Here is a 53,676-nt window from a genome sequence, read left to right as displayed (position 1 = left end):
ATCCATTCGCTCGACTTGCATGTATTAGGCACGCCGCCAGCGTTCATCCTGAGCCAGGATCAAACTCTCCAATAAAGTTAGTTTGTCTAGCATCTAAAATAAAAATTGACGTTTCACGTTGTTTGTTTCGTTCAGTTTTCAAAGAACTCGTTTGCCGCTCAATGGCGACTTCCTTATGTTAACATCTTCATTTTTCGATGTCAACTAAGTTTTTCAATTTCTTTTTTCGCTTTCTGCCGTTTCGCATCAGCGACGGTTATTAATATATCATGCAGTTTATACATGGTCAATACTTTTTATAAAAAAATTTCACATCCCGTTTATTTCTTTCTTTCATCATTTTAACCAACCCCACTTCTTTTAAATCAAAAATTCGAAATTTTATGTTATATTATTCCTATAGGAGCGTGATGGGAATGGGGATTAAATATTCGAACAAAATCAATAAAATTCGAACCTTTGCATTAAGTTTAGTATTTATCGGACTCTTCATTGCATACTTAGGCGTGTTTTTTCGCGAAAATATTATTATTATGACCATTTTTATGATGGTTGGCTTTTTAGCAGTTATCGCTAGCACCGTCGTTTACTTTTGGATTGGCATGTTATCTACAAAAACCGTACAAATCATTTGCCCAAGTTGTAACAAACCTACCAAAATGCTCGGCCGAGTAGACGCATGTATGCATTGCAATCAACCCTTAACGCTTGATCGTAATTTAGAAGGAAAAGAGTTTGATGAGAGGTATAATAAAAAGAGCTATAAAGCATAAAATGGAGTTTATATAACAAAGAAAGAGGTCGACGGTTACGTCGACCTCTTTCTTTGTTATATATTACGCCTTATGACATTCTGGACATACGCCATAAATTTCTAAACGATGACTATTAATAACAAAGCCGGTTGTTTTCGCAGCTTCATCTTCAAGTTTTTCCAAACCTCCATAAGGAAAATCAACAATCTTACCACATTTTTCACAAATTACATGGTAATGCTGACTTGTAACATAATCAAATCTACTTGAAGCGTCTCCATAAGTTAATTCCTTAACAAGCCCAACTTCTTTAAATACACGTAAGTTATTATAAACCGTTGCAACGCTCATATTTGGAAACTTACCTTCTAACGCTTTATAAATTTCGTCCGCTGTTGGGTGCGTCATAGATTCCACAAGGTACTCTAAAATAGCATGACGCTGTGGAGTAATGCGTACACCCGTATTTTTCAGCATTTCTAGCGCTTCTTTTAATTCTTCTTCGACCACCGTCATGCACCCCGATTCTATACGGATTATTATTTTATAATTCTTATAAAGAGTGTACTCCTTTTCTTGTCAATCGTCAATATTTCTACTATAACTGTGAAGTTTATTTTTCATCTAACCTTATTCTTATGTATATTTGTCCCTCCTTTATACATTTACATAGAAAAAAGTGCGAAATAATCGCACTTGGAATACTATCATCTGAGGAGGTATGCCCTACCCTTTTAATGTATGAAACATCAGCACAAGTGTATAGACATATGCCTCATATTAATTACATCATAATAAATTCCCCTTCAGTTCTTGCTTATGCAGAACCTTAATCTAAATAAGAAAGGATGTCTTCGATATGCCCTTTTACTTTTACTTTACGCCATTCTTTTACTAGTTCACCATCTTTATTAATAAGAAACGTAGATCTTTCAATTCCCATGTATTCTTTTCCGAAATTCTTTTTCAGCTTCCATATATCATATAGTTCCGCCACTTTATGATCTTCATCTACTAAAAGTAAGAATGGCAAATCATGCTTTTCAATAAATTTCAAATGTCTATTCACTGGATCTGGACTTATACCAAGTATAACCGTATCTTTTTCTTGAAATAATCCGTATGCATCTCGGAAATCACACGCTTCTGTTGTACAACCTGGTGTCATATCTTTCGGATAAAAATATAGTGCTACATTTTTCCCGTGAAAGTCCGATAGCTTAACCTGCTTTCCGTTACTTCCTTCTAGTGTAAAATCCGGTGCCATCTCTCCTACTGCGACCATCTTTATCACTCCTTGTCTTTTCCTTCTACTATAACAAATGTTATCTCATTTTTCATTGTCTATCACTGTTCGAACTACGAATGCAAACGGCAGTGTATATCCAATCAACGCTTCAATAATTGCAATCCAGCGTCCGATTCCAACAGGAGTTACATCACCATATCCAACAGATAATAAAGTAACCGCACTAAAATATAAGCATACTTCTACCAGTTGGAAAGAATGGACAGTTAAACTTTCTCCGTCTTCTCTTAAGACGGCAAATCCACTTTCCTCTAATACAACATAACTTAATCCAAATGCGATAAGCACCGTTGTGTAAATTAGAAATAATGAAGTTAGGTTATACAAGGAAAAGAAACGCTTCGAATCTGAGTATGAGCTCCATAATATTTGAATACTCCTTAACACAGCAATGGCTGAAATTAATAAAATAAGTCCCCATAACATGTCCTCCACCTCATCCTATATGTATGAGGACAAAGAATAATTTATCCCACAGTAGATGAAACTTGTATATCCGTCGTTAGTTTCCCGCACCGCGGTATTTCTTCACTCCAAAATTCCAAAACGTGATTGCAATTGTAAAACAAATTACACCAACAAACGGTGTCGCAAACGCATAACTGTTCCATTCTGTCTTTCTAAGAAAATACGCCGCTGGATATACACCAACAAATGCAAATGGTAAGACAAACGTTAAAACAAACCGGATCACACGGTTATAAATATTTACAGGATATCGCCCATAATTCCCAATGTTATACATCAATGGCATAATAGAGCTTTTCGCATCTGACCAAAAGCCGATACTTGCAAGCGTCACAAATATCCCGCCATATACAAGGGCACCTCCAGCTACCATGACCAAGAAAAGAAAGAAATCGTACCAATAAAAGGATAATTGAAGCTGCACTGACGCATATCCCATTACAATAATCCCAGTAACTGCACCAATCAAAGACTCCAGTTCCATTCGCTCTAATATAATTTGGAATAAACTATGAATCGGTCTTGTTAAAACACGATCCATTTCTCCCTTAATAATGTATCGATCATTAAAATCCCATATATTAAAGAAAGCAGAAAAGATAGCAAATGGTACTAAGAAAAAGCCATAAATAAAAATCACTTCTTCTCGACTCCATCCCTTTAATGCTTGTGTATGTCCGAAAACAACAAGAATAAAAATTAAGTTAACAGCTTGGAGTAGTAAATCAGATACTAATCCAACGATAAAATCGCCGCGATACTCTAGTTTAGTTTTTATATATTGGCTTGCATATTGCAAAAACAGTTTTATATACAGCATCTCATCATCCCCCTTGTACAATTAGGCGTTTTCTCGCCGTTTTCCACATCAGCACAATTGGAACAATAAGTACGACTGCCCAAATCATTTGAAATAATAAAGCCTGATACAACTTACTTCCTTGTATTCCTTCAGAGAAAATCATACTCGGAATATAACTGATTGCTTGAAATGGCAAAAACACCATTGCTTTTTGTGCCCATAGAGGATAAAAGCTAATGGGTAGTAATAAACCTGAAAATAAATCAATAACCACACGTTTTGCATACATAATTCCACTATTATTAAATAAGAAAAAAGTAAGCATGCCTGTCATTAAATTAATTTGCGTATTAATAATAAAACTGAAAACTAACGACAGAAAAAAATATAACCACGTTTGAAAATTGGTTGTAATTTGCAATGAGAATAAAAGTGTAACAATGATCATACCGGGAATAGAAAAGAATGCAAAACGGAAGATCCCCTCTCCAAGACCTTGCATAACTTTCATTCCTAAGTAGTTATATGGACGAATTAATTCAACAGCTACACGTCCCTCTTGAATTTCCATCGCAATTTCTCTGTCAATATTATTAAAATAAAAAGCGCGAGCCATCCACGCGATGGCAATGTAGGTTGTCATTTGAGAAATCGATAAACCTTCGATATTCTCTTTCCCACTGTAAATAGCTTGCCATAAAAAATAATACGCTCCGATGTTAATCGTATAAATTAAAATTCCACTATAGTAATTTGTCCGATAAGCAAGCATCATTAAAAAACGAACACGAATCATTTCAATATACTTACCCATGAATCATACCCTCTTCATAAATATTACGGATAATTTCTTCTGTCGACACTTCATTAATTTTTAAATCTTTAATTTGAAAAGCTTGGACTACTTTGGAAATAAGCATAGAAATTATAACTTCTTCATTGGGTATTTTCGCAATCCATGTATATTCTTCTTTCCCTTGTGACCAAACTACATGATTATCCGGCATTAGCATTAATAGTTGTTGATATGAAACTGGTGCTGTAAATTGAAAATGTATTTCTTTTTCTGCTCCCCACTGCGAACGAAGCTTTTCTAATGATCCATCATACATAATGCTTCCTTCATCCAGCATAATGACGCGTTCACATAACGCTTCAATATCAGTAATATCATGTGTTGTTAATAAAATTGTTGTTTTATAACGTTCATTCATTTCCTTTAAAAACTCACGGATTTTTAATTTTACGAGAACGTCTAGCCCAATCGTTGGTTCATCTAAAAATAAAAGCGGTGGATTATGAATTAACGCTGCTGCTAATTCACAACGCATTCGTTGACCAAGCGACAATTTACGCACCGGTTTATCTAGCAATGGTCCAATATCTAGTGTTTCAATRACATGYTCCATATGTTCCTTATACTGMCTATCAGATACACCATACACTTTTTTTAATAAACGAAATGATTCTTGTACCGCAATATCCCACCAAAGCTGTGAACGCTGACCAAATACAACACCAATTGTTTTCACAAACTCTTCTCGCTGTTTATGTGGATTCATGCCATTTACTGTAATTTGACCAGACGTCGGTGTTAAAATTCCGGTTAACATTTTAATTGTCGTTGATTTACCCGCACCATTCTCACCAATATAACCAACCATTTCACCTTGATTTATAGTAAACGAAACATCATTCACTGCTGGCACTATTTTATAATTACGATTTAATAAATCGCGAAACGCACCTTTTAAACCAGAGCGGCTTGAATATGCTGTAAATTCTTTACGTAATCCTTGTACTTCAATTACCGATTTCATAATCGGGCCCCCTTCCTCGATACCACAACGAATAGTTTACCCAACTGCCCTTCCTATCACAAACAATACGTCTTTTTGAAAAACATGTTAGAATAATACATAGATTTTTGTAAGGAGATGAATTGTAGTGAATTTCACAAAATCAGAAGCATTACATAAGGAAGCGTTAGAACATATCGTTGGTGGTGTTAACAGTCCTTCTCGTTCTTTCAAAGCAGTTGGTGGCGGTTCACCTGTTGCAATGGAACGCGGAAAAGGTGCTTATTTTTGGGATGTAGATGGTAACAAATATATCGATTATTTAGCAGCATACGGYCCAATCATTACAGGACACGCTCATCCTCACGTAACAGAAGCAATTAAAACAGCRGCTGAAAATGGTGTTTTATACGGAACACCAACAGCACTAGAAGTAAAATTTGCAAAAATGTTAAAAGAAGCAATGCCTGCTTTAGATAAAGTTCGTTTCGTAAACTCTGGTACGGAATCTGTTATGACAACAATTCGTGTGGCTCGCGCTTATACAGGTCGTACAAAAATTATGAAGTTTGCTGGTTGCTACCACGGTCATTCAGACTTAGTTCTTGTAGCAGCTGGTTCAGGTCCTTCTACTCTTGGTACTCCTGATTCAGCCGGTGTACCCCAAAGTATCGCTCAAGAAGTTATTACCGTTCCATTTAATAACGTAGAGACATTAAAAGAAGCACTCGATAAATGGGGACATGAGGTAGCAGCTATTCTTGTAGAACCAATCGTTGGGAACTTCGGAATTGTCGAACCTAAACCTGGCTTCCTAGAAAAAGTAAATGAGCTTGTTCACGAAGTTGGCGCACTAGTTATTTATGATGAAGTAATCACAGCTTTCCGCTTTATGTACGGCGGTGCTCAAGACTTACTTGGTGTAACACCAGATTTAACAGCACTTGGTAAAATAATTGGCGGAGGTCTTCCAATCGGTGCATATGGTGGTAAAAAAGAAATTATGGAACAAGTTGCACCGCTCGGCCCTGCTTACCAAGCTGGTACAATGGCTGGAAACCCAGCATCTATGGCAGCTGGTATTGCTTGCTTAGAAGTACTGCAACAAAAAGGTGTATACGAAAAATTAGATGAACTTGGAGCAATGCTTGAAAAAGGAATTTTGGAACAAGCTGCAAAACATAGCATCGATATTACAGTAAACCGTCTAAAAGGTGCGTTAACTGTATACTTCACTACAGATACAATTGAAGATTATGACGCTGCTCAAAATACAGATGGAGAAATGTTCGGTAAGTTCTTCAAGCTTATGCTCAACGAAGGAATTAACTTAGCTCCATCTAAGTATGAAGCATGGTTCTTAACAACAGAACATACAAAAGAAGATATCGAATATACAATCGAAGCTGTCGGTAGAGCATTTGCTGCTTTAGCGAACGCATAAGAAAATACATACTCAAAAGAAAAAAATAGAGGCCACCCTCTATTTTTTTCTTTTTTCTATTTCATAAATTACACATCAATAGTATAATTATTCATAATTATCTGTTTTATATTGGGATTCATATTAATTATTCTGTTGTTTATAAGGCAATATACGCCTCGAATAATTAGATTATTCTTAACTTTATAATAGAGGGGGGATTGACGGATGCCTAACAATACAAATAAATGGACACCGTCTTTATTTCGAAATTACGCAAATGCAGAACACGATGCGTGTGGAATCGTTTCCGTTATGGAAAAACAAAATGTTCCAACAAAAGAAAACATCGATCTTTGTATACAATCACTGGTAAAAATGAATCACCGTGCTGGCTTTATTAATGGAGAAGGCGATGGTATTGGTGTTCATATCGACTTACCGAAAGCCCTTTGGAAAGAAAAATTTAAAAATAGTGGATATAATCCAGCGATTGTGGACCATCCCCACTTTATCGTTGGACATTTTTTTCTAAACAAAAAAGAAAATCCTACTCTTTTAAAGAACAGTATTCGTAATAAATTAAACAATAAAAATTTCACCGTTCTCTTCGAAAGTGATGATGTTATAAATTCTGATGCACTTGGTCCTCTTGGCAAACAAGAAGAACCTTTATTTTGGCAAATTGCCATTCTTTCAGAAACAAAAAATGAAGCCATCGATCAAGTACTATTCTCTTTAACAATTGAAATTGAAGAAAATACAGCAATTCATGTTGCTTCATTAAGCCACGACCATGTTGTATACAAAGTTCTTGGCGCTGGCGATACACTTGTTGCCTACTATGATGATTTACGGCATTCACTTATTGCATCAACAATGACACTTGGACATAATCGCTATTCTACAAATACATTATCTAATTTTTTTCGCGTGCAACCATTTAGCATCCTTGGACATAATGGTGAAATTAATACAATTTCCAAGTTACGTGATCAAGCCGAAATGATTGATGTACCACTTACTGCTGGAGGCAGTGATTCTCAAGATTTAAACCGCACCTTAGAAACACTTCTCGTTCACTACAACTACAGTCTATTTGAAGCAATGGATATATTATTTCCACCAATTATTAATGAGATTAAATTATACGAGCCACATATGCAAGATTTATATACGTATATTCGTGAAGCATGGGGACATTTCGCCCAAGGGCCGGCCGGCATTATTTCACGTTATAAAGATGAAGCTGTTTTTAGTGTAGATTCACTTGGTTTGCGACCAGTTTGGAAAGTAGAAACAGAAAGTTCCTATATCTTTTCTTCTGAACCAGGTGTCGTATCACCATCTGAATATGTAGCAGAACCAAAGTCACTTGCTCCCGGAGAAAAAGTAGGTTTGAAGTGGAATAAACAAGGTGCCCTCGTTCTCTACGAATATGAAACATACCAAGAAGAAGTATATAAACGCATGAAACAACGTATTAATTTTTCAGATTATCATTTCAACTTATCTATTCCAGCTATGGAAAAGGTCGAAGGGCTATCTAACCTCTCTCAAGTTGAAACAGAACAATATGTAGCTTTCGGCTGGGATCGCGAGCATATCCAACTTCTTGAACAAATGGCAACAAAAGGTGTTGAACCAATTCGTTCACTCGGCCATGACGCCCCTCTCGCTGCACTTGATACAGACAGACGAAACATTGCCGATTTTATAAAAGAAAGTGTTGCTGTTGTTACAAACCCAGCAATCGATCGCGACCGAGAAATTGAACACTTCTCTACACGCACAGTACTAGGAGAACGTCCTAGCTTGTTTAGTGGTGAGCAGCAAACTTTTGTTACCGAACTTTTGTCACCGATTATACTAGAAGGTAATTTAGCACAATCAATTTCAGAAGATTTAGAAACCATTTCATATGAACAACTTGTAAATCTATTTGCAATTCATAGCACAGTTTACAAGTTATCTGTTACCTTTCCAGCATCAGAAACTTTACAAGATGCATTAAATCGAATTAGTGCCGAAGCTACAGCAGCTATTAAAAAAGGTGCTTCTCTCTTATTACTTGATGATGCAAAAGCTCATCAAAATGAACACTTGTGGATCGATCCACATTTGATTACAGCTAAAGTACATCAAGAACTAACTGAGCACAAATTACGCCGAAAATGCTCCATTGTTATAAGATCCGGCGCTCTCCGTTCTTTACACGATATTGTTACACTGTACGGACTAGGTGCAGATGTTATTAATCCATATTTAATGTTCGCAACCGTAAATGATGGGACAACGATACCAATTTCTAATTTATATAAGGCGCTAAACAAAGGTCTTGAAAAAGTCATTTCAACTATCGGTATCCATGAACTGCGTGGTTACGGCCGTCTCTTCTCTTCAATTGGTTTACACGAAGAAATTGCAAACATACTACAAATTACAAACTTTTTAGGATCACGTACTGTAGCATTTTCACTTGAATCTTTAGCAGAAGACGCTAAAATCCGGGCACTTGATTATAACAACCCAAAAGTTAGAATGCGAAAAACGTTTCATATATTCCCTCGCATTTGGAAAGCAATTGGTGATGTGGCAAAAGGGAATGCTTACGATAATTATCGGGAGAAATTAGCTGAGGTAGAAGATAAGAATCCGATTGCAATTCGTCACCTTGTCCAAATGAAAGAAGCCGAGCAACCAGTGCCGACTGAGCATGTTTCAATTGGTGTAAAAAATCATGACTTGCCGTTTATTATTAGTTCGATGTCATTTGGATCTCAAAATGAAATTGCATTCCGTGCTTATGCAGAGGCAGCAGACCGTCTCAATATGATTAGTTTAAACGGTGAAGGCGGAGAAATTAAAGATATGATTGGTAAATACCCACATACACGCGGCCAACAAATTGCATCAGGACGTTTTGGGGTGAATGCTGAACTGTTAAATTCATCAAATTTAATTGAAATCAAAATTGGTCAAGGAGCAAAACCTGGTGAAGGGGGACATTTGCCTGGATCAAAGGTAACTTCTAAAATTGCAGAAGCTCGTAATGCAACAATTGGTTCGGATTTGATTTCTCCTTCCAATAACCATGATATTTACTCGATTGAAGACTTAGCACAAATGATTACTGAAATTAAAACAGCCAATCAACTTGCAAGAGTCGCGGTCAAAGTTCCAGTTGTCCCTAATATCGGAACGATCGCTGTAGGAATCGCAAAAGCTGGTGCTGATTTTATTAATATTAGCGGCTTTGATGGTGGAACAGGTGCCGCTCGTATTCATGCACTGCAACATGTAGGCCTTCCAGTTGAAATCGGAGTAAAAGCTGCACATAACGCTCTATTAGAAGCAAATATGAGACACAACGTAGAGATTTGGGCAGATGGTGGTATCCGCAGTGTAAATGATGCACTTAAAATTATGCTTCTTGGTGCAAACCGTATTGGATTCGGTACTTTATCCATGATTGCAATCGGTTGTACAACGTGCCGGGGCTGTCACTTAGATACATGCCATGTTGGTATTGCAACACAAATCGAATCCGAAGCGCAGGCAAAAGAACATGGACTACGTCGCTTCGTTCCGCGGCAATTTGAAAATGCTGTAGAAGGTTTATTGCACCTATTTACTACTTTCGGAACAGAACTTAAACGTTTAACAGGTGGACTCGGTTATACGAACTTACAAGAAATTGTTGGTCGCTCTGATTTGCTAGAACAAACGCGAGGCACAGAACTATTAGATTTACAAAATTTATTACAAACATTAGACAGTACATCCTACATGATAACAGGAGCAGCCCAGCAACAACATTATGCAACAACTGATTCTTTCCAATCAAAAGAGCTAGTTGGTGTTGGTGTGGAGCAACGCGTAATGGGTGGTCTTGAATCATGCTACCGAGTCCGCAGTAAATTATATGACAACAATACTCTGGAACCAATTACACTAAAATACACAAATGGTTCCGTTCCTGGAAACGGATTAGGTGCCTACAATAGCGAAAACTTATTTATTCACGTCAATGGTGGTGCACAAGATGGCATCGGAAAAACCTCATTTGGCGGTGGCATTTATATCACAAAAGCAAGAGGAAAAAATGGAACATACTATAACGGTTCTGTCGGAAAAGGATTCGGGTATGGTGCACAAAAAGGAACTTTATATGTGCAAGGTAACGCTGATGCACGTGCTGGCATCCGCTTATCTGGAGCAGATATGATCATCGGGGGAAGAATCACAAAACCACTTCGAGAAAAAGAACACGGGAATCTCGGTGTTCATGCAAATATTAAAGGCTTTGCTTTTGAATATATGACAAACGGTCGCGCACTCGTTCTTGGTGATCCTGGCCCATGGATTTGTGCAGGTATGACTGGTGGTGTCGTTTATTTACGCCATCAACCTAAACTTGGTTTAACAGAAGCTGCTTTGCGAAGAAGAATTGCAAAAGGAGCGAATGTAACATTACGTGAACTTAGCAAAAACGGGGAATCAGACATCACAGAATTATTATTAGACTACGTTCGTGTATTAAATGAGCATAAACAATATGAAGAAGCTGCTCTCTTAACACCATTATTAGAGGACATTCAGTCTCACTTTTATGAAGTCATTCCGAAAAAAGAGCAAGCAGATCCATCTATTTCGACTGAATAATTTCCATTTGCTTAAAATTGACTAAGTGAGCATCACATAGTAATCTATAATAACAATTTGAAAACCTGCTGAAATTCAGCAGGTTTTTTCACTAAAAAAGGAGGATAAAGAGAGCCGAGCAGTTCGAGGCGCGGAAGCCAGGAGGATACGGAGTGTAGCTTATACTACATGAGTACCGGACCGGCGACGTAACGAAGAAATGCGACAGCTATCTTTACCGGACTTTTTGGACATCACTAAAATATGGGTTCAAAAAGGAGGATAAAGAGAGCCGAGCAGTTCGAGGCACGGTAGCCAGGAGGATACGGAGTGTAGCTTATACTACATGAGTACCGGACTGGCGACGTAACGAAGAAATGCGACAGCTATCTTTACCGGACTTTTTGAACATCACTAAAATATGGGTTCAAAAAGGAGGATAAAGAGAGCCGAGCAGTTCGAGGCACGAAAGCCAGGAGGATACGGAGTGTAGCTTATACTACATGAGTACCGGACTGGCGACGTAACGAAGAAATGCGACAGCTATCTTTACCGGACTTTTTGAACATCACTAAAATATCACTTGCTAACATATTGTAATGAATGTATAGTATCATGTTGTACATTCATTATGACAAGAGAGAAAGGATATTAAAAAGGGTATGAAACTTGGTGCTCGCATTTTAAAAACGGGTATTGCCATTACATTAGCTTTATTTGCTTGTACTCTGTTCCACTTACCGAGTCCAGTATTTGCGGGGATTTCAGCAATTTTTGCTGTACAGCCATCTGTATACCGCTCGTATTTGACAGCACTCGAACAAATACAAGCAAACGTAATTGGTGCAGTATTCGCTATCGGATTTGCATTTGCTTTTGGACACAATCCTTTTATTATTGGATTAACTTGTATATTAGTTATTGCTCTTGCACTACAATTACGTTTAGAAAATACAATATCAATTGCTTTAGTGACGGTTATTGCGATTATGGAATATCAAGGTGCAAACTTCTTTGACTTCGCTCTGCTTCGCTTTGCAACCATTATGGTCGGTATTGTCGCGGCTTCACTTGTAAATTTAATGTTTATGCCGCCAAAATACGAAACAAAACTATATCATCGTATCGTTGATAACACCGAAGAAATTGTGAAATGGATTCGTATGAACAGCAGGCAAGCTTCTGATTTTACAACACTAAAAACAGATATTGATCGTATGAAAGAAAAAATGATTAAATTAAATCATTACTACTTACTTTACAAAGAAGAAAGAATCTATACGAAAAAAGTACAATTTGCAAAAATTCGTAAGCTCGTCTTATTTAGACAAATGTTAGCAACAACGAGTCGTGCATTAAGTACATTAAAAGCATTACATCGCACTGAAAACGAATTACGATATATGCCTGAACCATTTCAAGAATCCATTCAAAATGAATTAGATTCATTAACACACTATCATGAACAAGTTTTGTTAAAATTTATTGGCAAAGCGAAAAAACAACAGTCTGTTGAGATGCTTGATGAGGTAGAAACTGGTAAGCAGGAATTAATCGATATATTTATGGACTATCAAAATAAAGATGATGAAGAATCCTATAAAATATGGTTACATCTCTTCCCTCTTATTTCTTCAATTATTAATTACAGTGAAGAAGTTGAACATTTAGATTTACTTGTAGATAGTTTTTATACGTATCACAAACCAGAAGACGAACTACAAATTGATGAAAAAAAAGAAGATGAATGAAAAAACAGCCCCTTTACGCCAAAGGGGCTGTTTCTTCTATATGTTGAATTTGATATAAATTATAATAAAATCCTCGTTTTTGCATTAATTGTTCATGAGAACCCTTTTCTTTTATTTCACCATCTTCGATATATATGATCGTATCCACATGTGTAATAGTTGCCAATCTATGAGCAATGATTATTGTTGTACGATCCGCAGCTAATGTTTGAAGAGCCTCTTGAATATGTCTTTCGTTCTCTAAGTCTAAAGCCGATGTTGCTTCGTCTAATATAAGTAAAGAAGGATTTTTCAAGAAGACACGTGCAATCGCTACACGCTGTCTTTGTCCACCAGACAGCTTTACGCCTCTTTCTCCCACAACTGTATCGTATCCATCTGGTAGATTCATAATAAAATTATGAATCTGCGCTGCTTTTGCAGCCGCAATAACTTCCTCTTTCGGTGCTTTCGGATTTCCATATAAAATATTAGATTGAATTGTATCACTAAATAACAGATTATCTTGCAAGACAATACCGATATGACTACGTAAATTTCTTACATTATAATCTCTCACATTCACACCATCTACATAAATCGCACCGCTAGAAACATCATAAAATCTTGGAATTAAACTAGCTAAGGATGACTTTCCACCTCCACTCGCTCCAACGAGGGCAATCTTTTCTCCAGAACGAATTGAGAAAGAAAGGTCATGTAGTACATCTTTTTCATCAGTATTATACCGAAAAGAAACTTGATCAAATACAATTTCACCCGAAAGCCTTTTTGGTAAAATTGCGTTTGGAGTATTTACAATATCATACTTTTCATCTAACAACTCAAACACTCGATCCATTGATGCAAATGATTGCGTGAGTGTTGTAGAAGAGTTAACAAGGCGGCGCAATGGACTATATAAACTATCCATATAGCCAACAAAAGCAACCATCGTTCCAAGTGTTAAAGAGCCTTGAATCACTTCATATGCCGCAAACGCAATAACAAGTAACGGTCCTAAATCCGTTAACGTATTCACTGTAGAAAATGTCCGTGCTGTCCAGCTTGTATGTGTTAATGCTTTTGTTAAAAAATCATTATTTTTCTTTTCAAACTGCCCTTTTTCATACTCTTCTAATGCAAAACTACGCGTCACTTGCATCCCTTGGATACGCTCATGTAAATAACCTTGCATCGTTGCCAATGCTTGTGAACGCTCTCTCGTTAATTTACGAAGACGCCCGAAAAAATATTTCACTGCAACTGCATAAATCGGCAAAATTAACAATGCAACAAGCGTTAATTTTATATTCATAGAAAACATAACTACAATTGCAATAAAAATTGTAGCTGTATCAAGCCAGACATTCATAAGTCCTGTAATAACAAAATCCTTCGTCTGCTCTACATCATGAATCACACGCGAAATAATTTCACCTGTTTTTGTATTTGAATAGTAGCGTAAACTTAACTTTTGCAGATGCCCAAAAATATGTTTTCGTAAGTCGTAAAGTACTGTATTACCAATACGCTGTGCAAAATATTGACGATAATATTCAACAGGTGGTCTCAGTACACCAAAAATAAAAAAGGCAATCCCGATTGCTGTTATCAATTGTGATGTTTTTTCCTGAAGTGATCCACTGCCTTGAATAACATCATCAATAATATACTTTAATAGCCACGGCATAATAAGCGGAATACCAAACTTAATAAGTCCGATAATAATTGTAATTGTAATAAGCCACCGGTACGGTTTTACAAATTGTAAATATCTTTTTATTCCCTGCATATACTTCCCCCTTTACTAGAACAAACCTGCTGGGAATTCCCCTGCAGGTTTGTTCTAGTCCCTATACATTAAATACCGTTCATACCACATATCAACAAAATCTGGCGCAAAAGGTCCTTTTCTTTGATGAATCCACTGTGTTAAATACTCCACATTCCGCTTTAGAATCGTATCAATTACTGGTGGATAATTCATCATCTGACTATGCTTTTCGTACTCATCTTCATCTAAAAGCGTATATGTCATATCTGGATATACCTTAATATCCAAATCATAATCAATATACTTTAATGCTTCAGAATCATATGCAAATGGAGAACTTAAATTACAATAGTAGTATACTCCYTCTTCTCTTAACATWCCRATTACATTAAACCAATAATTTGAATGAAAATAACAAATTGCAGGCTCACGCGTAATCCATGTCCGGCCATCTGATTCGGTTACTACAGTCCGGTCATTTGCACCAATTACAAGACTTTGTGTTCCTTTTAAAATTGTWGTYTCTTCCCACATTCTATGAATGGAGCCATTATGTTTATAACTATGTATTTGTACTTTTTCTCCTTCTTTGGGAAATCCCATACGTTCTCCCTTCTTTCACTGTGAATGCTCTTCTAAAGTTGTCCCAACTAGTATCGTTTCTTTTAAAAACGTATTGAGCCGAATTCACTTTTTTTCTATTATAACTTTTTTGTCAAAATTTTAAAACTAAACCGACACAATCCAACTTTCGTAAACACTAACGAATTACTCTTCCTTGACAAATCATGTTGCGACAAAAAGCCCTTCTTCATAAATTTAAAAAGGGCTTTTCCAACTAAAGCATCCGGATACATCACTTCTTTAGTTAGAAATTATTTTTTCAGTTTCAAAAGAGTGAATCACTTCATTTGTTTGTTGCTCAAATTTTTCATGCAAAAGCTTCAATGCTTGTTCCGTTTTGTGTATTTCTTGACGAATAAAATGCAACTCTTTTTTATCGTCTTTTTTTTGTTCACTTGTTTCGATCTGTTGGTACTTCTCTAAATGTGCTTGTAATTTCAACAACTCATCCATTGTTTGCAATTGCTCTCCTACCAACTTATCAAATGAATTCATCATTTACCCCCTGTTTTCAATAAATTCCCATCACCTATTCATACAGGTTACATCGCTACTAAATATTTTCTAATGTCCTATCCCCTTCTCCTTTGACTACATTTGTTGACTTATTAGAAGTTATGTCGGCTCTCTCAATAAAATTTTTAAAGCAATCGAATTGAATAACATTAGACCTTTACTAGTAAAATTCTTTGTTTCGTAATCCATTACCAAACAAAGAAAACACTTCTCTTGAATCGAGAAGTGTTTTTCTTTGTTATTGATTCGTGCTAGAAGATTGTGATTTTTTTGCTGCTGATTGTGCATTTTGTTGTTTCACTGCTTGTACATCTGTGTCAGTTGCAAACTCTGTACCATAGCTAGCATTTGCACTTTGAACACCAGCGCTAGAAGCCTGTGATTTTTTTGCTGCTGATTGTGCATTTTGTTGTTTCACTGCTTGTACATCTGTGTCAGTTGCAAACTCTGTACCATAGCTAGCATTTGCACTTTGAACACCAGCGCTAGAAGCCTGTGATTTTTTCGCTTCTGATTGTGCATTTTGTTGTTTTACTGCTTGTACGTTTGTCTCAGTCGCAAACTCTGTGCCGTAGCTAGCATTTGTACTTTGAATGCTAGCACCAGAAGTTGCTTTGTTATAACCTTGTTGTTTTTTACTCATCTTTCTCACCTCCACAATCAATAATGTAACCAACCCTTTCAAAAGATATCCGCAATTTTATTTTTTAATTTACGCATACATCTCCCTAGGCTCATTCAAACTACATATGATGGAGGTGTACACATGTATGTTGGACGCGATATGACAGAACTATCTATGATTTCGAAAGAAGAATGGAAACAAGATGAATTAGCTTATTTTCACCATTCCTTGCAACAAATCATGCCTTATTTAAACGTAGAAGGCCAAACGATTTACAAAGAAATTATAAAAGAGATCGAATCTCGAGGTGGTCTTCAAAGAAGCGACGCGGATTGGACGCACGGTACAAAAGTTTCTTATGACTAAAAAACGTGTTCCCTAATTTGGGAACACGTTCCATCTCCAACCTTTTTTACCTGTTGTAAAGGACCAAACTGGTGAAGTCACTTGACCACCATATCGGTCTTCGACTTTTATATACCATTGATACGTCGTATTTTCCTTTAAATTCTCCAATTTTACTTTTGCGTTGCGCCAATTCGCCACAAAATTATCTTTACCGATTACTTCATTCGTGTACACGTTTACTTCTACATAGTCTGTTGCGACTTGTTTTATCGCAGGTTGTAAATCAACGTCTAATTCAAATTCATCTTTTCCTGGATACTCTTCTGGTTTATAAAAATTATACTCATTTAAATATGGAGAGTACGTTTTGACATACATTTTGTTCGCAGTTGTATCAAATTGTAAAAGTCGCATATAGCCTTGTCCCCCTTCTGGGCCACCTTGATAATCCGCCAGCATTTGATATACTTTACGATCTACGATGCCGTCCCCATTCTCATCAATTTCATCAACTAATGTCTCACTATCGTGATAATGTCCACTCAACACAGCTAACACATTCTTATTCGGTTTAACTACTTCATTAAAAATTTTGTCACCAATCGGACTACGATTGCCTGATACAAGTAAATATTCATGGAATGATAAAATCGCTTTTCGATTCGGATATTTCTGCAATACTTCCTTCATCCATTGAATATCTTCATCTGTAACGCCCCATCCCATATACAGCATAATAAAATCGTTACCTTTTACTGAAATCAAATCATAATGTCCGCGGTTATCCTTATAACTTTCGCCATAAAATGGCTTATCTTTAAAACGCCAATCCCCAAAATATTTCGAGTATGCTGTATAGTCTTCATCTTTATGATTTACATCATGATTCCCGGCCAACACACCATACGGTACTTTCGCATTCTCAAGTACTTTCATGTATTCATCTGCGCGCTGCCATTGAAATTCTTGATATGACTTATCAACAAGATCCCCTGTATGGAATACATATTTAATATTTAATGGATCCTTTTGTGCAGCAATCCAGTCAACCTGACTTTTGTAAATATAGGGATAACTTTCAGAGTAATACTGTGTATCCGACATCCATACAAATGTGTAATCAAACTTATTTGGTGAACTTGGAATTTGGTCTTGCACAATTACACTTACTTTTTGATCTTTTACATATTCTTTCGCTAATACAGCACCTTTTAATTCAAAGTCCTTATCCCCAGCAATTTTCGATGTAAGTTCTGTCCACTTATTTGTCATGTAGTTCCAAGCATACATCGTAACTTTTCTTCCTTCTAGAGAATGTCCATACCATTTTACTTCTACCGTATCATCGTTTTTCACATCATCAGCAACCGCTACATCAAAACGATGATATGGAAATTTCTCTGTTGATTCCGTTGTATAATATTTCCCATCTTTTTTACTAACTTTACTTAGCTGATCTTGGTCAAAACTTTTCTCACCATTCACAGAAAAAGCTTGTGGTGGTTCTTGTTCTATCGAATTTTCGGTAATTTTCATACGATCCGTTTCATTCGGCTTATACGTATATCCTTTATAAAATGTTGCCTTCATTGCGTCATTTGTTGGATCAGTTACTTTTGCTTCAAGTGTCGGATTCGTGCTCACATTTTTTTCTCCATCTTTAGGTGCAATTGGAGTAGGATCTGTTGGATTTTCTGCCCAAGTTTCAAACATAATTGTCTTTTCTTCACGATTTCCTACCTGATCCTCAGCCTCTACATGTAACTCATGCTTTCCTGCTGCTAATTGTGCAGATGATGTTTCATAAGGAGTTACAATTTCCTTACCATCCAATATAACTTTTTTACTTTTCACTCCTGCTACATCATCTGTAACCGTTACATCAATTGGAATTTTCCCTTTATATTTTTTCTCGTTCTGTACCGTAGTTGAAATCTTTGGTGGTGTATTATCAACTTTTACATCTGCAACGACTTCTTTATTCACACCATCTTGCACTGCAATTCGATGCTTTCCATCCTTCACTTGTTTTGTATCCCATAAATATGCATTCGAAATAAACTTATCCTCTGGAACTTGGAATCCGAACGTAAATACTGGTGTTGATGTATCTCCATCACCAATTGATAACTCCTGATTTGGATTTGCAAAATTCGGATCATATAAAGTCGTTCCATCCGCTAATACAAGGCGAACATTTTTCAAATAAAAATCATCTTTATTCTCTTCAACTCGATTGTCAAATGGTGACGTCTTTGTGCCAGATCGAATATCAATTTTGAACGGCTCATTATATTTAATTTTTGATTGATCAATTTTTACAGTTAATGTGACATAATCACTATACGTATCATCAAATATACGTAATACTTCATTCCCAATTGTGACTGCGTTTTTAAAATACAAGTCAGTTTGCTTCACATCGAAAGCAAAATAAGCAGGCTTCTCTAACGAACGATATGTGTTCGTCTCAACTTTCTTTCCATCCACTAAAAGAGCAAGTCGTTCAGCCCCAACCGACGAAGAGGTTCCTTTTAATAAAACTTGATTTGCAACCACTTCATCATCTTTTACATTAAGACGAAGAGGTCCTTTATCTTTCTCCCCAGCTATTTGCACTGAATACATATCACTTTTTACTACATTGAAGCCATCAGAAGCTTCCAAGTAATATGTCACTTTCTCTTTTCCAATTAATTCAGGTGAATAAATGGTATAATGATATTTTTTATCTACACGATTCTCTACTAAATTTTCAGCCTTATATTCTGCATTCGGATTCGTTTTGTAATATAATTTCACACTCTTAACACGTTCGTTATCAAGAACAGAAAAACCCAATTTATGATCTTGAAATTCAGAAATTAGCCCTTCTGCCACTTTATGTGAAATCGTCGGTGCAATCGTATCTTCTTTCAAGGCAACTCGTTCAGCTGGTACTTGTCCTTCGAATATAGTTCCAGGCGATGCATTATGTTCTGCACCACTGACCTTTTGCATAGTTTGCGAGCCATCTYGAGGATAGCGATATAAAATTCCCTTATTAGCTTTCACATCTGCTTGATTTGCTTGATCATTATAGTAAGCAGATGCAATTTCTGTCCCCGTCTTTGTTGCAACGACAATGCCACGTGCACTTCCATTCGCCATTCCATTTGAATATATTCTAACAATATTTTTATTTTCTACTAAGTTCACACCAAATTGTTTATTAAAGTCAGCAACGTTTTTCTCATTGTTTTCACCATTTATAATCCAAAATACGAGAGACTGCCCTGATGGAATTACAACATCATCGGGAGTAGATCCCCAAATGAGATCACCTTCTGGTCCTTCAGATGGATAACGATATCGAATTGTATAATCCTTAAAATTAAGATCTTGTGTGCTATTGTTATACACTTCAATAAATTCATATCCATCTGCTTTTCCAACATTCGTCGTGTCCGGCGTCACTTCGGTAATCAAAAATGGCGGTACGCTTTGTGGATCTATTTTTTTATGCTCTATTTTTGTTTCATAAGATTTTTCAATTGTTTCTTGATTCCCTTGCACGACAATTTTATAGAATAATGAATTTCTCCATAGCTCTTTTTGAGGAATTGTCACCTTATAAACATTGCTATTTCCTTCTTTATTCATCTGCAATTTTTTGTGTGCTAACTTGCCATCTTGGGTATACAAAACTGCTACATTCTCTCCGCCCTTAATCGTTGCAGTGATAGTTAAATCTTCTGTTACTATATGAGCAGGTAATGCCGTATGCTCAATCGAAACGCCTACTTGATCTGATTGTTTTACTGGCTCTAGCGGTACTTGAAATGGTATTTGCACACCAGGTGTTCCTTTTTCAAACCAACCTACTTTTTGCATTTCAGTACTTTCGGTTTTGTATGCATACGCCATACTCTGATCAACCTTTACATCCTCTTTCCCATATGTTGCAGATGATAAAACTGTTCCGTACTGATCAGCAAATTGAATGGTTCTCCCAGCGCTATTAGACATTCCATCCACTTTAAGTGGAAGAACTTGTTCCTCGGTTATATTCCCACCGTATGCTTGAATAAAGTCTTGTTTTGATAATGCTGCGTTTCCTTCATTTTTAATCCAAAACACTTTCGTTCCTTTTGATGGAATTGTTGCATTTTCTGTGAAATTCCAATCTTCACTTCCAGTTTCTGAATACTTATAAATAAGTTTATAATCTTTCAACTGTATTGCTTCACTAGAATTATTGTATATTTCTATAAACTCATATCCATCTTTCCCGTTCACATTTATCGTATCTGGCATTAGTTCAGTAATCATAACTGCCCTATTCTTTGTATAATCCTCTACATGACGCTCAACAGCACTTACATATTGTTCTTTTTCTGGAAAGGTAACAACCTTTCCATCCTGTTCAATTTCAAACCAATATGTAAACGTATCAGACCAAACATCTAGCTTTGGAACAACAGTAGAATACAAATTATTCTCACCTTTGTTCATTTCCAGTTTTTTCACTAACAAACCGGACGCACTACGATATACAAGGTTTACTTTTGCCTTATCGTATACACTCGCTAACTGAAGTTCAATCGGTAAATCTTCATGTGCATTAATTTTCATTTTAGGTACATGCGCTGTTTCTTGTAATGACTTTTCTTTTTGATTATTATCTTTTTGTGCAGGCTGCTTTTCTATCGTTTCTTTGGAGTTTGGTTGTGTGGGCTCTAGTTGTTTGGAGTCTGGCTGGACTGCCTCTTTTTGTGTGGGTTCTGTAGGTGGTTTTTCTTTTTTATGCGATTGGAATACAGTGTAAGTCCCAGGTGATGGTATTTCATTTTTTATTTCTTTCTTTGTTTCATTCCAAAAAGAATGAATTGATACATCTTTATTCTCTTTTCTTGTTTCAATGACATCTACCGTTTCATTTTTTTCAGTCGTTACTTCAATCCTAATTTGTTTATCACTTAAATCCTCAGTAGCAAATAAAACTTGTTCTTCTTTTATTTCCGTCTTATAGCGCTCATTAATCTCATTAACTGTTTTATTTCCAAATACGATTAACTTCGTTTCTTTTGGTTGTACAGATTGCTTTTCATTTTCATCTTTAAGTTTTAGCACTTTTCCATTGACCTTCAGTTGAACATTCTTCATATCCATAACTTTCGCTGATGGGTTATACAATTCGATATAGCGTAGATCGTCCGTATAATGAACTTCTGAAATGAGAGCTTGCTGATTTTGTTCCTTCTCCTCAGCAAAAGTGACATGGCCTGGCCCAGTCAACGTTTGAAGTAAGAAAGTCGCTACAACTGCTGAACGGATTACTTTTTTAAGCATTTCCTATCCCCCTTTAAATTTTTCATTACAACTTTCATTGTATTTGTCATTTGTTAAGGGAATATGAAATATTTGTAAGTAATTATTATGTTTATGTCGAAAAAACTTCAACCATTAAGGCTGAAGTTTTTTAACACATTCTTCATAAATCATACGATGCGATTTAGAAAAAGGTAATTTTTCAAATTCTTCTTTAGATACAACTTTTAATGTATCTGTTTCTTTAATAGCACTTGTTACCTTCCCATAAAATACAAATACATCCCATGTCCGATGAGTAAAAGTATGTTGCACATTCATTGCATACTCATCGATGGAAATAGAAATGGAAAAGTTCTCTTTCATATAATCAGTAAGCTGTTGTTTCTGATTTCGAATCCCTTCGCTAATTTCAACATTTGGGAATTCCCACATATTCGCAAGTAATCCTGTACTCGGCCTTTTGTTAATTACATAATTTCCATCTTCTGTTTGCAGCACACCCGCAACAAGCGGCACCATTTTAGGAGCTTTCGCCTTACTTTTGACCGGCAACTCTTTCTGTACACCTTCTGCATAACCACGACAGTGTTCCCGAACTGGACAAAGTAAACAAGCTGGATTTTTCGGAATACAAATGAGCGCACCTAGCTCCATTAATCCTTGATTAAAATAAGACGGATTTTCCTTTGAAATGATTTCACGTACAATCTCTTCAAATACTTTTCGCGTCTTAGGTTTCGCAATATCATCCCAAACCGATAATATACGGGATAAAACACGCATTACATTTCCATCTACAGCTGGCTCTGGTATACCGTATGCAATACTTAAAATTGCACCTTTTGTGTATGGACCAACACCTTTTAATTTTTCAATTTTTTTCACATCACTTGGTACTTTTCCACCATATACTTCTTTTACTTCCTTCACCGCTGCATGTAAATTCCGCGCTCTAGAATAATAACCGAGGCCTTCCCATGCTTTTAATACCTCTTCATCATCTGCCGATGCCAACGCTTCTAATGTTGGGAACTTTCCCATAAAATTTGCGTAATATGGTTTTACAGCTTCCACTCTTGTTTGCTGCAACATAATTTCAGAAACCCAAACGCGATACGGATCTTTATTTTTACGCCACGGTAAATCACGCTGTTCTTTTTCAAACCAACTAATTAAATCATGTTGAAACTTCTCTATGTTAAAATCATCTAATATTTCAAGTGCCAAGCTTGATCCCCCTCATTTTTTGCATATACGTACTATTATAAAGATTTTAGGAAAAAATTTAAGTAAGATGATATAGGAAATAGAAGGCAAATGCCTTGAGATATCGAATAAAAAGAGTTACATTAATAAAAAACGGAGGTGTATTTCCATGGACACGGCCACTCACCTTGTTATGGGCGTCACATTAGGTGGTTTAGCAACGTTAGATCCAGCCATTAGCCAGAGTGATTTCGGACCACAAGCTGTTATGCTTGCAACGATCGCTGGCTCCAATATTCCTGATATTGATACCGTCTTAAAATTACGTAATAATGCAAAATATATACGAAACCATCGCGGGGTTACTCATTCCATTCCTGCTGTTATTCTCTGGTCTTTCCTTATAAGCGGAATTTCCTTTGCCTTCTTTACAGAAGCTCCCTATTTTCATCTACTACTTTGGTCATTTATCGCCGTCTTTCTTCACGTGTTTGTTGATATTTTTAACGCCTATGGTACACAAGCGTTGAGGCCTTTTACAAAAAGGTGGGTTGCATTAGGTGTAATTAATACATTTGATGCTGTTATTTTCTTTATCCATATACTCGCTATCGCTTGTATGGTTGTTGGCTCCCATAAAGGATATACTGCTTTAGCTGCATATATATTAATGTTTGTCTACTATGTCGGTCGAATTATAATGAGACAAAATGTAAAAAGTGTAGTTTACAAACGATTTGAAGATGTAGAGGAAGTCATTATTTCTCCTTCTTATCGCTTTTATCACTATCATTTGGCTATTGTAACAAAAAAACACTATTATGTTGCGCGTTGGCACCGCGGCCATATTATGGTGCATGATAAATTTGATCGTATTCCACTTCCGGATAATAAAATTATGCGAGCTGCACAAAGAGATGAAAACATTTCTGCTTTTTTATCTTTTTCACCCGTATACCGCTGGGATATTTTTGATTACGACAACTATTATGAAGTGCGTTTTATCGATTTACGGTACCGTAGTAAAGACTATTACCCATTCGTTGCAATTGTCCAACTGGATCAAAATTTAAATATTATTAGTTCCTATACTGGATGGATTTTTAGTGAAGAAAAGCTTCGTAAAAAATTGGAATTGATTCCGCATTAAAAAAAGCGACCAACTTCGGTCGCTTTTCTTAATGCTTTAAATGATCATCTTGATTAATTAAATGACTATATTTCGGATTATTCGTGCGGATTTCATGAAGACGCTCACCATGGTTATTAATCCATGTTCTTACAATTTGTTCCGTCATTTCTTCACCTTGATAACGACCAGACTTTGCATACGTTACTTGGAAGTCCTCCCATAATAACTCAATCCATGCACGAGCCTGAGAATAAGACAGAAAGCTATTTTTTTCAAGTAATTCTTTTGTTAATACTTCATACTTATCATTCATTATTTATTTCTCCTTTTATTAATTTCGTACTTTATTTCCAAACCTCATTACCACATCAAAATTATAAATGAACAAAAGGATACACGCATTCATGAACTTCTTCCATCGCCAACAGAAGTTTCATTTTATGTTCAAGCATAATTTTCTCTATTTTGCACATTCTATTAATGATACTTCTTAGTAAGTATCATTTAATAATGAGGGGGCGTTCTTCTTGGGTAGACAAGCCGAATTTTGGTCTGAATCAAAAAACAACAGCAAAATCGAGGGTCCAACGAAAGCAAAAGCTCGTTTTGCTTCGAAAAGACCTAACGGCACAATTAACACGCACCCACAGGAACGTATGCGTGCCGCAAATCATCAGGAAGAGTAAAAACAATAGTCCGTTCTAAAGAGTTATTGCAATTAACTTCCTACATGAGGTGATAAAGATGAGCTACCGTAATCATTTAGATCGTCGTTCTGAATTATTCAACCCTACCTGGGCACGTCCGAAACATGCAAAAGCGCAAGTAAATGGACAGACGCAACAAACCCAGTCTCTCATTATTTTGGCGAATGAGATGAGAAAACGCCAAATTTAATTGCCTATCTCCTTTAACAACTACGAAAAATGAAAACCAGAGCAGCCAAGGCTCTCTGGTTTTTTATTTCTCTTGTAATAGCGAAATAGGAATACCAATTTCCTCTGTCTCATTTTGTTTATGTCCCCAAGCAAATACCCCATTGAAATACGTAATCGTAAAGAAGACACCCGGTTCTTCTATAAGTTCATACGTTTCACCAATCTGAAATGCGTTTACATCTGTCATATAAGCACGAGCCATTGCCATTTTTCTCATTAATACGTCAAACTCATTTACTATACCAAGCTGCTCTGCTTTCACAGCCTGTTCTTTTAAAATGCCAATTTCCTCTCTTAACTCATGTGGTGTCATATCACTATAACGTTTTGGCATATTCAGCATATTCTCTCATCCCTCTTCACGTTTCATTTGTAAAAATGTCTCTATCTCATCAATAGAAAATCCTTTTCGATATAATGCTTGTTTCATCTTGTTTTCATATGTCCATCCATCATGCTTTTTATGCTTCTCATGATACTTATTTCCATGATATAACAATGCAGCTTGTTGCTGCGTATCATCCTTTTCCTCTTTTAATTCTTCTAGACAAATTTGAATTACATCACGATTATATCCTTTACGGACTAACATTTCTTCTAGCTTTTGTTTCATTTGTAAAAAAGAATGCTTTTGATAGGACTTTTTCTTTTTTTCTACAAGCTCAAAGGCATTTTCAATTTGTTTCTCTTTCGGATATTCTTGTAAACTATGAGTAATAATTATATCTTGGACACCTTTACTAAAAAGTTCCCGTCTAATAATTGTCGGTCCTTTTTGATTCACGTTACTATGAGTTCGCACATACGAAATGGCATACTCTTTATCATTAATATAGTGATCATGTAATAATTTCGAAATAACTTCAGAGATGACGGCTTGTCCAATTTCTTTTTTTCGTAAGTATTCTTCTACTTCCTGTTTCGTCCGCATTTGATAGGATAAATAAGAAATTGCTTGCAAATATGCTTTTTGTRCTTCTTCATTGTATAAAATATTTGCTAACTCTACTTCATCGATTTCTAAACCCTTTTGCAAACCGTGCTTGATTAAGGTTACTTGATTCACACTAAATCCGTATTCTTCACCTTGTCCTTTATCAATATAAATATTAAATCGTTCTTTCGTTCGTTTTTGTACTTCTATTTTTGTAATGACAGCCATATTCTTCACCTCGCTACTATTTTAACATAGTTGCGGAACAATTTTGCTTTTCATGAATATATATAATGAGGAGGAAGTTCAGTTGAAAATTGCAATTTCTGGGGGAACTGGTTTTATCGGTAAAGCATTAGCTACTTTTTTAGACCTAAAAGGGTACACCATTTACATTCTCACCCGAGAAAAAAAAGAGACCCCTTTCAACTCTAACATTCACTACGTCCAATGGGATAAATGCTCACCTAAATTCCCTCTCACCTCTATCGATGTTGTTGTTAATCTAGCTGGAGAATCTATTAATAACGGTCGATGGACAAAGAAGCAGAAAGAAAACATTATAACGAGTCGTCTTCATACAACAAATAGTCTCATCAAACAATTACAAACATTACCAAATAAGCCCCATACTTTTATTAACGCTAGCGCAATTGGCTATTACGGTACAGCTGAAACAAAAATTTTTACAGAACAGAACAAAGAACATGGCAGTGACTTTTTAGCAACTACAGTAAAACTATGGGAAGAAGCAGCCTCTCATGCAACTTCTCTCGGAATTCGAACCGTCTATACACGCTTTGGAATTGTTTTAGGAAAAGAGGGTGGTGCCCTTCCTAAAATGTTGCTTCCCTACAAATTATTTATTGGTGGAACAATCGGTTCAGGTAATCAGTGGCTGTCTTGGATTCATCTAGATGATGTCATCCGCATGATTGATTTTGCAATAGACACAAAAGAAATAGAAGGCCCTCTTAACATTACAGCACCAAATCCTACAACAATGAAAGAGTTTGGAAAGACACTTTCATTTATCATGCATCGCCCACATTGGCTTCCCGTTCCAGCATTTGCACTACATGCTTTACTTGGAGAAATGAGTATGCTTGTGCTACAAGGACAACATGTATTGCCTAACAAAGCAATACAGCACGGATACCAATATTCGTTTCCTACATTAAACCATGCATTACAAAATATTATATTGCATACACTGTAGTACTTCTGAAATAAACCCATTAAAATTGTTCTATTTACTAATTTAAAGGTTATTAGCCAATGGAAATGAGGTATCTATGAAAACGCTATTTAAGCAGGCCATTGTATATCCCATTACTTCTTCCAAATTTCAAGGAGATGTATTGGTTAAACACAATCAAATCGCTGCGATAAAACCACATATTGAGCCCTCTCAAGATATGACTGTTATTGATGCAAGAGCCCTTCACCTCTTACCAGGATTTATCGATGTGCATACTCATCTTGGCCTATACGATGAAGGGACTGGATGGGCTGGAAATGATGCCAATGAAACATCTGAAGTATTAACACCACATATTCGTTCTTTAGATGGTATCCATCCTTTTGATATTGCTTTTCAAGATGCGGTTCAAAATGGGGTTACAACTGCCCACGTTATGCCTGGAAGTCAAAATATTATTGGCGGGACAACATGTGTGATTAAGACTGCCGGAACTTGTATCGATCATATGATTATTCAAGAACCTGCTGGATTAAAAATTGCATTTGGAGAAAATCCAAAACGAGTTCATAGTAATGGCACAAAAGAATCGATTACTCGTATGGGGATTATGGGATTGCTTCGTGAATCTTTTTACGAAGCACAACATTATGGAAACGAAGCAGATTTTCGAATGCTCCCTATTCTAAAAGCTTTGCGCCGAGAAATTCCAGTACGTATTCATGCTCATCGGGCAGATGACATTCTTTCCTCTCTTCGCTTTGCAAAAGAATTCAATCTTGATTTACGTATTGAACACTGCACAGAAGGACATTTTATTGTAAAAGAACTTGCCAATCAAAATTTAAAAATATCTGTTGGTCCGACATTAACACGCCGATCAAAAATTGAACTCAAAAATAAATCATGGGATACTTACCATACTTTATCAAAGCATGGGATAGAAGTTTCGATTACAACAGATCATCCCTATACTCCCATTCAATATTTAAATGTTTGTGCAGCCATCGCTGTCAGGGAAGGATTAGATGAAAGAATTGCATTAGAAGGAGTTACAATCATTCCCGCTCGAAACTTACGTTTAGAGAAAAGAATTGGAAGTATTGAAGTTGGAAAAGATGCCGATCTTGTATTATGGACACATCACCCATTTCATTACTTAGCCAAGCCCGTACTAACTATGATTGACGGAAAAATAATTTACAAAAAAAATAAAAAAAATTAGTTTATTTTTTTGACTAGATAAAGTATTATACGATTATAAACTGAATGAAACCATAATCAATTTGTGTCGTGATTTTTCATTTCAAATTGATGAATGGGGAAGGCAAATGGTGCGCCACCAGCGTTATAGACTGGTTCTAGTGGGTTCGATTCCCACCCCGAAATTTTTTAAAGGTTGATATAAAAATTTCGAGGGTGGGGTGTTTTTTCGTCATGCTACCCTCATGTGAGGAGGAGTTAGTATGTTAAAAAAACGCGACTTACACGACAGCCACGTTCTATACGATTTAATGGTGGATCCTGCTGTCTTCCCTTTTGTGCGTCAAAAAGCTTATTCATACGAAGAGTTTTTATTTTTAACAAAGCAAACAATAGAAGCAGAAGAGCGTGGTGAATTAATTTCACGCACAATTTTAGATGAATGGGGAAACCCTATCGGCACGATTACTTTATTTGATGTGCAAGAAAAAGCTGGTTTTCTTGGTACATGGCTTGGAAAACCGTATCATGGCCAGGGGTATAATAAATTAGCAAAAGATGCTTTTTTCAGCGAGCTTTTCTATGAGTTAGATATTGAAACAATCTTTATGCGTATTCGCAAAGTAAATATTCGTTCGATGAAAGCAGCTGAAAAACTACCATATGTAAACCTAGCAAACGAAACTAGAAAAGCTGTTTATGATCAAATTAACGCAATCGAAGAAGTATATAGCTTATATGAAATTCCAAAAGATCAATATACTCTTTCTACAATGCGTGATACCACATTCCAAGATACTCATCATTTAAAAGAAGCGTAGTATGTCACTAATTATAAAGTGAAATTTTAATCAGTGGGGGCCTTACTGCCCGCGAATAGCGGAATAAAATGAATATACTTGTTTATTGTGTATACCTCTTTATGTCATTGGAAATGATAGATAATAACTTTATGACACGAGGTGATTTGTAATGGATAGAAAGAAACGTGAAAAAGCAAGAAATACATTAAATAGTACACAAGAGGTTCTTTATCAGCGCGAGTTTCGAAGAGCAGATCGTGCAGCGGGATATCGTCCTAAAGGTGTATAATTATAAAGTGAAATTTTAATCAATGGGTGCTTTATCCTTCACTGATTATCAGCCCTCACCAATCGGGCTTTTACGGGCAGTTGATCACTTAACTTCTTTGCTTTCGTCAAAGTTTGAGATGGAATTTTACTGCCCACAAATAGTGGGATAAAGTGAAACTTGAGGTGATTTTTTTACCCTCTCCTACCATTTACTTTTTGGATGACAAAGTAAAGATTTACCCCTTATATTATAAGGGGTATTTTTTGTGGAAAACTTTATCCACAGAATTAATAGAATTGTGTATAAATTTATCGATTCTTTTGGATTATTATAAACTTAATCACAAATATCATGTTTATTTTGTGGATAATTTTTCTGAAAATTGTGGACAATGTGGATATCATTGTTAATATTCCGACTTTACCGTCTATTGAAACCACATTCTTTTGTGGATAACATACAACCAAAATATAAAGTGAAACTTAATCCCTCACTGATTATTAGCCCTTACCAATCGAGCTTTTATGGATAGTTAATCTCACACCTAATTTCTTTGCTTTGGCTGCGCTTTGAGATAGGGATCCTATTAAAGCTTATGATTTTATTAACTGCCGATGCATATATACCTTCTTACTAACTCTATTCATTATACTGAATTCCTACAAAACAACAAAAACCCCTCTTTCAAAATAAAAAGAGGGTTTCATATTACGTAAAAGATTGAGCAAGGGCTGGTGACTTGATTGGCATATGATTAGGCTRCACATGATTTTCTTCTAAGATTGTATCAACAATGTGACAAGCCGGCTCCGGACGATAGATACCTTTCATCGCTTCTTTCATCTGTAAAAGCTTCATATCATCTTCTAATAGTGCCTTTGTTTTCGCAAAAATGTCCTCATCTTCGCGAATTACAAGTGCAGCTCCTTTTTTTTCAAAATACATTGCATTTTCATTTTCTTGTCCCGGTACTGGTTTATATAAAATGACAGGTACTTGTAAAGCTGCCGCTTCGCTTAATGTAATGCCTCCTGGCTTTGTAATCATACAAGAGGTAATACGGAATAACTCATCGATATTCTCTACATAACCAAATACTGTTAATGCCTCAGGCTTTTGTTCCTTAAGCCCTAATAACTCTTGTTTTAAGGCTTCATTTTTCCCACAGACAACAGCTATTTGAAGATTAGGAACTGTCATAAATGATTGACATAATTCTTTTACATTTCCTAATACACCATGGGCACCTGCTACAATAAGTAAAATCTTTTTCTCACGAGATAAGTGATATTTACTATACAGAATTTCTGGATTAATAGCTCCCTCGAAGCTTTTACGAATTGGAATCCCAGTTTCTACGATTTGCTCTGAAGGTACACCAATTTCAACCATTACTTTTTTCACATGATCTGTCGCTACAAAATAACGATCTACTTCACGATGAATCCATATTTTGTGTAAACAAAAATCTGTTAACACATTATAAACAGGAATTGAGAAACCTGTTTGTTTTTTCAATTCCGGTACTGCAATAATTGGAAATGTATTAATAACAATGTCTGGTTTTTCTGCATGTAATAATGCTTTTAAGCGTTTTCTCCCAAAATTCGCATACCACGATGCAATTTTCTTATCGTAAATCTTTTCTACACCATAATAAAATAAGCGATATAGCTCTTTACCTATTGTATAACTTTTCAAGTATAAATATTTTGTAATATCCGTTATGACTGGATGTGACTCTCCAAATAGGTCACACACAATCACATCCTCAATTCCTTTTTGACGAAATGTTTGTGCTAATGTTTTTGCTACTTGCACATGACCGTTACCGTAATGTGCAGTTAATATTAAAACCTTGGGGTTTTTTATCAAACAAATCCACTCCTAGCTTTTTCGCTTTTCCATATTGCATATACGACAATAGGAAAAACATTTTCCTAAAAAAAATTACATGTTTGGATTCCAACACTTTCATGTTAGCTATGTACCTGTCGTGGATATGCAAAGCATATAAGATTGACCCCTTAATCCTATCTGTGCTCATATCTTTACATTATACTTTCCTATCAGAGCTTTCGCAATAACTTACAAATGATCATATTTCATGATACTCACCCTGCTACTTCTTAATTCTTGTTACTATTTGGTTTTCCCTTTACAATTATGTAAATTTATCCTCTTATTTCTTTACAAAAATATGGATATTCTACTTTCAGTATACTCTTTTCTATAGATATACTCTAGATTTTATTAAAAGAAAGCAAAAAGCCTAACCCACCATCTGGATTAGACTGCTTGTAAAATATTTTTTGCCTTTTGAACACTTGTTTCTGTTGGAGGTTCTACCCCTTCAAGAGGATACTTATGTCCAAGTGCTTCCCATTTATATACACCAAGCTTGTGATATGGTAAGACTTCAACTTTCTTTACATTAGAAAGACTTTGAATGAAGCTAGATAATCTCTGCAAGTCTTCTTCACTATCTGTAACACCGGGAACTAATACGTGTCTTACCCAAATTGGTTTTTGTTTATCAGATAAATAACGAGCAAATTGTAGAATGTGTTCATTCGTTTTACCAGTTAATTTACGGTGCTTTTTAGGATCGATATGTTTTAAATCTAATAATACTAAATCTGTATAGTCCATTAAGATATCTAATTTTCTTTGGAACTCTGGCTCTTCAGAATAGCAACCACCTGAAGAATCAATTGTCGTATGAATTCCGATTTCTTTACATTTCTTAAATAGCTCAATTAAAAAGTCTAACTGCAGTAATGGTTCCCCACCGCTCACAGTAATGCCACCACCGGAAGCTTCAATAAAGGGAAGGTAACATGTAACATCCTGCATCACTTCTTCAACTGTTATTTCTTTTCCTTTACCGATTTCCCACGTATCAGCATTATGACAATATTGGCAGCGTAATAGACACCCTTGTGTAAATATGACATAACGAATTCCTGGGCCATCAACAGTACCACAAGACTCTACAGAATGAATTCTTCCTTTTACCATGTTAACTTCCTCCTTTATTGAAACAGCCTCCCTCTGCTTTTATTACAACAGAGGGAAACTTTTTACTTACATACTTTCATGCATTGTACGGTTAATTACATCGATTTGTTGTTCACGAGTTAATTTAATGAAGTTAACTGCGTAACCAGATACACGAATTGTTAATTGTGGATATTTTTCAGGATGTTCCATTGCATCCATTAATGTTTCACGGTTAAATACGTTAATATTTAAGTGATGGCCTTCTTTTACAGCATATCCATCTAGCATAGATACTAAGTTGCGTACTTGTACATCATCTTCTTTACCAAGTGCTTTTGGAATAATTGAGAATGTATTAGAAATACCATCTTGTGCGTCTTCATATGGTAATTTTGCAACAGATAATAGTGATGCTAGTGCACCTTTTGTATCGCGTCCATGCATTGGATTTGCACCTGGTGCAAATGGCTCACCAGTACGACGACCGTCTGGAGTGTTACCAGTTTTCTTACCATATACAACGTTAGATGTAATTGTTAAGATTGACATTGTATGAACAGAGTTACGGTATGTTTTATGTTTACGAAGCTTGTTCATAAATGTTTTCACAAGGTTTACTGCAATTTCATCTACACGGTCATCGTTGTTACCGTATTTAGGGAAATCACCTTCAATTTCAAAGTCAACTGCAATGCCATTTTCATCACGAATTGGTTTTACTTTCGCATATTTAATTGCACTTAAAGAATCAGCTACTACAGATAATCCAGCGATACCTGTTGCCATTGTACGAAGAACATTTGTATCATGAAGTGCCATTTCAATGCGTTCATAGCTATATTTATCATGCATATAGTGAATTACATTTAATGTATTTAAATATAAACCTGCTAGCCATTCCATTGTCATATCAAATTTACGCATAACTTCTTCGTAATCTAATACTTCAGAAGTGATAGGTGCAAATTCAGGTCCAATTTGTTCTTTTGATTTTTCATCTTTACCGCCATTAATTGCATATAATAGTGTCTTAGCTAAGTTTGCACGAGCTCCGAAGAACTGCATTTGCTTACCGATTCTCATTGCAGACACACAACAAGCAATACCGTAATCATCGCCATACTCTGGGCGCATAATGTCATCATTTTCATATTGAATTGCAGATGTTTTAATAGACATTTTTGCACAGTAGTTTTTAAAGTTCTGTGGTAATTGTTTAGACCAAAGAACTGTTAAGTTTGGCTCTGGTGCTGGTCCTAAGTTATCTAATGTATGCAAGAAACGGAATGAGTTTTTCGTTACTAATGGACGACCATCAAGTGCAATACCACCAATAGATTCCGTTACCCAAGTTGGATCACCAGAGAATAATTCATTGTAATCAGGTGTTCTTGCAAATTTCACAAGACGTAATTTCATAATGAAGTGATCCACAATTTCTTGTGCTTCTTCTTCTGTTAATGTACCGTTTACTAAATCTCTTTCAATAAAGATATCTAAGAAAGTAGATGTACGGCCAAGACTCATCGCTGCACCGTTTTGTTCTTTAATCGCTGCAAGATAAGCAAAATATAACCATTGGAACGCTTCTTGTGCATTTGTTGCTGGTTTAGAAATATCAAAACCATGAGAAGCAGCCATTTGTTTTAATTCTTGAAGTGCACGCATTTGCTCAGATAACTCTTCACGTAAACGCATTGTCTCTTCGCTCATTACACCGCCAGTTAAATTTAAATCTTCTTTTTTCGCTTCAATTAAACGATCAACACCGTACAATGCAACGCGGCGATAGTCACCAATAATACGGCCACGGCCATATGCATCTGGAAGACCTGTAATAACGCCTGATTTACGAGCTGCTCTCATTTCAGGAGTATAAGCATCGAATACACCTTGGTTATGCGTTTTACGCCAATCTCTGAAAATACGGCTAAGTTCTTTATCCATTTCGTATCCATAAGCTTCACAAGCTTGCTCTGCCATGCGAATACCACCGTATGGTTGTAAAGAACGTTTAAATGGTTTGTCAGTTTGAAAACCAACTACTTTTTCAATATCTTTATTTAAATATCCTGGGTCATGCGATGTAATAGAAGAAACAATTTTTGTATCCATATCAAGGACGTCGCCATTTTCACGTTCTTGTTTTGTTAAATCCATAACTTGATCCCAAAGTTTCTTCGTTGCTTCTGTTGCTTCCTCTAAGAAAGTTTCATCACCTTCATAAATGTTTACATTATTTAAAATGAAATCGCGAACATCAATCTCTACTTTCCACTTTTCACCTTTAAAGTTTGTCCATGAATTTTTTGCAGTTTCTAATACTTGAGTCATCCTAATCTCCTCCATTTTTTGATTAGTACAGGACTAAGATTTTTTATATAACAGCTTACACATTTAGAATACTACTTTTTTTTAAAAAGCGAATGAGATAGTTGTGACACGTTTGTGAAATATTGAACAAACCACTATACACATAGTGTTAACTTCATTTAAAGCTCTTTTAAATTAACTCTTTCCTTAATTGTATTTTTTTGGTATTCTTATAAACGAAGCCTATTCTGTAGTATAAAGGGTCATACCCATTTTAAACTGTAATACCCTTACCTCCTATTCTGTTATAGTTTTTTTAGAACAGAATAGAAAGAAGTGTACCTGTTTGGTACACTTCTTTTCATGATTAATTTCCCCTTTACGATCAAGTTGAAACAATTGTAGTTACAACGAAGTTTAATTGTCAACTCTATACTTTTCCAATAAAAGAGGCATCCTACTACGATGTCTTCTAATTTTTAAAGGTTATAATTGTTGTTACCGCATAGTATACCGCTTTTTCAAAATCCGCATGTTCAGATACCGATATCGAAACAAGTGACCCGCCACTTGCTGAAAAATATTGAACTGCTTCTAGTGGAATGCCGTCTTCTTTTACATCAATATAAGTTCCATCTTGCCACTTTCCCTTTTGCATCGTTGTCGATAAATCTCCTGTAATTTTCCCAACTTCCTGTCCATCCACTGATAAAAAACACCATTCCCATTTTGTTAAACTTAGCAATTGGTTCAATTCACCAATTTTCTCTCCCTTTATGCTATGAAATGAATACGAATTCCGTATGCCCCTTTTCTTCTTGACTATTAACAGCTCTTCTCCTAATTCATTACATAAATAAAATTGCTGCTCATGCATTCCTTTAAAGAAAAACGATAAGATACATTTCCATATCTTTTGAATCTGAGAATTATATCTTTCTTTGAGCACTCCTATTGTATTTCCATCTAATCCAAAGTATGTAACTGTCTTAAATATACCTGTTTCTCTACGGATAACAAATCTCCGCTGCTCCAACAATAAGGAGATTTCTTTGTCTTGAATTACCTGCTCTATCCCTTTTGCTCTACTTCTTTCTATCAAACCATAAATTAGTAGAATACATGCTGATAACATAATACTTATTGATTTTAGAGTATCCTTTTCCGAACTAAAAACTGTTCCTTTTCGATATTCCACTACAAATCCAATCGTAATAATAACCCATACAATAATAGCTACAAACAATGTTCGCCTCGCATTACGTGCATGATGCTTATAAATGCTCATAACATCCCCCTTTTTCCATTTTTTTCATTATCTCAATAAATATATCCCTTCTCAACTTACACGAAAAAAAGACTACCTCAAAAGATAGTCTCTTACACTTCAATATGCTGCAACATCGTATAAATATCATTATTAACCGTACCAAATGATTTAATATTATTTTGAATATTAGATAATAAAATAACATACGCATTACCACTTCTACTAAATCCATTTAAACAATTCCATCCCGGCATTACACCGTGATTAGAGTAACTTCCCGGATTTACATACCATCCAAATCCATAATCTTTTTTAAATGCTGTAAACATTTGATTGTAGCTTTCTTTGGATATTAGCTTCCCAGAAAATAGCGCTTCGTTAAATAAGTATAAATCATTTGCACTCGTATATATGTCGCCATTTCCATATAATTGTGACATGCTCGGGATAGCAGGTACTGTCATATTATTATTTACAATCTTGTAACCAGTAGAAGGATACTTTGTTTTCTCTAATTCAGTACCAAAGCCCGAATTTTTCATGCCTACAACATCAAAAATATGTTGTTTAATATATTCTTCTAACGGTTGTCCACTAACTTTCTCAACAATGTAACCAAGTATTGAATAATTGGAATCCGAATACTTCCATTTTTCACCTGGATTAAATAAAGGTTTTTGTTGTCCAATTCGCTTCAACAATTCCTCATGAGAAATATCATCTGCCCCTGCCTCATATTCAGGAATTCCAGATGTATGTGTCAATAGATGAACTAACTTAACTTCGCTACCTCTTGGAAAACTAGGAATATATTTCGCTATTGTATCCTCTGTTTGAATTTTATTTTGATCTTTTAACTGCATAATCGCTGTCGCTACGAATGCCTTTGAAATTGAGCCAATATAAAATGTTGTTTCTGAATTATTTGGTATTTGTTTCGCCTGATTTGCCAGCCCGTACCCTTTATTCAAAAGTACTTTTCCATTTTTCACAACAACTGCTGTTCCACTAAAATTTTTGCTCTTTAAATACTCATCTAATTTGGCATTCTCATTAATTTCTTGTGGTGGTCCTTGGACAGGTTGTTCCACTTCCTTAGCTTGCGGTGGCACTTCCGGAGGCTGTTCTGCTTGTTTTTGTTCTGCTTGTTTTTGTACCGTTTCTTTCTTTACTTCCCTAGTTGCTTTTAACGCATTCTCTTTCTTATTATGTGAAGTAATTTTTGTAAACACAAAATATACAAGCGAAAACAATACAATGAGAATGACCGTTCTTTTTATGTATGTAACCGGTCGACGGGCTTTCATACTGACGCTATCCTTTTCTTCATTCATGGTTCTTTTTTCCCCTTATTTATCAATAATTTAATCCATTCATAAAAAAGATACCCTCTAATTTCTCCTAACTAATGGAAGTTTTGTTTTATACCATCCCTACTTTATCATGTGACGAACGTATTACCAACAAATATGTACAAAAAAGAAAAAGAAAATTTTCAAAAGTAAGATTCCCGATAATATTTCTATAAAAAAAGAGGATGTCCTCAAAAAGATCAACTTTATCGACCTTTTTGAACATCCTCTTTTACAATTATTTATACATGTTTTTTCATATCATCAGCTACAGATTCAACGTTTGTACCTACGATAACCTGCACGCTTGTATTACTTAATTTCATAACACCTTTTGCACCGGCACGTTTTAATGCTGGCTCATTTACTAAGTTTGCATCTTTGACTTGTAGGCGTAAACGAGTCGCACAGTTATCAATAACGGTTAAGTTGTCTTTTCCGCCTAATGCTGCTACGTAAGTTTCACCGATAGATCCTGCAACTGGTGCTTCACCTTCTTCTACTAACTCCTCATCATCTTCACGACCTGGAGTTTTTAAGTTAAATTTCTTAATTAGGAAATAGAATACCACAAAGTAAATTGCTGCATAAATTAAACCAATTCCCGCTAATAATAACGGTTTTGTTGCAATACCTAAGTTTAAGAAATAATCAATCGCACCGGCACTAAATGAGAAACCATCGTGAATACCAAGTTTTGTTGTTACAAATAACGAAATACCTGTTAATACAGCATGAATACCATATAATACTGGAGATAAGAACATGAATGAGAATTCAATTGGTTCTGTAATACCAGTTAAGAACGATGTTAAAGCAAGACCAACTAACATTCCTGTAACCATTTTACGTTTTTCTGGTTTAGCAGCCGCAATCATTGCGAAACATGCTGCTGGTAAACCGAACATCATAATTGGGAAGAAACCAGTCATAAACATACCTGCTGATGGATCTTGCGCAAAGAAGCGTGCGATATCACCATGAACAATATCGCCTGCTGCATTTGTAAAGTCACCAAGTACAAACCAGAAATATGTGTTCATTACATGGTGTAAACCAATTGGAATTAATAGACGGTTTAATAAACCGAATAGACCAGCTCCGATTGCATCTAAGTTTACAATACCGTGTGCTACTGCATCAATACCGCTTTGAATTGTTGGCCAAACTTGACCGAATACTAATCCTAAAAGAAGCATGACAACAGAAGTAATAATTGGCACGAATCGTTTTCCTGCAAAGAATCCTAACCATTCTGGTAATTTAATCTTATGGAATTTGTTATATAATAAGCCAGCGACAACCCCGGCGATAATACCACCAAGTATAGCCATATTTATCTTCGGTGTTAAAGCCGATGCTTTTGAAACTTTTGTCATTGTATCCGCTAACTTACTTGGATCAACTGAACCGAGTAAGTCTTGAACACTTTTTAATTTATCATTTAATTCTGCTGTTGAATAACTAACACTTAAAGTATTAGTTGTATTCTTCATAACTAGATAACCAATCGCACCTGCAAGACCTGCGGCACCACTACCATCAACAGATAAACCGATTGCAACACCAATTGCAAAAATAAGTGCTAAGTTATCAAAGATTGCTGCACCGGCCTGTGCCATAACAGGAATATCAAATACGTCTGGTTGACCTAAACGAAGCAATAATCCTGCTGCTGGTAACACTGCGATTGGAAGCATTAACGCTTTACCAATACGTTGTAGAAACTGCAACATTGTAATTCCCCCTATTCAATTTATGAAATCGTTATCATTATAATTGCACCTTAGAAAACGCTTTCTATTACATAACCATATTAACATATAGTTGTATAGATGTGTAGCTTTTATTTGCGGGCTTTTTATGGATATATTCCCCATTTCCAAACTGTTATATAAAAGGGGAATTCTCCTTTTATTACCGACTAAAATGAAAGATACGGCAACTATACAGCCATTTTGATTTTCCAACATATAAGCCACGGCTATGAAGAACAAAAGGTGACCTGCCCTCGTTTTCTCTTTTTGTTTTACTTGGCATAGGGCAGGAAGAAGATCTGACCGCTTCTATGCATGGCCAGATCCTCTCTCCCAACTAAAAAAGGGGTTATATTGTTTTTTCAATTTTTATTCAAATAGAAGTTTCATTTTATCATTCCACTTTTTCATGTTATTATTTATTTCCAAGTTTATAGGGAACAGTAAACTTAGTGAAAAAGGAACAGGAGCGGTGGTATTATGCAGTGCATCGAAACAAATAACTTACAACAGCTGTTAGAACAAGTAAAGCCATATACAAAAAAAGGGAAACTTGCTACTTATATCCCCGAACTAGGAAATGCAAATCCAGACGATTTAGGGATTGCTATCTACCATAAAGAGACAGAATATATCCATGCTGGTAACTCACAAACACTCTTCACCCTTCAAAGCATTTCAAAAGTAATTACACTTGCACTTGCTCTTCTAGATCGCGGTGAAGAATATGTATTCTCTAAAGTTGGAATGGAGCCCACTGGTGACCCATTCAATTCTATTATTAAGCTAGAAACAACTAGCCCTTCTAAACCTCTTAATCCAATGATTAACGCTGGTGCGTTAGCTATTACAAGTATGCTTACAGGAGATAGTAACGAAGAGAAGATGGAACGAATTCTCCGCTTTGTACGTGATATTACAGACAATCCTACAATTAACTACTCTTCAAAAGTAGCCATCTCTGAACTAGAAACTGCTTACTTAAATCGGTCTCTTTGCTACTATATGAAGCAAAATGGCATCATTGATGGCAATATCGAGAAATTAATGGATTTATACACACGTCAATGTGCTATTGAAGTAAACTGTATTGATTTAGCACGTATTGGTTTAATCTTCGCAATGGATGGCTACGATCCATATAAGAAAAAACAAATTATTCCAAGACATATCACAAAAATTTGCAAAACATTTATGGTAACATGTGGCATGTACAACGAATCTGGTGAATTTGCAATCCGCGTTGGTATTCCCGCAAAAAGTGGGGTGGCCGGTGGTATTTTTGGCTGCGTAAAAGGCGAAATAGGAATCGGTATTTTCGGACCGGCTCTAGATGCAAATGGAAATAGTATCGCTGGATTTAAAATATTAGAGTTACTCTCCGCTCAGGAAAGTTGGAGTATTTTTTAAAAAGGTTTCTTAATGACAGTTTTCTTCATTACCTATACTTAAATTTCAAATTCCACCAAATAAAAAAGTTATCCTGCCCCACTTAAATAGGATAACTTTTTTTATTATGCATATTTGTTCCCCCCTCCCGAATAATATAGTACAACCTAACGCTATACGGTGGAGGTGTAAAAGAAATGAAACTTATTTTTCAAATGGAGGAACAGCCTGTCCTAGAAAAAACCATCCTTCTTTTTATACTCAGTATTGTAGAAAGCTTAAAATTAAAAGTTGTTTCCCCCGATGAGGCTTATCGGTACATATTCAATGTAGAAGTATTGGAATTATTAATGGATCGAAATATTGATGATCAAGTACTAGAGCTTATTCATTTTGGAATGGGACTTGAAGACATTCATCATGTCCTCCCCGAAGAACTTGAACCAAGTATTGAGGAATTAAAATGGCGTTGTATTCAAGTTCTAGGTGAATATGGCATGTATGAGGAATCACAACAATTAATTGAAGACATACGCTAAAAAAGCACCTACATAGGTGCTTTAATGTTTCTTTAAACTATTTTTATACGTTTCAATATTAACAGGTAATTCTTCCTCTTCTAATGTATGCTCATTTACATCTTTATGAATATAAGCACCTTTAGGCGGCTGATGATCATGACCTTTTTTCTTATGATCAAATGCTTTACCACGCCCCATACTCATCCCCCTTTCTTTAAAAGAAATCACTGTTAGTATGAAGAAAAACACGTCGATATATGCAGTACTTTGTTGTATTTCCAAGGAAATATTCGAATATTGTTCTCCCAGCTAAACTTACATCAATTGATCAATTCCAATAAGAATCAGTAACATGCCAGCAATAATTGTTGCCCATTTCCCTAAATATTCCGCTAAAAATCTCTTCCCTATATAGGAAAAACCTCTAATACAAATAAAACTAAATACACCTGAGATAATCGCAGTCCACCAAAGGTTCAAATTGGTTACTCCCGCATCAAATCCCCCTGCAATATTATTAATTGATAATGCAACACCTAGTACAAGTGCTTCAGAAAAACCGATTGTTTTAGAGTCATCAAAGTCAGCATTCTCCGGATTACGTAATATCCCCACCATACTTCCATCTTTCTCTAAAACCTCCTCTTGCTTACTAAGTAAGGGCTGACATAAAACAAACACCCCAATTAGTACAAGTACAAGTGCACCTATTAAATTTGCCATAAAATCTGAAATAAACAATGAAATCCAACTTCCAAAAAAGCCAGCCAATAGAGTAAATAAGAAACCAAAAAAGGCGATGATAAAATTATTAAACCAAGAAATTCGAATCTTGCAAATCCCATACGCAATACCTACACCTGCATTATCTAAATTAGAAGCAATTCCAATCAAAAAAATTGAAAATAAACCCGCCGTACTCATCAACATTCACTCCTTCTGTTCACTTTTCATTGCATATTATGCAAATGTTGAGCAACTGTGACTGTCAGCTTCATATACTTGTAATAAAAAGCTCCACATTTTTTCAACACCTTAGAAAAAAAGGAGTGCCAAAACTATGTCTATTCAAAATCCAAATGATAAACTTGGTACCTTATTAAAAAAATTGTTAAAAGAACGTGCCTTATCTATGCGCCAATTAGGAACACTTACAAACATTGATCCCTCCACAATTTCAAGAATTATAAATGGTAAACAACAAGCAAAACAAAAACACCTGCAAAAATTTGCAGAATGTCTGCAAGTTCCTATGCAAGTTTTATATGATTCCATGCATACGGATTTTCCCTATGAAAAAAAAGAAAAGACGGATATGTACACATCCATAGATGCAATTCAACAAACATTACAATCATCTAACCTATTTGATTACGACTACACAACAACTCGTGTAAAACAGGAACTCGAAAGTTATGAGCGATACGCTCAAACAACAGAAGGACAAAAACGTATTCATGAAAGCTTCTCAACAAAACTGCAACAAATTGATAGCACAGGACCTTTCATTGAGCAATTAACAGATATGTATCATCAATTTTGCAAAGAATCCATTCCTTTCCAAGAACGTGCTATCATCGGGAGTGCCTTATTGTATTTCGTTTTATCAACAGACATTATCCCTGATTATATATTTCCAATTGGCTATTTAGATGATGCTATCGCAGTGGAATTAGCAAAAGAGAAGTTGGCTGAAATGAGAAAAAAAACGTAGAGGATTTCTTGGAGAACATATGGAACTATTTCGGAAGCTTAGCTTACCTAGATTTTGAAATAGTTCCTACTAAAAAAATCGTACAAACATAAAAGCTTGTACGATTCCACGACAGGTACCTTTCATATTACATAATGTACCTTATCTCTTTATTATGAAAACCTTAATTTTTTCTTATTTTTGTGTATGACACCACTCGTATATAAAAGCCACAATAACTTTCCTAAACTCAATTAACTGGCTAATTTCAACTTTCTCGTTTACAGAATGCGCTTCCTCTAAAGTCCCTGGTCCATAAATGACAGCCGGAATATTGAACTCACTAAACCCCCGCCATCTGTTACTGTTGCTGACATATCTAGAATTTCCCTACGGTTGATTTTGTATAACACTATTACTCATCTACATAAAAATCAAACCTAAAATTCCATCATAAACTTTTTACTTCTATTGTGTCCTTCTTTTCAATGTGTTCCATTGATTTTTTCTTATTTTTTGTAACACGGTAAAACAGTAAACAAACAATCATAAATGGAACACCACAATACAATGCCATACGTTGATCTGGAATAAAAGCCATGCCCACGATTACAGTCATATTTAATCCGAAACAAAGAAGTGGCACAAACGGATACAACGGCGTTTTAAATTTCAAATCCTTAATATCCCCGCCTTGCTTTACGTACATTCTTCTACTAAGAAAATTTGATAAACCAATCGATGCCCAGACTAGTATTCCACCGAATCCTGCAATAGAAAGAAGCCATAAATAAACTGTATCCTCTGCATATATACCAGATAATAAAGAAAGACAACCAAAAATTGTACTTGTAAGTAATGCATAAATAGGAACACCCTTTTTAGATAACTTCCCAAAAATCGGACTAATCATCCCTTGCTTCGACATAGACCAAAGCATACGAGAAGTTGCATATAAGCCCGAATTTGCTACTGATAACACCGCTGTAATAATAACAAAGTTCATAATATCTGCGGCATACGGAATCCCAATTTTATCAAATACAACTACGAATGGACTTTCTACTAATCCCGCTTTTTCCCATGGGAATAACCCAGCGAGTATAAACATAGAAAGTATAAAGAAAATGAATATACGCCAAGCTGTATTTCTAATTGCTTTCGGAATGGTTTTCTCCGGGTTTTCACTCTCACCGGCCGTAATCCCAACAATTTCGGTCCCCTGGAAGGAGAAATTAACGGCAATCATGGTAATTAGAATCGCTTTCAGTCCATTTGGGAACAGTCCCCCGTGATCAGTAAAGTTTGAAAGCATCGGTGCTGCGTCATTTCCTTTCATATGTAAAAATCCAAACATCGCTGCCCCGCCTAAAATAATAAATGCAATAATTGTAATTACTTTAATGCCGGCAATCCAAAACTCAACCTCTGCAAAACTCCGTGAGGATAATGCATTAATCGAAAAAAGAAGGACTGCAAACACGACGCACCATATCCAAGATGGTACATGTGGAAACCAGCGCTTCATTAAAATACTTACTGCAATCAACTCAATCCCTATCGTAGCAGCCCAGTTTAACCATGACATCCAACCAACTACATAACCTACCGCAGGCGAAATATACTTTGTAGCATACATTTGATAAGATCCTGCATTCGGCATAGCAACAGCTAACTCTCCAAGACAAAGCATCGTTAAATACATAACAAAGCTCCCAACAAGATACGCTACAATCGCACCGCCTGGCCCTGCTTCATGAATTGTATAACCTGATCCTAAGAAAAGACCTGTGCCAATAACCCCTCCAAGTGCAATCATAAATATGTGTCGACTTTTTAGCTCTCGCTTTAACTCCTGATTTTGCTTTTCCATATGAGCCCCCTAGCAGAAATGTAAACGCTTTAAAAAATAATATAAAAAAATAAAGTGCATACTCATGATTACGATAGACTTGTAACAAGAGGGAGATTTTTCAAAAGAAAATCTCCCAATCCAAGGAAATACTATCACACGATAAATAGTTGTTACTAAAATTTTTTTATAATTTTCCACAATTGTTTAAAAGATCCTTAGAAAACGGTACATCATCCAGAAGGACTATATTAATCACTTCCTGTAATCAATAAATCATCCCTGACTGTTATTAATAATGTTTGCTCCGTGATAACTTGTCCTTCTTCTACTTCTAGCAATTCCACATAACCGCTGATTCCCACTTTAACTTCTACTTTCCGTTCATCCATTGTTTCAATTAAAGCTAATTTCTCCCACTCATATACGTAGGAACTTTCATTAATAAATAATTTTGTAACTCTGCCATAGCAAGGGCTGTACACGTTTTCTATTACTGTTTTCATCTTTTAAACCCCTCTTTCTTATTAAGTGCGCATGTAACTCTTTTCCCCACCTCCAAATTTATAAGATTCAACTACTATTCATGCAAGATATATACCAACCTAATTTCTTACTTAAGATTAAGAGATAGTACTGAAAAAATCTGAATTCCACGCAATATCTTTCTTCTCTTTTAAAGATTTTTCACCTTAAACACGCAAATTTTTTTTGCATACTCGCAAAAATTTTATTAAAATTAAGAAAAATCAGTCTTCATAAGGTATAACAAGGAGAAGATGAAACATGTATACAGAAGAAATCAATTTCAAAAAATTAGTTGAAATGAATATGCTATATGAAACTTTACTGAATGAAATTGATATTGGCATTCACATGATTAACGAAGAAGGTAAGACGATCATTTATAACCGCAAAATGATGGAGATTGAATCGATGGATCATAAAGATGTACTATATAAAAATCTTTTAGAAGTATTTGTTTTTGAAGAAAACCAGAATAGTACTCTTATAGGAGCATTAACACTTGGAAAAGCAAAGAAAAATATAAAACAGACTTATTTTAATAATAAGAGGCAAGAGATTACAACGATTAATGACACCTTCCCTATAGTGAAGAATGGAAAAATCAAGGGCGCTGTTGAAATCGTAAAAGAATTTCCTCCATTAAGGCAAACGAGTAAAGGAGGCGCGATTCGAGGGCATCATACGAAATTTACCTTCAATCATATAATAGGTAATTCAGGTGCGATTCAATCGGTTATTACAGAAGCAAAAAAAGTAACGCGTACCTCTTCCTCTATACTGATTGTGGGAGAAACAGGAACTGGAAAAGAACTATTTGCACAAAGTATTCATAATGAAAGTCAACGTGCTGGAAAACCTTTTATCTCACAAAATTGTGCTGCCATTCCTGAAACTTTAATGGAAAGCTTATTATTCGGTACGAATAAAGGAGCTTTTACAGGCGCAATCGATAAACCAGGCTTATTTGAAGAAGCCCATGGTGGAACTTTATTGTTAGATGAAATTAACTCGCTAAGCCCTGCACTTCAGGCCAAATTATTGCGGGCAATACAAGATAAAACAATACGAAGAATCGGCGGATCACAAGAAAAAGAAGTCGACGTTCGAATCATAACTACCATTAATGAAGATCCGATTGAAGCTATCACGCATAATCGCCTGCGAAAAGATTTATATTACAGACTAAGCGTCGTCACTTTATTTCTCCCACCTTTAAGACAGCGGAAAGAAGACATCTTACCGCTTCTTCATAGCTTTATTGAAAAATATAATATGCAGTTTGGTTTACGAGTACAAGGTGTGGATGACAGCGTAATAAATTTCTTCTATAAACACGATTGGCCCGGCAATATACGCGAATTAGAGCACATAATTGAAGGGGCTATGAACTTAATTGAAGATGAGGACGTTATTACAACATCCCATACCCCAGCTCGTTTTTATGAGCTAACAAAAAACGAATTCCCTATTCAACCTCCTCTAGCTAGATGGGAAACAGATAAATTAGATCATACATCGAAAACTTTAAAGAACACAATAAAAGAAATGGAAAGAGAATATATTATTCAAATTCTTAAAGAACATAATGGAAATATCTCGCAAGCCGCAAAATACTTAGGATTAAGTAGACAAAACTTGCAATATCGATTAAAAAAGTATGGGCTAAATACGTAATCTTAGAATGTTCTATAAGCACAAAAAATAAAGGCCGTTCCGAAAGGACGGTCTTTATTTTTTCCTAAAAATCAACCTTCTCCAAATACAACCCACTCGCATCCGCAAGACAATTAATTTGATTTCGTTGTTTCGCTTCTAAAATTTGTGGGATCACTTCAGCATCTAACTGACCTAATCCAACTTCTACTAACGCTCCAACGATTTTTCTCACCATATTGTGAAGAAATCCATTTCCGCTCACTCTAATTTGGATGAAACCTTCACTTTCCACGACATCGAGCATATATATTTCACGAACCATAGATTTTTTTTTAGATTTAGCATTAGAAAAAGCAGTAAAATCATGTGAACCAATTAAATATTGCGCTGCTTTTTGCATGTTTTCAATATTTAACTTTTTCCCAACATGCATGCTGTATTTACGCATAAATGGATTCGTATGTTCCTCATTCCAAATTTTATATAAATACGTCTTCGCTTTCGAATTGTAGCGAGCATGGAAACGTTCAGAGACTAACTCCACATCCTTAATACTAATATCGTTTGGTAAGTATTGATTTAAATACTTCTTAATTTTCGGTTCTGCTAATTTTTCATCGACCTTGAAGTTCGCTACTTGATTCAAAGCATGTACACCAGCATCTGTTCTGCTGCATCCCATGATTTCTATTTCGTGTCCAACCATTTCTGATAATACACTTTCGATTTTTCCTTGAATCGTATTATCATTATTTCCAAGACGTTGCCAGCCTTTATAGCGGCCGCCGTCATATTGAATTGTTAATTTGTAATTGTTCATTGTTTTCTGCTATTAAAAACATAGACATTTGCCTATTCATGTTTTTATTAACAGACTCACCGCCTTTCTTTTTCCGTTACATAAAACAAAAATTTTAAGCATTCTATGATATTTTTCGTAATCTTCTTTTCATAGTAACACAAGATAGCTCATTTAGTGTCTACTTCTGCCAATGTATTATGCGCATGAACTATACATATGAAATCAATAGTGTACAATCTAAGTCACGGACGCCACCCATGTTCCGTTAAAAACCTCCGTAGCTCTTCTTCAGACGGTACGTTTTTCTCCCATTCTTCACAATCATTTAGAAATTTCTCAGTATCATGGGCAACAGACAGTTCCTTCTTCCGAAACCTCACTGCTGCTTCCTCTACTTCACTAAGCCTCGTATATCCTTTTTCATGCCAGTCCCGTAAAATGCCCTTCACATAAAGTGAAACTTCCATCAGTGTGGGGGGGCTTTCCCCCCACTGATGGTTAGTTGAACCAATCGGGCTTTTACGGGCAGTTATCCCCCACCTACCTTCTTTGATTCTCTTTGAATCTTAAGGTGGGGTCTTACTGCCCGTTAATGCGGGATAAGCAAGCGTTCGCTTGTTATTTTCATAGGCAATCTGGAGTGCTTTCAATACAAGTTCATCTGACAGATCATCCATCCACGCATTCAGTTCCTCCATCGTATGTGGTGACAAGCTATCAAAGTTTTGTTCATAAAACGTGAATACATTACCTCCCAAATCAATTTCCCCATCTGTTTCACAGCTTTCGGCATCATCTTGAGGAACAGCTTGAGACTCTTCAACCGGCATACCAAAATGCTCCAATAACAGCGGAATGCTCAGCCCTTCCTCCAAACATTTTTGAAGAAACATATGTAAAAACTTTTTGCTTTTCACAGTCTTTAGCTCACGCAACACACATTTCTCGATGTTCGTGTTCGTAACTGGGTTATAGCGCACCCAGTTCTGGATGTATAGCTCCTTCGTTTCTGCATCATATAATATTTTTCCATAGTCAATAAACCGCTGCAGTAGCTTCTCAACAGTCTCCCGGTTATAGCCTGTTTCCATCTCCGCCAAACGCTTCGGCAACGGATAAATGCCGCATTGCGTCGTTTTAGAGCATGTCAGCAAGTATATGTAAAAGTATCGTTCCTCCGGCGTTAAGTCCAATACAAAATCATCCTGCCAAAAATTCACCTGTACATTCCGGTATACTGCCATATTGATCCCTCCCACCTTTTACGGCAAATATGAAATTGCCGTTTCCTTAATAGATATAAAGACAAGTGAGGAAATTGGGTAATTTAATTTTATAAAAAATTACTACTACGTTTTTATTTCTTTCGGGGAGATTCTTGTAGTAGTAGTTTTTTGTTTTGTTTTTGTAATGATTTATTACTTGTAAGGGGCTTGTAAGGGGCTTTTAAGGGGCTTTTAAGGGGCTTACAAGGGGGATGGAAGGGGCTATTCATTGTGAATCGAAAGAATTTAGCTATCATTTAAGAAGGATTTGGGGTATACAATACTATATGTCATTCTCTATGTGCTACAAAATAAGCCTGTTATATGTAGGACTGTTGTGTACATTTTATTGCCTTTCTCCCTTTTTTTCCTATCGCTAGGTTACGTTTAACGAGGCTGCAAAGTTCACTTTCGGTTATTGTAATTTATCGCGTCATTTGACTTTCACATTGTCATCGTATTTCAAATTGAAACACCTCTTGTCTTACCAAGGAGGTGCTCTTTCTTTCCTCATCTTACTTACTCTTAAGATATATTTCTAATTGATTAATACTCCTCAAACTTGTATGGATAATATATCCTAATTATATAATATAACTGCCTAAAAAAAGGATTAAAGAAGATAAATTATGTGAAACTTTATAATCCCTTTGGTTTATCTACTGGTTATTAACACGTTCATTCTATGAACAAAAATTCAAATTTGACCAACTCAATACTGTAAAATTTGGTAAAAAAAAAGTGAAAATTTAAGAATAATAAGGTACACTAATCATTGGTTTTGTTTTGGATGCAAAAACACTAGTTTAAAGTCGGTTGACTTTGATACTGGGATTATATTAGGTATGTGGAGGAAATATTTATGAACAACAACACAATAAATGAATCGGTTGAAGAAGTTGATAGAAAACGGGTAAACTCAAGCAAGCGTTTTAAAAATTGGAAGTTTATCACAGCGGGTGGCGTCGTTATAATTGCACTTCTAATTGGGGGAATGAGTTATTATCAGGCAACCCGTTTCAATTCACATGTTACGATTAATGACACAAAAGTCGGCGGTCTGACTGCTGATCAGGCAATGCAGAAATTAAAAGCATCTGGATTAGAGAACAAAGTCTATGTCGGCCAACAACAAATTTTAGATGAAAAAGATACGCAAACGGAACTTACGGAAGAAGATTTGCCTAAAGTTAAGAAACTATTAAAAAGCCAATGGACATTTTCCCCTTCCTCAAAGGAAAAAAATTATTCGCTGCTACCAGAAAAGGCGGATCAGTATCGAAGTAAAACAATGAAAAAACTTGTAGAAGAAAAGCTCTTATCTATGAATAAAGATTTAAAAGCGCCTCAAGATGCTATGGCGAAGCTCGAACAGGGCAAAGTTGTTATCTCAAAAAGCATTGATGGAAAACAGTATGATGTCGTTAGTCTATTAAAGGATTACGACAAGCAGAAGTATAAAAGTGAAATCCATCTGAAGCCTGTATACATACAGCCTATTAAAGAAAACAATCCTATTGTAAAAAAAGAAGAGAAAGCACTACAGGATCTTCTTCAACAAACCATTGATTATAAGGTACAGAATGAAGTTTACTCTTTAAAAGCTAAAGATCTAATTAAAAATGCCTCTATGTCAAAGGATATGAAGGTTACAATCGACGCGAGCGACATTAAGAACAAGATTACTGAAATTAATAATTCTAAATCAACATTAAATAAAGACTTCACATTTAAAACCCATTCTGGTTCGGTCATATCAGTAAAAGGACAAGGCTATGGCTGGGCAATAGATGTTGCAAAAGAAGCAAAACGAATCCAAGAAGCCTTCGAAAAAGGGGAAAAATCGCTTTCCGCTTCTAATATTTACGGAAATGGCTGGAATAAAGAAGGCATCGGTTATGAAACAACAGCGAATAATGGCATTGGAGACACGTATGCGGAAGTGTCGATTGCAGAACAGCAAATTTGGATCTACAAAGATGGAAATTTGGCAGTCACAACGAATGTAGTGACAGGTAAACATAGTACGAGTGAAGATACATCACCGGGTGTGTGGTATATCCTCTATAAACGATCACCGTACACACTCAAAGGCAGCGCAGTAGGTAAACCTGATTATTCCGTTAAGGTAGATTACTGGGCTCCGTTCACAAACGGCGGACAAGGGTTCCACGATGCTGGCTGGCGGACAAACTGGGCAAATAATGCCTATTTAACGGGAGGTTCAGGCGGATGTGTCAACCTCTCTCCTAGTGTTGCGAAAACCGTGTATGATAATCTCAGTACTTATGAACCGGTTGTCGTGTACTAGCTAATAGCAGTCTCTCAAGTATTTTCTTTATAAAAACAAAGAAGCAGGAAATCCTAAGTGATTTTCTGCTTCTTTGTTTTTATTATTTATGCTCCGTACTTCTCCTGTGCGGGGTGGAAAAACAGTTATATACTTAAACCTATTTACTTATAGTATTGTTCACCGTTGCACCTGCAACGGAGGCCATTTTATTTATTTAACAGTGCTCCAACAGAAGTCCCCTTCCTCAAGCACGTGTAGGGCATAGCCCAGGTGGTAGGGGGAATGAATGTTGGTCGTACATAGCACGAAGTTTCTATTTCCTTTTTATGTAACTTTGTGTATACTAGCAGAAAGGGGAACGTATATTCTGTTTTGTGTTTAGGAATCTGAAAAACTATATCGAAAAAAGGGGAAGGGGATGACAATGTTGCTAAGCCAAAAATACGAGATTTTCCCAACCAAAGAACAAAAAGAAACGTTAGATCGTTGGCTACAATATTGTCGTCAAACTTATAACTCTGCTCTTTTAGATAAACAAAGAAAATATAAGGAAAACAAACAATTGTATACACGTTCTGATATGCAAAAGCAACAAGTAATCGATAAGAGTGTTAAGGAGGGGTCATTCAACTTCCTTTATATATTCCCATGTTTCTCCTTTATCTTTTGATTGATAAAGTGCGCTACTATCGCCATTATAATCTCCGTCTGCTCCTTGTCCAACTAACATATTAAAAACTCCATCTTTCTCATAAGGCATACCTGGAGAATCAAAAGGACTTATTATAGACTGTGTATGATCTAATTTCACTTCATGAGGCGGATAATTTACTTTTTTAAAAGATAAGCCCCCATCATCTGTACGATATAACTCTCCCTCGTTACCAGAAGGTCTGACTGCTCCTAAAAATCCAAGTTTATCATTTATAAAGGTTATTCCTGATACACTACCAATTCCTCTGTTAAATGGGTCTGTATTTATAACCTCCCATGTTTTACCTCCATCAGTAGTCTTGCTTAGTGAATAAAAAGCACTACCTAATGCTTTCTCTGTCATATTTAGTTTATAACCAACTTCTTTTGATAGGTAAAACTGTTCCTTGCTATTCGTTAAATCTTGTTGCTTCTCTTTAGAACTCTTTTGATTTGGTTTACTCCAATTCGGGTCACCTATTAAGTTATATCTAGCCGGTACTAACTCTTTCTCTTTTCCAGGGACAAATATAGATACAGTGTATCCAATGATTTCAGAAGTTGCTTCTTTAAGATTATGCTCCGTACCATCCTCATTAATATTAATAATTCCCTCTGTATTGTATCCCCAATTCCTTTTTCCATAATAGACCAATTCATACTTACTTTCATTCCACTTACTAACTGTTTTCTTAACTGGAATAGCCTTAACCGTTTTAATTAGAGGTTCTACTAGTTTATCTTCATCATAATCAGGTTTTGCATATCCATTTCGTATTATAGTAATATCTTGTGACTTATTTTTATTATAAGTTATTAAGTAAGTTTCCTCTTTCCCATCAGCATTTTTCCCATAAACAAATGTATCAAACGCTGTGATTGTTCCATCTGAATGAAATGTAAGATCAAAATCAGTTGCCATATATAATTTCTTTGGCAAAGTATATTTTTTATTTATATCTTCAAAAATGCCTTCTACCCCATATTCATATATATTATTATGTTCAAATTTAACTGATCTTTCATTTTTTAATCTTTCTATAAACCATGCAAGTTTGCCTTCATAATTTGTTGCACTTTTATAAATCTTTACACCATAAAATGATGTGATTACAACAATAATGATAATAGAAATATATTTCCATGCATTTAAATTAATTAATTTTTTAGATTCATATTCTTTATCTTTTATAATTCTCATTGTCGTAAATGTAATTACAGATATAAAAAATACTATACATAATAATAAAATATAAATATTATAATTCATTCTTCCATACATACAGAATAAAGCTAACTCATAACAAAAAATCCAATATCCAATTATTAATATTGGGTTTGTTAATAATGATATAAGTATCCTTTTTGCATTTTGCTTAAATATAAAAATCACTCCTAATTAAATTAATTATATTTATCTATATTGAGTATACTTTGTTTTACCCAATATTTGTATAATCCTTTAATC

Annotated in this window: 45 protein-coding genes, 1 rRNA gene and 3 pseudogenes; 18 read left to right on the top strand and 31 right to left on the bottom strand. The window is 35.6% G+C overall.

All coding sequences use genetic code 11. The features are described 5' to 3' along the window. A 16S ribosomal RNA gene (locus AC1DIT_RS09125) occupies positions 1-75 on the bottom strand; the annotation flags it as partial. Positions 76-416: 341 nt separating this feature from the next. Here AC1DIT_RS09125 and AC1DIT_RS09120 point away from each other — a divergent pair. Next, positions 417-773 (top strand): YgzB family protein, encoded by a 357-nt coding sequence (locus AC1DIT_RS09120; RefSeq protein WP_016113001.1) that lies wholly within the window; start codon positions 417-419, stop codon positions 771-773. A 63-nt stretch (positions 774-836) separates the two neighbouring features. On the opposite strand, the gene perR is transcribed toward AC1DIT_RS09120, so the two are convergent. The 6 genes from perR to AC1DIT_RS09090 all read right to left on the bottom strand — a co-directional run bounded on the left by perR (position 837) and on the right by AC1DIT_RS09090 (position 5,154). After that, a complete protein-coding gene (perR, locus tag AC1DIT_RS09115; protein ID WP_170927936.1) occupies positions 837-1,265 on the bottom strand; it encodes a peroxide-responsive transcriptional repressor PerR in 429 nt (142 codons plus the stop codon). 319 nt (positions 1,266-1,584) lie between these two features. Then, complete coding sequence (bcp, locus tag AC1DIT_RS09110; protein ID WP_016132535.1) at positions 1,585-2,040, bottom strand: thioredoxin-dependent thiol peroxidase; 456 nt, start codon at positions 2,038-2,040, stop codon at positions 1,585-1,587. A gap of 45 nt (positions 2,041-2,085) precedes the next feature. Then, on the bottom strand, positions 2,086-2,490 hold the full coding sequence (locus tag AC1DIT_RS09105) for a potassium channel family protein (protein WP_016112998.1): 405 nt from the start codon (positions 2,488-2,490) through the stop codon (positions 2,086-2,088). 76 nt (positions 2,491-2,566) lie between these two features. Beyond that, positions 2,567-3,352: an ABC transporter permease gene (locus tag AC1DIT_RS09100; RefSeq protein ID WP_016112997.1), complete on the bottom strand. Its 786-nt coding sequence runs from the start codon at positions 3,350-3,352 to the stop codon at positions 2,567-2,569. 4 nt (positions 3,353-3,356) lie between these two features. Further along, positions 3,357-4,148, bottom strand: coding sequence for an ABC transporter permease (locus AC1DIT_RS09095; RefSeq protein ID WP_016112996.1), 792 nt, complete (start codon positions 4,146-4,148; stop codon positions 3,357-3,359). Next, complete coding sequence (locus tag AC1DIT_RS09090; protein ID WP_476998150.1) at positions 4,141-5,154, bottom strand: ABC transporter ATP-binding protein; 1,014 nt, start codon at positions 5,152-5,154, stop codon at positions 4,141-4,143. Before AC1DIT_RS09090 ends, AC1DIT_RS09095 begins: the two co-directional genes overlap by 8 nt. A 127-nt stretch (positions 5,155-5,281) precedes the next feature. Here AC1DIT_RS09090 and hemL point away from each other — a divergent pair, with 127 nt between their 5' ends. The 3 genes from hemL to AC1DIT_RS09075 all read left to right on the top strand — a co-directional run bounded on the left by hemL (position 5,282) and on the right by AC1DIT_RS09075 (position 12,951). Continuing rightward, the gene (gene hemL / locus AC1DIT_RS09085; protein WP_016112994.1) at positions 5,282-6,577 is read left to right on the top strand and encodes a glutamate-1-semialdehyde-2,1-aminomutase; all 1,296 of its coding nucleotides are present in this window, start codon (positions 5,282-5,284) and stop codon (positions 6,575-6,577) included. A gap of 207 nt (positions 6,578-6,784) precedes the next feature. Then, on the top strand, positions 6,785-11,221 hold the full coding sequence (locus AC1DIT_RS09080) for a glutamate synthase-related protein (protein ID WP_016132534.1): 4,437 nt from the start codon (positions 6,785-6,787) through the stop codon (positions 11,219-11,221). A gap of 641 nt (positions 11,222-11,862) precedes the next feature. Continuing rightward, positions 11,863-12,951 carry an aromatic acid exporter family protein gene (locus tag AC1DIT_RS09075; RefSeq protein ID WP_016132533.1) on the top strand — a complete coding sequence of 363 codons (1,089 nt, stop codon included), beginning with the start codon at positions 11,863-11,865 and terminating at the stop codon, positions 12,949-12,951. A gap of 13 nt (positions 12,952-12,964) precedes the next feature. Here AC1DIT_RS09075 and AC1DIT_RS09070 read toward each other — a convergent pair whose 3' ends face one another. The 4 genes from AC1DIT_RS09070 to AC1DIT_RS09055 form a co-directional block, all read right to left on the bottom strand. After that, the gene (locus tag AC1DIT_RS09070) at positions 12,965-14,725 is read right to left on the bottom strand and encodes an ABC transporter ATP-binding protein (RefSeq protein WP_016132532.1); all 1,761 of its coding nucleotides are present in this window, start codon (positions 14,723-14,725) and stop codon (positions 12,965-12,967) included. A 54-nt stretch (positions 14,726-14,779) separates the two neighbouring features. Continuing rightward, a complete protein-coding gene (gene ntdP, locus AC1DIT_RS09065; RefSeq protein ID WP_016112990.1) occupies positions 14,780-15,310 on the bottom strand; it encodes a nucleoside tri-diphosphate phosphatase in 531 nt (176 codons plus the stop codon). A 261-nt stretch (positions 15,311-15,571) separates the two neighbouring features. After that, positions 15,572-15,826, bottom strand: coding sequence for a YgaB family protein (locus tag AC1DIT_RS09060; protein WP_016112989.1), 255 nt, complete (start codon positions 15,824-15,826; stop codon positions 15,572-15,574). Positions 15,827-16,085: 259 nt separating this feature from the next. Next, positions 16,086-16,490 (bottom strand): gamma-type small acid-soluble spore protein, encoded by a 405-nt coding sequence (locus AC1DIT_RS09055; RefSeq protein ID WP_255851469.1) that lies wholly within the window; start codon positions 16,488-16,490, stop codon positions 16,086-16,088. 123 nt (positions 16,491-16,613) lie between these two features. On the opposite strand from AC1DIT_RS09055, the gene AC1DIT_RS09050 reads away from it, so the two are divergent. Then, positions 16,614-16,838 (top strand): hypothetical protein, encoded by a 225-nt coding sequence (locus AC1DIT_RS09050; protein WP_016112987.1) that lies wholly within the window; start codon positions 16,614-16,616, stop codon positions 16,836-16,838. Between the two features lie 12 nt (positions 16,839-16,850). Here the strand turns inward: AC1DIT_RS09050 and AC1DIT_RS09045 are convergent, their stop codons facing one another. After that, positions 16,851-22,151 carry a lamin tail domain-containing metallophosphoesterase family protein gene (locus tag AC1DIT_RS09045; RefSeq protein ID WP_476998149.1) on the bottom strand — a complete coding sequence of 1,767 codons (5,301 nt, stop codon included), beginning with the start codon at positions 22,149-22,151 and terminating at the stop codon, positions 16,851-16,853. Between the two features lie 114 nt (positions 22,152-22,265). Next, a complete protein-coding gene (gene mutY / locus AC1DIT_RS09040) occupies positions 22,266-23,360 on the bottom strand; it encodes an A/G-specific adenine glycosylase (RefSeq protein WP_006093315.1) in 1,095 nt (364 codons plus the stop codon). Positions 23,361-23,508: 148 nt separating this feature from the next. Here mutY and AC1DIT_RS09035 point away from each other — a divergent pair, with 148 nt between their 5' ends. Next, positions 23,509-24,489 (top strand): metal-dependent hydrolase, encoded by a 981-nt coding sequence (locus tag AC1DIT_RS09035; RefSeq protein WP_016132529.1) that lies wholly within the window; start codon positions 23,509-23,511, stop codon positions 24,487-24,489. A gap of 28 nt (positions 24,490-24,517) precedes the next feature. On the opposite strand, the gene AC1DIT_RS09030 is transcribed toward AC1DIT_RS09035, so the two are convergent. After that, on the bottom strand, positions 24,518-24,784 hold the full coding sequence (locus AC1DIT_RS09030) for a YfhJ family protein (protein WP_003194903.1): 267 nt from the start codon (positions 24,782-24,784) through the stop codon (positions 24,518-24,520). A 214-nt stretch (positions 24,785-24,998) separates the two neighbouring features. Here AC1DIT_RS09030 and AC1DIT_RS09025 point away from each other — a divergent pair, with 214 nt between their 5' ends. After that, positions 24,999-25,157: a small, acid-soluble spore protein K gene (locus tag AC1DIT_RS09025; RefSeq protein ID WP_016112983.1), complete on the top strand. Its 159-nt coding sequence runs from the start codon at positions 24,999-25,001 to the stop codon at positions 25,155-25,157. Positions 25,158-25,215: 58 nt separating this feature from the next. Next, positions 25,216-25,368 carry a YpzG family protein gene (locus AC1DIT_RS09020; RefSeq protein ID WP_000122139.1) on the top strand — a complete coding sequence of 51 codons (153 nt, stop codon included), beginning with the start codon at positions 25,216-25,218 and terminating at the stop codon, positions 25,366-25,368. 63 nt (positions 25,369-25,431) lie between these two features. Here AC1DIT_RS09020 and AC1DIT_RS09015 read toward each other — a convergent pair whose 3' ends face one another. Further along, positions 25,432-25,749 carry a YfhH family protein gene (locus AC1DIT_RS09015; RefSeq protein ID WP_077295057.1) on the bottom strand — a complete coding sequence of 106 codons (318 nt, stop codon included), beginning with the start codon at positions 25,747-25,749 and terminating at the stop codon, positions 25,432-25,434. Between the two features lie 9 nt (positions 25,750-25,758). Then, a complete protein-coding gene (gene recX / locus AC1DIT_RS09010) occupies positions 25,759-26,571 on the bottom strand; it encodes a recombination regulator RecX (RefSeq protein WP_476998148.1) in 813 nt (270 codons plus the stop codon). A 52-nt stretch (positions 26,572-26,623) separates the two neighbouring features. Here recX and AC1DIT_RS09005 point away from each other — a divergent pair, with 52 nt between their 5' ends. The 4 genes from AC1DIT_RS09005 (at position 26,624) to AC1DIT_RS08990 (ending at position 29,839) form a co-directional block, all read left to right on the top strand. Continuing rightward, positions 26,624-27,562, top strand: coding sequence for a TIGR01777 family oxidoreductase (locus AC1DIT_RS09005; RefSeq protein ID WP_170927935.1), 939 nt, complete (start codon positions 26,624-26,626; stop codon positions 27,560-27,562). Positions 27,563-27,638: 76 nt separating this feature from the next. After that, on the top strand, positions 27,639-28,769 hold the full coding sequence (locus AC1DIT_RS09000; protein ID WP_016112980.1) for an amidohydrolase: 1,131 nt from the start codon (positions 27,639-27,641) through the stop codon (positions 28,767-28,769). A gap of 241 nt (positions 28,770-29,010) precedes the next feature. Next, complete coding sequence (locus tag AC1DIT_RS08995; RefSeq protein ID WP_016112979.1) at positions 29,011-29,568, top strand: GNAT family N-acetyltransferase; 558 nt, start codon at positions 29,011-29,013, stop codon at positions 29,566-29,568. Positions 29,569-29,719: 151 nt separating this feature from the next. Beyond that, positions 29,720-29,839, top strand: a complete 120-nt coding sequence (locus AC1DIT_RS08990; protein WP_003194890.1) for a YfhE family protein — start codon at positions 29,720-29,722, stop codon at positions 29,837-29,839. A gap of 690 nt (positions 29,840-30,529) precedes the next feature. Here the strand turns inward: AC1DIT_RS08990 and AC1DIT_RS08985 are convergent. The 6 genes from AC1DIT_RS08985 to nagE all read right to left on the bottom strand — a co-directional run bounded on the left by AC1DIT_RS08985 (position 30,530) and on the right by nagE (position 39,495). Then, entirely contained in the window at positions 30,530-31,696 is a 1,167-nt protein-coding gene (locus tag AC1DIT_RS08985) for a diglucosyl diacylglycerol synthase (RefSeq protein WP_476998147.1), read from the bottom strand. A 414-nt stretch (positions 31,697-32,110) separates the two neighbouring features. Then, a complete protein-coding gene (gene pflA, locus AC1DIT_RS08980) occupies positions 32,111-32,842 on the bottom strand; it encodes a pyruvate formate-lyase-activating protein (protein ID WP_016112977.1) in 732 nt (243 codons plus the stop codon). Between the two features lie 66 nt (positions 32,843-32,908). Next, positions 32,909-35,158, bottom strand: a complete 2,250-nt coding sequence (gene pflB, locus AC1DIT_RS08975; protein ID WP_016112976.1) for a formate C-acetyltransferase — start codon at positions 35,156-35,158, stop codon at positions 32,909-32,911. Positions 35,159-35,609: 451 nt separating this feature from the next. Further along, a complete protein-coding gene (locus AC1DIT_RS08970; RefSeq protein WP_016112975.1) occupies positions 35,610-36,425 on the bottom strand; it encodes a hypothetical protein in 816 nt (271 codons plus the stop codon). Positions 36,426-36,517: 92 nt separating this feature from the next. Continuing rightward, positions 36,518-37,741 (bottom strand): serine hydrolase domain-containing protein, encoded by a 1,224-nt coding sequence (locus AC1DIT_RS08965; protein WP_016112974.1) that lies wholly within the window; start codon positions 37,739-37,741, stop codon positions 36,518-36,520. Positions 37,742-38,001: 260 nt separating this feature from the next. After that, complete coding sequence (gene nagE, locus AC1DIT_RS08960) at positions 38,002-39,495, bottom strand: N-acetylglucosamine-specific PTS transporter subunit IIBC (RefSeq protein WP_016112973.1); 1,494 nt, start codon at positions 39,493-39,495, stop codon at positions 38,002-38,004. Between the two features lie 501 nt (positions 39,496-39,996). On the opposite strand from nagE, the gene glsA reads away from it, so the two are divergent. Then, positions 39,997-40,926, top strand: coding sequence for a glutaminase A (gene glsA / locus AC1DIT_RS08955; RefSeq protein WP_016112972.1), 930 nt, complete (start codon positions 39,997-39,999; stop codon positions 40,924-40,926). Between the two features lie 176 nt (positions 40,927-41,102). Further along, a complete protein-coding gene (locus tag AC1DIT_RS08950; protein WP_016112971.1) occupies positions 41,103-41,444 on the top strand; it encodes a DUF3969 family protein in 342 nt (113 codons plus the stop codon). A gap of 21 nt (positions 41,445-41,465) precedes the next feature. Here the strand turns inward: AC1DIT_RS08950 and AC1DIT_RS08945 are convergent, their stop codons facing one another. Together AC1DIT_RS08945 and ytaF are read right to left on the bottom strand one after the other, a co-directional pair. Next, complete coding sequence (locus tag AC1DIT_RS08945) at positions 41,466-41,624, bottom strand: hypothetical protein (protein WP_016112970.1); 159 nt, start codon at positions 41,622-41,624, stop codon at positions 41,466-41,468. Positions 41,625-41,741: 117 nt separating this feature from the next. Continuing rightward, a complete protein-coding gene (ytaF, locus tag AC1DIT_RS08940) occupies positions 41,742-42,350 on the bottom strand; it encodes a sporulation membrane protein YtaF (protein WP_016132526.1) in 609 nt (202 codons plus the stop codon). 136 nt (positions 42,351-42,486) lie between these two features. Between ytaF and AC1DIT_RS08935 the strand changes: the two genes are divergently transcribed. Further along, positions 42,487-43,140 (top strand): helix-turn-helix domain-containing protein, encoded by a 654-nt coding sequence (locus tag AC1DIT_RS08935; RefSeq protein WP_016112968.1) that lies wholly within the window; start codon positions 42,487-42,489, stop codon positions 43,138-43,140. Between the two features lie 174 nt (positions 43,141-43,314). On the opposite strand, the pseudogene AC1DIT_RS08930 reads toward AC1DIT_RS08935, so the two are convergent. From AC1DIT_RS08930 to AC1DIT_RS08920, 3 genes and pseudogenes are all read right to left on the bottom strand, one after another. Continuing rightward, a pseudogene (locus AC1DIT_RS08930) lies at positions 43,315-43,502 on the bottom strand (acetylornithine deacetylase); the annotation flags it as partial. A gap of 68 nt (positions 43,503-43,570) precedes the next feature. Next, complete coding sequence (locus tag AC1DIT_RS08925) at positions 43,571-44,992, bottom strand: amino acid permease (RefSeq protein ID WP_016112966.1); 1,422 nt, start codon at positions 44,990-44,992, stop codon at positions 43,571-43,573. Positions 44,993-45,222: 230 nt separating this feature from the next. Beyond that, positions 45,223-45,477: a biotin/lipoyl attachment domain-containing protein gene (locus AC1DIT_RS08920; RefSeq protein ID WP_003194859.1), complete on the bottom strand. Its 255-nt coding sequence runs from the start codon at positions 45,475-45,477 to the stop codon at positions 45,223-45,225. Positions 45,478-45,757: 280 nt separating this feature from the next. Between AC1DIT_RS08920 and AC1DIT_RS08915 the strand changes: the two genes are divergently transcribed. Beyond that, positions 45,758-47,173: a sigma-54 interaction domain-containing protein gene (locus AC1DIT_RS08915; RefSeq protein WP_016132372.1), complete on the top strand. Its 1,416-nt coding sequence runs from the start codon at positions 45,758-45,760 to the stop codon at positions 47,171-47,173. Between the two features lie 64 nt (positions 47,174-47,237). Here the strand turns inward: AC1DIT_RS08915 and truA are convergent, their stop codons facing one another. From truA to AC1DIT_RS08900, 3 genes and pseudogenes are all read right to left on the bottom strand, one after another. Continuing rightward, a complete protein-coding gene (gene truA / locus AC1DIT_RS08910; protein ID WP_016112964.1) occupies positions 47,238-47,975 on the bottom strand; it encodes a tRNA pseudouridine(38-40) synthase TruA in 738 nt (245 codons plus the stop codon). Between the two features lie 224 nt (positions 47,976-48,199). Continuing rightward, positions 48,200-48,409 (bottom strand): annotated as a pseudogene (locus AC1DIT_RS08905) (DnaD domain-containing protein); the annotation flags it as partial. Between the two features lie 114 nt (positions 48,410-48,523). Next, complete coding sequence (locus tag AC1DIT_RS08900) at positions 48,524-49,201, bottom strand: DnaD domain-containing protein (protein WP_016112962.1); 678 nt, start codon at positions 49,199-49,201, stop codon at positions 48,524-48,526. A gap of 883 nt (positions 49,202-50,084) precedes the next feature. On the opposite strand from AC1DIT_RS08900, the gene AC1DIT_RS08895 reads away from it, so the two are divergent. Next, the gene (locus AC1DIT_RS08895) at positions 50,085-51,533 is read left to right on the top strand and encodes a L,D-transpeptidase family protein (protein ID WP_016112961.1); all 1,449 of its coding nucleotides are present in this window, start codon (positions 50,085-50,087) and stop codon (positions 51,531-51,533) included. A gap of 400 nt (positions 51,534-51,933) precedes the next feature. After that, positions 51,934-52,122 (top strand): annotated as a pseudogene (locus tag AC1DIT_RS08890) (helix-turn-helix domain-containing protein); the annotation flags it as partial. Between the two features lie 15 nt (positions 52,123-52,137). Here AC1DIT_RS08890 and AC1DIT_RS08885 read toward each other — a convergent pair. Continuing rightward, positions 52,138-53,601, bottom strand: coding sequence for a WD40/YVTN/BNR-like repeat-containing protein (locus AC1DIT_RS08885; RefSeq protein WP_016132524.1), 1,464 nt, complete (start codon positions 53,599-53,601; stop codon positions 52,138-52,140). Between the last annotated feature and the right edge of the window lie 75 nt (positions 53,602-53,676).

This window comes from Bacillus sp. 05T22 (assembly GCF_056396765.1).
Note: the sequence above shows the minus strand (reverse complement) of the source record. Positions and strands in the feature narration are given on the sequence as shown.

Bases quoted from the DNA above. Each gene is read 5' to 3' on its own strand.
- ytaF (WP_016132526.1), bottom strand. From the start codon at position 42,350: ATGAGTACGGCGGGTTTATTTTCAATTTTTTTGATTGGAATTGCTTCT.
- AC1DIT_RS09035 (WP_016132529.1), top strand. From the start codon at position 23,509: ATGGACACGGCCACTCACCTTGTTATGGGCGTCACATTAGGTGGTTTA.
- AC1DIT_RS09000 (WP_016112980.1), top strand. From the start codon at position 27,639: ATGAAAACGCTATTTAAGCAGGCCATTGTATATCCCATTACTTCTTCC.
- AC1DIT_RS08970 (WP_016112975.1), bottom strand. From the start codon at position 36,425: ATGAGCATTTATAAGCATCATGCACGTAATGCGAGGCGAACATTGTTT.
- AC1DIT_RS08900 (WP_016112962.1), bottom strand. From the start codon at position 49,201: ATGGCAGTATACCGGAATGTACAGGTGAATTTTTGGCAGGATGATTTT.
- AC1DIT_RS08920 (WP_003194859.1), bottom strand. From the start codon at position 45,477: ATGAAAACAGTAATAGAAAACGTGTACAGCCCTTGCTATGGCAGAGTT.
- AC1DIT_RS09105 (WP_016112998.1), bottom strand. From the start codon at position 2,490: ATGTTATGGGGACTTATTTTATTAATTTCAGCCATTGCTGTGTTAAGG.
- AC1DIT_RS09055 (WP_255851469.1), bottom strand. From the start codon at position 16,490: ATGAGTAAAAAACAACAAGGTTATAACAAAGCAACTTCTGGTGCTAGC.
- AC1DIT_RS08965 (WP_016112974.1), bottom strand. From the start codon at position 37,741: ATGAATGAAGAAAAGGATAGCGTCAGTATGAAAGCCCGTCGACCGGTT.
- AC1DIT_RS08925 (WP_016112966.1), bottom strand. From the start codon at position 44,992: ATGGAAAAGCAAAATCAGGAGTTAAAGCGAGAGCTAAAAAGTCGACAC.
- AC1DIT_RS09100 (WP_016112997.1), bottom strand. From the start codon at position 3,352: ATGCTGTATATAAAACTGTTTTTGCAATATGCAAGCCAATATATAAAA.
- AC1DIT_RS08895 (WP_016112961.1), top strand. From the start codon at position 50,085: ATGAACAACAACACAATAAATGAATCGGTTGAAGAAGTTGATAGAAAA.
- AC1DIT_RS09030 (WP_003194903.1), bottom strand. From the start codon at position 24,784: ATGAATGATAAGTATGAAGTATTAACAAAAGAATTACTTGAAAAAAAT.
- AC1DIT_RS09070 (WP_016132532.1), bottom strand. From the start codon at position 14,725: ATGCAGGGAATAAAAAGATATTTACAATTTGTAAAACCGTACCGGTGG.
- AC1DIT_RS08950 (WP_016112971.1), top strand. From the start codon at position 41,103: ATGAAACTTATTTTTCAAATGGAGGAACAGCCTGTCCTAGAAAAAACC.
- pflA (WP_016112977.1), bottom strand. From the start codon at position 32,842: ATGGTAAAAGGAAGAATTCATTCTGTAGAGTCTTGTGGTACTGTTGAT.
- AC1DIT_RS09120 (WP_016113001.1), top strand. From the start codon at position 417: ATGGGGATTAAATATTCGAACAAAATCAATAAAATTCGAACCTTTGCA.
- glsA (WP_016112972.1), top strand. From the start codon at position 39,997: ATGCAGTGCATCGAAACAAATAACTTACAACAGCTGTTAGAACAAGTA.
- AC1DIT_RS09060 (WP_016112989.1), bottom strand. From the start codon at position 15,826: ATGAATTCATTTGATAAGTTGGTAGGAGAGCAATTGCAAACAATGGAT.
- AC1DIT_RS09075 (WP_016132533.1), top strand. From the start codon at position 11,863: ATGAAACTTGGTGCTCGCATTTTAAAAACGGGTATTGCCATTACATTA.
- AC1DIT_RS09005 (WP_170927935.1), top strand. From the start codon at position 26,624: ATGAATATATATAATGAGGAGGAAGTTCAGTTGAAAATTGCAATTTCT.
- nagE (WP_016112973.1), bottom strand. From the start codon at position 39,495: ATGTTGCAGTTTCTACAACGTATTGGTAAAGCGTTAATGCTTCCAATC.
- AC1DIT_RS09050 (WP_016112987.1), top strand. From the start codon at position 16,614: ATGTATGTTGGACGCGATATGACAGAACTATCTATGATTTCGAAAGAA.
- AC1DIT_RS08995 (WP_016112979.1), top strand. From the start codon at position 29,011: ATGTTAAAAAAACGCGACTTACACGACAGCCACGTTCTATACGATTTA.
- bcp (WP_016132535.1), bottom strand. From the start codon at position 2,040: ATGGTCGCAGTAGGAGAGATGGCACCGGATTTTACACTAGAAGGAAGT.
- AC1DIT_RS09020 (WP_000122139.1), top strand. From the start codon at position 25,216: ATGAGCTACCGTAATCATTTAGATCGTCGTTCTGAATTATTCAACCCT.
- AC1DIT_RS08915 (WP_016132372.1), top strand. From the start codon at position 45,758: ATGTATACAGAAGAAATCAATTTCAAAAAATTAGTTGAAATGAATATG.
- AC1DIT_RS08990 (WP_003194890.1), top strand. From the start codon at position 29,720: ATGGATAGAAAGAAACGTGAAAAAGCAAGAAATACATTAAATAGTACA.
- truA (WP_016112964.1), bottom strand. From the start codon at position 47,975: ATGAACAATTACAAATTAACAATTCAATATGACGGCGGCCGCTATAAA.
- AC1DIT_RS08945 (WP_016112970.1), bottom strand. From the start codon at position 41,624: ATGGGGCGTGGTAAAGCATTTGATCATAAGAAAAAAGGTCATGATCAT.
- AC1DIT_RS09095 (WP_016112996.1), bottom strand. From the start codon at position 4,148: ATGGGTAAGTATATTGAAATGATTCGTGTTCGTTTTTTAATGATGCTT.
- pflB (WP_016112976.1), bottom strand. From the start codon at position 35,158: ATGACTCAAGTATTAGAAACTGCAAAAAATTCATGGACAAACTTTAAA.
- AC1DIT_RS08935 (WP_016112968.1), top strand. From the start codon at position 42,487: ATGTCTATTCAAAATCCAAATGATAAACTTGGTACCTTATTAAAAAAA.
- AC1DIT_RS09080 (WP_016132534.1), top strand. From the start codon at position 6,785: ATGCCTAACAATACAAATAAATGGACACCGTCTTTATTTCGAAATTAC.